We start from the raw sequence: 57,671 nt of genomic DNA on the forward strand, positions 1-57,671 counted from the left end.
CGATGTTCCCGGATGTGACGTGTAAGGGCTCGGGACATGCTTGACGTCGTGTCGCCGGGACATCGTTGACGTCTCACGCTTGTCGGTGGTCGCAGTCAGAGTGTGGGGGGTGTCCTTCTCTGCTGAGACTGAATCCGATGCTGAGATCGCTGCACGGGTGCGTGTGGAGGTCAGGTTCCGTGCGGTCACCGAAGTCGCCGACGGTGCTCCGGTCATCGAGGTCGCTAACCGTTACGGTGTCTCTCGCCAAACGGTCACGGCGTGGCGCAAGCGCTATGCCGCATCAGGTCTGGGCGGTTTATCGGATCGATCTCGCCGACCGCGTACTAGCCCGAACCAGATCTCTCCACAAGTGGAGGCGACGATCTGCGAAATGCGACGCACCCACCGGCGGTGGGGTGCCCGGCGCATCGTCTACGAACTCGGACGCCTCGACCCTTATGCGCCCGCGCCCGCGCGGGCCACGGTGCACCGCGTGCTGGTACGCAACGGATTGGTCAATCCTCAAGAGCAGCTACATAAACGGGTCTACAAGCGATGGGAGCGGGAAGCTCCGATGCATCTGTGGCAACTCGACCTGGTTGGAGGTGTGTTCCTGGCTGGCGGCCGGGAATGCAAACTGTTGACCGGCATCGACGACCATTCCCGCTTCGTCACCGTCGCCGCGGTTCTCGAGCAGCCCAGTGGCAGTGCCGTGTGTGAAGCGTTCGTCGGGGCGATGAATCGATGGGGCGTGCCGTTCGAGGTGCTCACCGACAACGGCAACCAGTTCACCGGCAGACACACGCGGCCGTTGCCGGTTGAGGTGCTCTTCGAGCGGACGTGTCGCGAGTACGGCATCACCGCGCGGTTGACCAAACGCCGGTCACCGACCACGACCGGCAAAATCGAACGATTCCATCGCACATTGCGCCGGGAGCTTCTCGACGAGACTGGCGCCTTCGACACCATCGAGACCGCGCAAACGGCTATCGACGAATGGGTCCACGCCTACAACACCTGCAGACCGCATCAGTCGCTGAACATGGCCACCCCTGCCAGCGTGTTCCGCAGTCGCAGCACCGATCCCGACACCATGCCCAGCAAGCCTGTTGGTGCCGAGATCCGACCGGAAGCCGAAGTCGTTCGGCCAGCTCCAACCGTGGCCGATCAGTCGAGTTCCGCCATTGAGTTCGACACTGTCGTGCCGCCGTCCGGTGTAGTGACTATTGCCGGTGTGCAACAGGTGTGGGTCGGAAAGAAACTATGCGCAGCGCAGTGTCGTGATGTGGGCTGACCTGTCGAGCGTGTACATCATCTGCGACGACATCGTGATCAAGACGGTCCGGTCGAAGCTGACCACCGCAGACCTGCAACGACTCCGCGCCCGCGGCACCCGCCCGGGCCGGCCCAGACCGGCGCAAGCCGCGTTCGACACCTCCACCGCCACCCATCGGCCGCGAGCTATCGAGATCGACCGGACCGCGAACCGCGACGGCATCGTCATTGTTCGTGGACATGAACTCGCCCTCGGCGTCGTGACGGCCGGCAGCCGGGTCACCCTGCGGATCGACGGCGAGTTGATCCACGCGACCAACGGCACCCACCTGATCAAGACGCTACCCAATCCTCTTGACCTAGAGAATATTCGCCGCTTGACCGGAGTTCGGGAAGCCAGCACCCCGCTGCCGCCTGCGCCACCGTCAGGGCCGCAGAGCGTGCAGCGCCGGGTTCCCAAGAGCGGTCAGATCATGGTGGCCAGCCAACGCCTCCGAGTCAGTCCGACCTACGCCGGCACCATCGTCACCATCATCGTCGACGATCACCACCTACGAGTGCTCGACGGCGCCAGAGAACTGTCACTGCACGCACGAACCACCACCAAGACCATTCGCAACTTCAACGCCCACCGGCCCCACCGCCGGTAAGCATCTCCCGAGAACACGACGTCACGCATCTCCTGAGACCGCACACGTCAGCTCATTCAAGCTCACGATGGCCGCGGTCGATCGAGTCTCCTCGTACTCTGCATACGCTCGCTCGATCTTCGAACGTGCTAAACAGAAATCCATGGCCGCAGACGCCATCGCTCCTGCGAGCTGCTCCACAGCAGGCGCTCCGTTGGCATCATGTGCGAGAAAGTGCGTCCGCACGATAGTCGATGTTTCCGGAACTGTGACGGCGTCCTCGAACGCCGGCAGGAAGCTGATCAGCGAGCTGCTCGTGCCCCGAGCTAGCTCGAGGAACTGTTCGACGACCGCCGATTCGTCAATCATCACTCACCCTTGATCGCGCAGCACGTCCTCCCGCGACCGGGGAGGCACGTAGGCAGGATATCGGCGCGATAGGACATTCTGGCGGCGCCACTCGCTGGGCGCGCTGATCTGCCGCCCTCCCGGAGGTCGGCAGCCGCATGAGCAGATTGGTGACGTTCGCAGCGAGGGGGTGGGCACCCAGAAAGCCGGTCGTGATGAAACGGATGAGAGGACTCGTCATAGCGGATCTAGAGCGGGCCGTTGGTTCTGGTGTGGTCCGGACCTGAGACCGTGAGCAGCGACCCGAGCAATCGTTCCTCGGCGCGGATAGCCGCAAGCCAAGCTTTCGGCTCAGTGGGGTGCGGTCAATCTCCTCATTGAGTCGAGCCGACGATGTACGTAGGAGGAGAGCGAGAACGCGTCGTAGAAATCGTTCAGAACCTCATCATTGAAGATTCGGCTGGAGTGCGCGCGCGGGTTTCGGAAGTGCCCGTGGATCCCAACGAGCAGGCTTTTAAAGCCGCGGTGCTCGCTGATGTCGGAGTCTGATTCATGGGCGTTGATGGACCAGGCGGGATGCTCGCGATTGGTTCCGAGGACGCCGTCGTAAAGAGCTGCGCCATCACCCGCCAACCCCGTGATGCCGCGGACTCTTGCTGGGATGCTCTTCGACGCTTCCGACATTGCATGAAACAGAGAACGCCCGATGAGTTCCTCGTCGCAGTAGCGGAATAACTCGCTGTGACACCCTCGGCGCCTCAGCTCAGTTTGAAGTCGTCCGGCCAGGGCGGCACCCTCGGAGATGCTGGATGCCTTCGCTCCGGATGCGAGCTTGCCCGCTTCGTTAACTGCGTAGCCGTAGTACACGAGGAACTGGTTGAGCTGGTCGCGCAGCTCGTCGAAACGAGCTGGCTGAGCGGCATACCGGCTAGGATTCATGGCCTTTGCGATGAATCCGCCCATGACGTTGCCGGCTTGCTGTCGAACCTGGACGTTGTAGAGAGTGACGTACAGGCTGTCGCGCTTGTTGCCGCCCGGCTTACGCTGCCTGACTCCCACCATCTGGAGCAAGGAGTCGATCTCGGAACCGGTGAGTCCCGGATGATCTGTCTGCGAAAGCACGTCGCACACGCCCTTGACGAAGGGTGAAGGGAGCAATCTTCGGGGCGTTTGTTTGGGCATAGTGGTCGACATCGAGTGGCTCTGCTCTTAGAGGCGACTGACCAAGGTCTGGCGCCTTGCGATTAGGTGTTATGACGTTCTTATCATTTCGGACGTGGGTCGGACTCGGAGACTTGGCCTACTCGTCCTCCATCACAGGCTCGGGTTGCTGACCGTGCCGTCGACGCCACAAGTCGCCCATGTCGTCGGCGAACTGGAGATCGACCCGTACGTCGGCTGCTCCGGGAGCGCTGTACATCACCTCAGCTGACTGATCACGCGCGATCACGTCAGGGTATTTGTCGACCATCTGCTTCTGCGCGTGCTGAAAAAGCGAGGAGAGGCCAGGCGCACTCATAAGGTGATCCGAGAACATCCCACCGTAGGAACCGAGGTTCACCGGAACACCGAACATCCCCGGCGGGTATATCGAGTTGGCGCGAGAGCCGATGGCATCAAGCGTTCCGCTCATCCCACCCGCCAAACCCTCACGGAAGAGTGAGGTTCCCCCCGAACCGTAGAGGCATCGATAATGAGGAGCACGATGCCAGAGAAGCGGAAGAAGTACGACCGGGAGTTTCGTGATGGGGCGGTCCGGATCGTCGAGGAGACAGGTAAGCCGATCGCCCAGGTCGCTCGAGACCTGGGGGTCAACGAGGGCACCTTGGGTAACTGGGTCAACCGGGCGCGCGCCGAGCGGGAGGGCCGCGGCGAGCTGACCGTTGATGACGCTGCTGAGCTCAAACGGTTGCGTGACGAGGTCGCCGAGCTGCGCATGGAGCGTGATGTCCTCAAGCGATCAGTGGTCCTGTGGGTGAAGGAGGCGACGAAGTGAGCGTGGCACGCTTTATCGCCGACCAGAGGACCAACTATCGGGTGCCACACGCGGTGTCCTGCCGGCTGCTCGGGGTCAGCGAGGCGTGGTTCTACAAATGGCATAAGCGGACCCAATCGCCGGGTGCGGCAACGGGTTTGCACACCACCCGCGACTATCGCCGGGACACCATCGACCGGGCCGTGGCGGTGGCGTTCGACAAGGCCCGCGGCCTGCACGGGTCACCGCGCCTGCATGCGGATCTGCGTGCTGACGGGTGGACGGTGACCGAGAAGACTGTCGCTGATTCGATGTGTCGTCAGGGCCTGGTCGCGCGGCGGATCCGCCGGCGCAACGGGCTGACCCGCCAGGACAAGACCGCCCCGAAGTTCCCCGATTTGTTGGGTCGCGATTTCACCGCACAGTGCCCCGACCAACGCTGGGTCGGCGACATCACCGAGATCCCGACCGCGGCGGGCAAGCTGTATCTGGCCACGGTCATCGACCTCTACAGTCGCCGCCTGCTCGGTGCGGCCACCAGTCGCCACCCGGATGCAGCGTTGGCGTGTGCGGCGATCGAGATGGCGGTCGCCACGCGGGGCGGTAAGCAGGCGATATGGCGTGACGACGATGCGCAGAAGCTGATTTTCCACACCGATCGTGGGTCGACGTACACCGCGAAACGGTTCACCAGGCTGTGCCAGAAGATGGGTATCCGGCAGTCGATGGGCCGGGTCGGATCGTGTTTCGACAACGCCGCAGCGGAGGCATTCTTCTCTTCTTTGGAGTGGGAAGTGTTGTCACGCAACGAGTTCCATACTATCATGGAGGCGCAGGCGGTCGTGTTGGAGTGGTGCTACGGCTTCTACAATCACCAGCGTCGCCACAGCGCGATCGGGATGATGAGTCCGGTCGACTACGAGAACACCGCAGTCACCGAGCCCGAAGCCGCATAGAGGAGTCCTCCACGATTCCGGGGGAACCACATATTCTCTAGGTCAAGAGGATTGGGTAGCGTCTTGATCAGGTGGGTGCCGTTGGTCGCGTGGATCAACTCGCCGTCGATCCGCAGGGTGACCCGGCTGCCGGCCGTCACGACGCCGAGGGCGAGTTCATGTCCACGAACAATGACGATGCCGTCGCGGTTCGCGGTCCGGTCGATCTCGATAGCTCGCGGCCGATGGGTGGCGGTGGAGGTGTCGAACGCGGCTTGCGCCGGTCTGGGCCGGCCCGGGCGGGTGCCGCGGGCGCGGAGTCGTTGCAGGTCTGCGGTGGTCAGCTTCGACCGGACCGTCTTGATCACGATGTCGTCGCAGATGATGTACACGCTCGACAGGTCAGCCCACATCACGACACTGCGCTGCGCATAGTTTCTTTCCGACCCACACCTGTTGCACACCGGCAATAGTCACTACACCGGACGGCGGCACGACAGTGTCGAACTCAATGGCGGAACTCGACTGATCGGCCACGGTTGGAGCTGGCCGAACGACTTCGGCTTCCGGTCGGATCTCGGCACCAACAGGCTTGCTGGGCATGGTGTCGGGATCGGTGCTGCGACTGCGGAACACGCTGGCAGGGGTGGCCATGTTCAGCGACTGATGCGGTCTGCAGGTGTTGTAGGCGTGGACCCATTCGTCGATAGCCGTTTGCGCGGTCTCGATGGTGTCGAAGGCGCCAGTCTCGTCGAGAAGCTCCCGGCGCAATGTGCGATGGAATCGTTCGATTTTGCCGGTCGTGGTCGGTGACCGGCGTTTGGTCAACCGCGCGGTGATGCCGTACTCGCGACACGTCCGCTCGAAGAGCACCTCAACCGGCAACGGCCGCGTGTGTCTGCCGGTGAACTGGTTGCCGTTGTCGGTGAGCACCTCGAACGGCACGCCCCATCGATTCATCGCCCCGACGAACGCTTCACACACGGCACTGCCACTGGGCTGCTCGAGAACCGCGGCGACGGTGACGAAGCGGGAATGGTCGTCGATGCCGGTCAACAGTTTGCATTCCCGGCCGCCAGCCAGGAACACACCTCCAACCAGGTCGAGTTGCCACAGATGCATCGGAGCTTCCCGCTCCCATCGCTTGTAGACCCGTTTATGTAGCTGCTCTTGAGGATTGACCAATCCGTTGCGTACCAGCACGCGGTGCACCGTGGCCCGCGCGGGCGCGGGCGCATAAGGGTCGAGGCGTCCGAGTTCGTAGACGATGCGCCGGGCACCCCACCGCCGGTGGGTGCGTCGCATTTCGCAGATCGTCGCCTCCACTTGTGGAGAGATCTGGTTCGGGCTAGTACGCGGTCGGCGAGATCGATCCGATAAACCGCCCAGACCTGATGCGGCATAGCGCTTGCGCCACGCCGTGACCGTTTGGCGAGAGACACCGTAACGGTTAGCGACCTCGATGACCGGAGCACCGTCGGCGACTTCGGTGACCGCACGGAACCTGACCTCCACACGCACCCGTGCAGCGATCTCAGCATCGGATTCAGTCTCAGCAGAGAAGGACACCCCCCACACTCTGACTGCGACCACCGACAAGCGTGAGACGTCAACGATGTCCCGGCGACACGACGTCAAGCATGTCCCGAGCCCTTACACGTCAGCATCGCCAGATTCGCGAGGATGACGAGCTGGATTACGTCTGGCTGTCAAGCGACGTCACCCCTGAGTGCGGCATGTCTCATGGAATGGGGCACTCCGGTGAAGGGGTGTTGGCCACTGCCGGAGAAGAAGCCGTAGCTGTTGGCTGAGCAAATCTGGTGCAGGACCAGATCGAGCGGACGGGGATTCAGTGGCCCCGCGGCCGCACGGGAGGCGCCATGGGCGCAGTTCTCATCGGAGGGATAGCAACATGGAGTGGCCGCGACGGCGAGCAAGCAGCGATCGGCTCCCTCTCTGCCTGACTTCGAACCATCGGCCGTCCGCGACATCGGCGGACGTTCGGCGCCGACAACTCGTCCTACTCTGACACGTTTCCTTACCAGCTAAAGCGGCTGTGGCAGAGTCGGTCATGCTCGGTGTCAAATGTATTCGTCACGGGTGCGCGTCTTGGCTGAGGGGTAAAGATGGCGCCCGAGTCGTCCTCCCGCGCCGGCCGGCATCATCCTCGGCCCCATGTCGTATTCGGCAAGCGGGAAATTGCGGCTAGTTAACATTAACATGGCGTGATCGTCGTCACTCGATGCGGCGAATGGCCTCGTTACGTGACGTAGCAGGCCGCCCAGATTGTCGGTCGGTCGGGCAGTTGGTGTGCGAAAACCGTCGTCGGTGATCATGATCTCGCGGTCGAGGGTGACGACCGAAACATTCTCGTGGCGGTATCGCATGTGTGCGTCTATCAAACGTCGTTGCTGCGGTGTTGCAATGTCCCGAAGGCCCGACTGGATTCGTTCGGTGAATGCCATAACGGTGGCTAGAACGAACCGGCTGGTGTCCTCGGCGAGGCGGCAGACGTTGAGGTGTGGCTGAGAATTGCCGCGTAGGCGATGCTGGCTGACTTGTAACGACCGTGCGCTTCGGACGGGGCGGGCCCGGGTTACCGTATCGAAACGTTATGAACCAGTCGCGAAATTCGTTGTGGTGTAATCAGCTGACGCCCCGATTGGGCTGGTCGAGCATTCATGCGGCTGGCGGGCGTGCACGTCGAAGTCGAAACTGCGACGGGGAGCAGCCGACCCACCGAGCAAACGCATGAGAAAAGCTTGCGACGTCGCAGTACCCCAGTTCGGTAGCAATCTGGCCGATTCCGACGCCGGGATCGAGAAGTCGGAGGATGGCGTGCTCCTGCATGAATTGCTGTCGTAGGCGGCGCAGGGTGGTGCCCTCGGCGTGTAGGTGCCGTTTGAGTGTGCTTACCGATACCGACAGCTCTGCTGCGATCCGACTAGCGTTGACTCGAGCAGGGTCTGCATCAAACTGGGCTCGGACGCGCTGCGTGTACGAGTTGTGACGCCGCTGATCGCAGAGCCGTCGCAGTTCGGCGGTACCGATCCGGTAGGCGACGGGATCGGAAAAGCGGCACACCTCATGAAGCGCCTCGGCTGGTATGCGAACAAATGACGCTGGCGCATCGAAGACGACTCGATGCCCTATCTCTCCCACGTTCAGCGGCTCGGTCGGCGCCGGGCAGGTCAGGTGTAACTCTGCTGAGGACACATCTCCTGTGAGTATTTTCACCAGACGCAGAACGGTCAGGCCCCCATAAGTGACGGCAAAGCAGTCGGTACCCGCGCTGTCGGTGCGCCCTGCGAGACCGATGGTAAGACCACTGGCGCCATGATGAAAGTCCGCACTTAGCGCCGTCGAGATCAACGGCAGAAAACGAAGCAACTCGACGATGTCAACGACCGACCCGGCACTGACCAGCGGCAGGCTCAGTGGACCGAAGGAGGTCAGCTGAGCGTGCTCAGCGAATGCGAGGCCCAGCCGAAACCCGTCGTGCGGCCCCATCGTCGGATACACGTCATGAAACCATTGCATCGGCACCTGCGCTTCTTGCGTGATCAACGTTCTGAGGTCGGTGCCCTCCTGGGCCATTATCCGACCGAATGCGCTCGTCGCCTCCGTGCCCAGCGCACCGCTGTCGAGAAGCTGTGCAAACGCCAACGGGGGCACACCGGATTCACCGAGGGTCACGTGAGCCAGATTAACAACAGATTGCGACGTTCACACATGGATCGGTCGGGATCCGCACATTCACACTCAAGGGGAACCTCATACGTGCAAGGAGGTGGCCATGGCCACGATCACATACATCACCCACGATGGAGACGACTACGAAGCCGATCTCGTGGAGGGGAAGTCGCTCATGCAGACCGCCGTCGACGAAGCCGTCCCCGGCATCGACGGTGATTGTGGTGGCGAAGCGGCCTGCGGTACGTGTCACGTCATTGTCGACCCGGCGTGGATCAAGACCGTCGGGCGCAGCGGCGAGGGCGAGGAAGAGATGCTGAGCATGCATCCGGAACGGGAAGGAACCTCGCGGCTGTCCTGCCAGATGATCGCGACTGAGGAGTGGGACGGCCTGACTGTTCGCCTCCCGGAATTCCAACTCTGACCCGCAACGACGAAGGAATGCAATCATGAGCATCGCAGCCACCGTCGCCGAGAAGGCGCAATCAATGATCCCGATCGACCTTCAGATCCGGGGGGCGCATGTCTATGACAAGACCCGCCGAATCGTCACAAGGACCGACGGCCAGAAGATCTTCACCGAGACCCCGATCCCGCCGGTGGACGAGGTCGATCTCGCCGAAATCGACCTGAGTAACCCGTTCCTGTATCGCCAGGGTATGTGGCGCTCGTACTTCGAGCGTGTCCGCAACGAGGCGCCGGTGCACTTCCGTTCGGAGAGCCCCTTCGGTCCGTTCTGGTCGGTCACGCGACACGCCGACATCATCGCGGTCGACAAGAATCACGAGGCGTTCTCCGCCGAACCGTTCATCATCATCGGCAGGCCCCCGCGTTTCATGGACATCGCGATGTTCATCGCGATGGATCCGCCCCGGCACGACAAGCAGCGCGCCGCAGTGCAGGGCGTGGTGGCTCCGAAGAACCTTCGTGAGATGGAGGGGCTCATCCGCGCGCGCGTCCGCGAAGTCCTCGACGGCCTCCCACTCAACGAGCCGTTTGACTGGGTCCAGACTGTGTCGATCGAACTCACTGCACGCATGCTCGCGACGCTACTTGACTTCCCTTACGACAAGCGGCACAAGCTGGTCGAATGGTCCGACCTCGCGACCTCGATGGAGCAGGCCAACGGCGGCCCCTCGGACAACGACAGGGTCTTCCGTGAGATGGTCGCGATGGCGCAAGGCCTGAGTTCGCTGTGGCGGGACAAGGCGGCACGTACCGTGGCCGGCGAAGAGCCTGGCTTCGACCTCATCACCATGCTGCAAAGCAACGAGGACACCAAGAACCTCCTCGACGATCGCCCCATGGAGTTCCTCGGTAACCTCGTGCTGCTGATCGTCGGCGGCAATGACACGACCCGCAACTCCATGAGCGGCGGAGTGCTGGCCCTCAACGAATACCCCGAGCAGTTCGAGAAGCTCAAGGCCAACCCCGACCTCATCCCCAACGCGGTGTCGGAGATCATCCGCTGGCAGACCCCTCTTGCTTACATGCGCAGGGTCGCCAAGAAGGACGTCATGCTCGGCGGCCAGTTCATCCGCAAGGGTGACAAGGTGGTGATGTGGTACGCCTCGGGCAACCGAGACGAGCGCGTCTTCGAGCGTCCAGACGAGCTCATCATCGACCGGGCCAACGCCCGCAACCACATCGCGTTCGGTTTCGGTGTACACCGCTGCATGGGCAACCGGCTCGCCGAGCTCCAGCTACGCATCCTGTGGGAGGAGCTCCTCCCTCGCTTCGACAACATCGAGGTGGTGGGTGAGCCGGAGTACGTGCAATCGAACTTTGTCCGTGGGATCAGCAAGATGATGGTTCGCCTGACCCCCAAGGGGGAAATGTGACGGCTGATCAGGTCGTCATCCTCGGCGCGAGCCACGCCGGCGTCCAACTCGCGGGCGCTCTCCGAAAGGAGAAATGGGCCGGGGATGTCTTGCTGATCGGCGACGAGGGCAGGCTCCCCTACCAGCGTCCACCGCTGTCCAAGGCATACCTGGCAGGTGCATCACAGCTTGATGACTGCGCGATCCGCGGACGTCAGTTCTACGACAAGCAGCGGATCGAGCTCGTGGACGGAACGGCGACGGCGATCAACCGTTCCGCGCACACCGTCACCCTCAACAGTGGAGACGTGGTGTCTTACGCCACGCTGGCACTGTGCACCGGCGCGCGCGCCCGCGCGCTGACCGTTCCGGGCGCCGAGTTGACGGGCGTCCACTACTTGCGCACCGCCACCGACGTCGAGGCCATCCGTGCCGCGGTGGTGCCAGGTTGCCGGGCCGTCATCGTCGGCGGCGGCTATATCGGCCTGGAGACGGCCGCCTCACTTCGAGCTCAGGGTGTGGACGTCACTGTTCTCGAGGCTGCGGAACGCGTGCTCGAGCGGGTGACCGCGCCGGTGGTCTCGAGGTTTTTCGACCGTACCCACCGGACCGAGGGTGTCGATGTTCGCACCAGCGCGTTGGTCGAGGGTTTTCGCGGGGAGGGGCGAGTCGAAGAGGTGGTGCTCGCCGACGGTGAGACCCTGGCCGCGGACCTCGTCATCGTCGGTGTCGGCATCATTCCCAACACGGATCTCGCGGTCGCCGCGGGCCTCGAGGTTGACGACGGAGTCATCGTCGACGACCATGCACGCACCAGCGACCCCGACATCGTCGCCGCCGGCGACTGCGTCAACCAACGGATCGCACGGTACGACAGGCGCGTCCGCCTCGAATGTGTGGCGGCCGCCACCGAGCAGGCCAAGGTCGCGGCAGCGACCATCTGCGGCAACGAAGCCGGTCTCACCGCGCTGCCTTGGTTCTGGTCCGATCAATACGATCTGAAGCTGCAGATCGCCGGGCTCAACACCGGGTACGACGAGGTACTGGTCAGCGGTGACCCTGACCACGACCGTGACTTCACCTGTTACTACTTCAACGACGGCGAGCTGATCGCCGCGGACTGCGTCAACAGACCCAAGGATTTCATGAACGCGAAGCGTACGATCGCACAGCGTTCGTCGCTCGACAGGTCCGAACTGATCGGAGCCACACCATGACCACATCACCCGCGGCAGCGGAAAGGCCGGCGGCGGCGCTCACAGCATCGACCTTCCTCGACATCCATCACGCGACCGTGCAGGCCTTCACCCAAGACGCGGTCGGCGACGCGGACACCGATCGCGAGAAGGCGCGGCGCCTCTTCGCCGCAGTCCGAGACCAGATCCGTTACGACCCCTACACCGTCTCTGACAAGCCCGATCATTACCGGGCCAGCCATGTCATCGAGTCCGGACGTGGGTACTGCGTACCCAAAGCGGTCGTACTGACAGCCGCGTTCCGCGCGGCAAACATACCGGCCCGGCTCGGCTTCGCTGATGTACGCAATCATCTGCAGACCGACGCGCTGCGCGAACTCATGGGAACCGACGTCTTCGTATATCACGGATACAGCCACGTCTACATCGAGGGGCGCTGGTTGAAAGCTACACCCGCGTTCAACATTGAATTGTGCACTCGATTCGGGGTCCCACCTATCGACTTCACCGGCGATCGCGACGCGTTGTTTCACGCGCACGCGGCGGACGGCTCCGCGCACATGGAGTACGTGCACGAACGCGGCGTCTACAACGACTTGCCCCTCGAGGAAATCCTGGCGGGCCTGCGGCATGCCTACGGCCCTCTGATCTTCTCGGGACGGCCAGCTCCGTCCGACGCATTCCGCGCATAGTGTGCGCTCCGGCGGGCTACCGCCGCAGGTTACTGCCCGCTCGAACACCCGTGCCACCACCTGTCGGCCAGATCCCGTCGCACAGTGTCCACCACCACTAGGGAGACCATGACAATGTCCGAGTCATTGCTCGACACCTATCCACACCGAATGGGCGGCCATTGCGGCTCCAGCGCGATGCGCGACTTGATGGAGTGGTCGGGACTAGGCTTCGACGGGCCACCGAACGAGGGTCTGGTGTTCGCTCTGGGCGGAGCACTCTCGCTCACGTATGTTCGCACCGACGCCCTCGTGCCGCCGTTGTATCTGGTAGGACGTGGTCCTGACTTCGAGATGGACCTCCCCCGCCGTCTCGGCGCTACGGTGGAGGTCCGGTCCACCGACGATCCCCAGCTAGGGTGGGATCTCGTCCGCGACGAACTCGACCGCGGCCGGCCCGCGCTCGTGTGGGCCGAAATTGCTGAATTGCCCTACCTGCGCGTTCAGTTGCGCATGAGTCGCCACGATATCGTCATAGTGGGCTACGACAGCGACGCAGAAATCGCTTACGTCGCAGACAACGATCGCGTCGAAATTCAACAGGTTCCCTTCGACGCGCTGGCGCGAGCCCGACGCTCGATGACCTTCCCCGAGCCGACCCGACATACGCTCTTCCGCATTGACTGGCCCGAGGCGCTACCGTCAATCGCCGTCGTGGCTGCGGAGGCGTTCGCGCAATCTGCGGCATGCATGCGCGCGCCCGCAGGATCCACGATCGCCGGCCCTGTCGAACACTCGGGGACACACGGAATAGACGCAGCCCTAGCACTATCCTCTGACGTGGTGCTCTGGCATGAGCTGCCCTCCGACGTGCTCGAAGTCCACCTATTCAGTCTTGGTGCATTCATCGAGAAGGCAGGTACGGGTGGTGGCCTGTTCCGACGACTACTCGCGTGTGGCTGCGACGAGATCGCCCGACTGACCGGCGATGCTGCAACCAGCGACCTTGCCAGAGATGCTCACCGAGCGGCTGCAGCATGGACATCAGTCGCTCAGGCGGCCGTACACAAGGGCTCGACCGCTGCTACCCGGCTCGACCACGTCATCGAGGCCGCGGCGGTTCTAACTGACACTGAGTCGAGCCTTGCCACCTCACTGGACTCCGCCGCCAGATCCCTAAGGTCCGCCGTTTAGAAGAACTGCCAGCACCGCATCGGTGAGTGGCTGGCCCTAGCCCGGCCCTTTCGCATCTGGATCGACTGAGGTGGGTCGCTACCGGAGTCCGACGGGGTGAACCACGAGATCGTGGGCATCAGTTCCTACGAGTTGATTCGGTCCTACTGGTCGCGCCAGACCTGGGGCCTGACTGGCTCGCCGGCTTCATCACCGGGGGCGACGTGATGACACTAGATCAGGTGGTAGACGACGAGTCGTTCGACCCGCCCATCCGACACTTGGACAAGTGCTCCTCGCGATAAGGAACACAGTTGTGATCAAATACTGAGGGCGGAGACTGGGGCGGCACCGTCTCTCGCGAGCGGGATCAGTCTAGTCCGAGGCGAGTGGCGAACGCGGGGTCGCCGAAGGGTCTGTCTCTGCGGAAGCGAACGCCCACTGTGGCCGCAGCGCCGTCAATGATCCCCCACGACGTCTGATAAAGGTGCGCGGAGAACAGGTCCTTGCTCATTCCATTGAGCCGACCGTGATCGATCCACCATTGGGTAGCTGATAGGCCCGCCCCCAAGATGGAGGCCACTACGACGGCGACGAGGGACTCGTCGGCACCGACCGATTGGAGGCTACGGGCGAACTCGTCGGAAATAATATCCATTGCCGATCTCAGCTGATCCGCGGCCCCTCCCTCGCCGGACTCAGAATACTGAAACATGTGGTTCGTCATGAGGAAGCGGACGACCGCCGGATGCTCGTCGACCAATGACACGTATGCGGAGATCGCTGACCGGAAGAGCTCGTCGACGGAGTCCTGCTGTCCGGAGAGCAGAGTTGACTGTGCGGACTCCCACATCATCGAACCCAAACGTGCTGCCACAGCGGAATAGAGCCCAGCTCGGTCACCGAAATGGCGATAAAGCTTCGGCTTCGACGCCCCTGCCTCTTCCGCGAAGTCGTCCATGCTCACAGCGTCGCCAAACTTCTCGATCGCGCGTATTGCCGCGTCGACGAGTTCAGCCTTCACGATAGCGCGGTGGTCGTCCCAACGCGTGCTTCGTGCATCGCGCACACGACGTTGCACTTTCACCGGGGCTGCGGAGATTCGACGGACTACAGACATGACCCACCACGCTACCAGGATGGTTGACCGTCGCCCCAATAAGCACGTGGCGCACGCATGCAGTCGGCAGAGACATGGGTCGAAACGAGCTTCAAGCGGATCTGTCTAACCTGGCCACAGCTGAATTGAAGTCTTCAACGGCCTCTAGGTTGGACATGTGACCGACCTTGTCGAGAAGAGTGAATTCAAATAGAACGCCCTGCCGACCCAGTCGCGCTGCGAGATCCACCGAATGGGCCGCCGGGGTCAGTCTGTCGGCATCGCCCACGATGACCGCCGCCGGCACTGTCAGCGAGTCAACACCCCTGCTGACGTCGATTGTCGCCAAAACCGCACCCCACATCCCCCGCACCTGTGGTGGGCATCGCAACACGATGTCGGCGCACTCATCGATTACCTCGACAGTCGCGCCCGGGCCCAGGGTTCCGTAACGAATCAGGCGGCGAGACAAACGCGTGTCCTGCATCTCGGGTCCCGCGACCGCAAGACTAGCCGCGAAGGCCCGTTCAAGTCTCGGTCGTAGCTGGCGGGGAACTTTGAGTAACGTTGACCGATCCACCAACTGTGATGGCCCGGTGCTTGCCAGTACTACTCCGCGGGCCAGCTCCGACACCGAGGCTGGGTACTCAGCTGCCCAGCTCATGATGGACATACCTCCCATGCTGTGTCCGACCACGACAGCCTTGTCGGTGGGAGTGGCTACCGCCCGAACTACGGACTCCAAGTCATCGGCCAGAAGTCTCGCCGAGAACGGTACCCGGCCCCGGTCGCTCCACCCGTGTCCGCGTTGGTCGTAGACCACTACCCTATGCGTCGCCGCGAACTGTTCGATCTGTGGCCGCCAGAAACGCCCCTGACAGGCCCAGCCGTGACTAAAGACTAGAAGTGGAGCATCCCGGCCCGAGCCGAATTCCTGGGCGAACAACCTGGTTCCGTCGGAGGAGAGGACCTCGAGGTGCCGCGATCCTCGCGACTCGCTCGCTATCTCAGAGGTCATCAAAGCTCACCGTGACTGCATCCGTCAGCGGAAGTGCCTGACACGCAAGCCGTTCACCGTCGGCAATGTCATCTTCAACGAGGATGTGGTTTTGTGCCATTTCTACATCACCCTCAACCAGCTTGCATACGCACGCGCTGCAGGCCCCTTCTCGGCAGGAGTACGGGGCATTGTGACCTTGGGCCAATAGCACGTCGAGCAACGGAGTGTTGCGCGGCCACTCAGTCGTGATGGACTGCCCATTCAGATAGACCGTGGCGGTCGCCACACCATCGTCGTCACTGAGCTGACGCATCGTGGCTGTCTCGAATGGATCTCCGGTCAGTGACTGAAAGACTTCTCGATGTACCGAGGCGTGCTCAACACCGCAGGCCTCCGCCGACTTCTGAACCAGATCCATGAACGGCGCCGGACCACAGGTGTAGATCTGTGCACCGCGGTGCTCACGTATGGCGGATTCGACATCCTCAGGTGCCGGAATCCCCATAGCCGACTCCAACCAGTGGAAGACCGTGAAACGCTCGGGGAACTCGGAGGCGATCTGCGCCAGTTGGCCCTCGTACATGATCGACTCGGCATCGCGATTCGCGTAGAACAGTGTGACTTCGCCCCCGCCGCACACAAGCGCCGACTTAATCAGCGACAAGACCGGAGTGATCCCACTTCCTCCTGCAAAGAATAGAAAATCGACGTCGAGATTCTTAGCCGTGAAGTGCCCCGACGGCGGGAGGACGGTCAACTCCATTCCCGTCATCGCGTTGTCGCACAGCCAGTTCGATGCGTAACCGTTCTCCGTCCGCTTGATCCCGATCTCGAGACGGAAGTCCTCGACGTGAGGCGAGCTGCTCAACGAGTAGCATCGTGCGACATGACCGGTCCGATCAGATGGGATCTTCACGGTGATGAATTGCCCTGGGACATGCTTGAACTCCTCGACCATGGCATCGGGGATCTCGAACGAAATGGTGACGGAGTCTTTCGTTTCCTGGGTCACTTCTGAGACGCGCAAGGTGCGTGAGCGGGCTGCGGCAGCCGGACGTGCATCGGGTTCGACGGTCACTTGAGGATCCCCTGTCTACGTGCGACCGCGTAACCCGCCCGTGTCAGTGGCGCCGCGATGTCCTGGTAGCGGGGACCGATCACCCGTGCCACGAAGTCGAAACCGCGGGCGTCCGCACCGATCAACACTCGTGCCTTCTTCTTGTCCATACCTTTGAGGATTGTCGCCGCTGCTTTATCCGGGGTGCTTCGTGCGATCCTGTCGAACAGCGAGGCGACAGTCGCGGTGTCTGCCCCCATGGCGGAAACGCCTCGGGCATTGTTGACGATGTTGGTTTTTACACCCCCCGGGTGCACACATGTCACTGTGACCGGGTATCGACTGATTTTCATCTCCTGTCGGAGCGCCTCGGTGAAGCCTCTGACGCCGAATTTCGCGGCATTGTATGCGCTCTGGCTGGGGATTCCGATCAAGCCGAAGACGCTCGACGTGTTAATGAGATGTCCGTCCCCGGACGCGATCAGGTGAGGCAGAAACGCCTTCGACCCGTTAACGACTCCGCCAAAGTTGATGCCCATGAGCCAGTCGAAGTCTTCCCAGGTCATGTCGACCACGTCGACGCCCAAGGCCACGCCGGCGTTATTGAACACCATGTCGACGTGGCCCGACTCTGACCGCACTCCGTCGGCATAGTCCTGAAACGCACTGCGGTCCGCAACGTCTAGTACGGCGGCGGTTACCGTCGCCGCATACGTGGTGCGGCAAAGTTCTGCAGTCTCCTTCAAGTGCATCTCATCAATGTCGGACAGTGCCAGTGCGGCACCTCGCTCCGCCAACTGGAGTGCCAGAGACCGACCGATCCCTGACGCGGCACCGGTGATCACTGCCACCTTGCCTGTGTAATCATGCCGGTCAGAATTGCTCACTGTCGTCTCACCATTTCTACGAATCGTGTCTCTCCGTGCGTTCGGGCTCAGGCGATGTCGTACTCGGCGGGGTCGAAATCTTTTGTGGCGCGCCAGTACTGCCATGTGAAGCCCGGCCACACGGTCCGGTTGACGCCCTGCGAGTCGAGATACCAACTCGTGCAGCCGCCGTTGGTCCACACTCCCTTGGCCAGCTTCCGCTGGATGTCGGTGTTGAACTGTTCTTGCACGGACGGGCGTACGTCAACCTTCTCAGCGCCTCGGCTTTCTACTGTGTCGATGGCCTTCATGATGTATTTGATCTGTTGCTCGATCATGAACACCACTGAGTTGTGGCCGAGGCCCGTGTTGGGTCCGAGGAGGAAAAACAGGTTGGGAAAACCCTTGGTCGTGATGCCCAGGTGCGTGTTAATCCCCGTCTGATGCCAGTGGGACGGGAGATCCTCGCCAGTGGCACCTTTCAGGGCGAGCTGATCGAAACCATCAGTCACGTGAAAACCGGTCGCATAAATAATTACGTCGATGAGGTGCTCGACGCCGTCTGAGGTGATGATGGAATCAGCGGTGACCCTCTCAATCCGATCGCTGATGACGGTGGTGTTGGGCGCCGCAAGTGCAGGGTAATAGTCGTTTGACCCCAGAATTCGCTTACAGCCGATGCGATATGACGGGGTCAGTTTCTTGCGTAGTGCCGGATCAGAGATGGAGCGTTCAATGTTCCACCGAGCGACCCGTTCGATTGGCCGCATAAGGTTGGAGTGACCGTTGAGGCCGAAGGCTAGGCTCTCCGCACCCCAGTACACCGACCACCTGGCGATACGACGTGCAATCGGGAGTCTGCTCAGAAGAGTCCGCAGGGCCGGCGGAACGGTGAAATTCTTGCGGGGTAGGACCCAGGCAGGGGTTCGCTGGAAGACCTTGAGGGACATGGCCTCCTTCTGTACGAACGGCACAAACTGGATAGCGCTGGCACCAGTGCCGATCACGGCGACACGCTTGCCCTCCAGATCCACCGAATGATCCCACTGTGCGGAGTGAAACGCTTCGCCTTTAAAGTCCTCAATCCCCGAAATTTCGGGAAAATTGGGGATATGCAGCGCACCGACTCCTGAAACTACGAACTGAGCAATGTACTCACGTCCGGACTCAGTACGCAGGTGCCACCGCGACTCTGACTCGCTCCAGTATCCGGAAACCAACTTCTGACCGAAATGAATCTTTTGTGTCACGCCGCGCTTGTCCGCGACGTCTTGTAGATACCGCTCAATTTCTGGTTGTGACGACCACACCTTCGACCAGCTACCTCGACTTTCGAATGAGTACGAGTACATCAGCGACGGGACGTCACATGCACAGCCCGGATAGGTATTGTCGCGCCAGGTTCCACCGACGGAGCTTGCCTTCTCCAGGATTAGAAAGTCGCTGTACCCGCGACGTCTTAGCTGTGCGGCCATCCCGAGACCAGAGAACCCGCTTCCGATGATCAGAATCTTGGTCGAAATCGGGTCGTCGGTTGAGTCGGTTTTGGCGGCGGCGCGCGAGGCGCGCCGGGTAGTTGAAGATGCCATGTTTATGCTTTCTCCCTCGTGGGTTCGTTGGCACAACACATCACCTGCGCACAGTGGCAGCGGGTGATCTGTTGAGGCGGAAGTGATCGCGAAGCCATCGAGAATGCTCCGCACAGGTCTAACTGATGTCGACCGTGACGGCTCGGCCGCGTGAACGGAGATCAGCGGAGATCGTCGGGAAGGCTCCGCGTCGCGCGCCACATGGCCATTGTGAACTTGCCTTCCAGCATTCCCGCCTCATGGAAGAACCGAATCATGGGCTCCGACATGAACTGCAGGTTGGTCCGATAGTTTGGGCTGGTTTGTTGTGCCCATACGCCACGCCAGCGGCTAATTCCCACTGCGGGGTACACTTTCGGATTAATGAGCAGCGGGTACGCCAGGTTCGCGATGACGGCAAGCACCCCTCGGTGCCAAGCGCGCGTCGCCTTACGTCGACGCTGCATGCCTTCGATCATCTCCAGTCGCGCAAAGGTAATGTGACGGGCTTCCTCGAGGACATGGATCTTCATGAGCTGGCGAAGCTGAGGCTGCATACTGGGGTCGTTCATCGCCTCGCGCTGGGCGCGGTCCAGGATTTCCTCGATCAGCAGCGTGGCTCCGGACACCGACGGTCCGAGCGGGACGAAATGCAGGATCTTTGCGAAGCTCAAGAAGCCCTTAGGGAGCTTGTAAGGGGGCACGCCTGTTTTGTTAATGAGGCGCGCGAACATAGTGGAATGGCGGGACTCATCGCCGATTTCTGTTAGCGCGTATAGGGACTTCTGATCGGTTAGGGCCCCCTTTGCCGACATGCGCAGGAGCGCCGAACTCAAGAGGTTCTCTGCGTAGATGCCGAAACTGAGGATGCTTACGATCTCGTGGCGTCCCAGCTCGCGACGCTGCTCCTCGGTCATCTTGTTCCATAGTTTGGTGCCGTATAGCGACACCCGGTGCTCTGGCAGAAAGTACTTGCCTTCCTCCCAGGGCGACTCCCAGTCGATGTCGATCTCCGCGTCGTAGAACTTCTCCGCGGAAGACCGCAACAGACGACCTGCAGATCGTTCCATGTCGACGGGCTTGCGCCCGTTCACCCGGGCCATGCCCTCCTGTGAAAAGTCGGGCTTGATATGGGCATCCTGCACGGTCATGTCTTCTCCTCGGTCGTTCAAGGCTGGGAGTCGGGGCCTGGCGCCCAGTACCCATTACTCGCAGTATCTGGTACTGCTAGTATCCACGAACCGCGTTATTTGTCAACGCTCAATGCGAAGAAGGTAGGGCTGCATGTCTGACGACCATGACCTCGACTACTCCGGCGAAGGAACCCTGGTGTGCCGTGGGACGGAGATCCATGTCGAAGCGAAAATAAGAGGTTATTTCCAGCCGCTGAACGGCTTATACACCTGGTATGGCCGGATTCAGAAGAATGATGAGCTCGACGGGCTCCTGAAAGGCGCCCGCGCGATCGCTGTATTTACGACCGCTGAGGGGCGGGCGGAGTGTGTCGTCGGGGATCCCGACTTCTGGGGCCGATACCGCATCTCAGGTAAGAGCACCCCCCATACCACCTGCCCACCACTCTCGAGGAGGTCGAAGACATGGCCGAGCACCACCACAAGTGACAATCATCCACCGCACGGACGTTCGCCAGACGGATCCGAACGATTGGGTCGCCCACTTCAGGTCGAGAGGATATTGCACATGGTGAGTTCGTCTCCCATTCGAACCCGCTCGTCGAGAGGGGGCGAGAAACTCGGCGAATACAGTCCGACCCTTGAGCGGGTTGCATGGTTTACCCTCCGCCGCAAAGGGATTGTGACGCTGGTTTGGCTCGGTGCCGCTATCGGCTTAGGCCTTCTCTTTCCTCAACTGGAGTCAGTGGTACGGGAACAATCTGTGGATCCGATCCCGGCCGGAGTCCCGTCTTTTCAGACCTTGGACCGTATGGGCGCCTCTTTCGACGAGCGCGGCGCCAAGACCACCGTATTCGTTGTGATGGAGAACAGTGCAGGCCTGTCCGACAACACCCGCGATCGATACCACGTGCTTGTCGACACCCTGCGGGCGGACGACAAGCACGTCATCGCCGTCCGAGACCTGCTGAGCGATCCCCTCACTGCGAGTCAGGCTCTCAGCAAAGACAAGCAAGCCTGGTATCTGCCCGTGGGAGTGACCGGCACACTCGGGGGACCCGATACCGCGGAGGCGGTCGCAGCGGTACGCGACACCGCGGAGAGAATCTTTCGCGACACTGAGACGAGAGTCCGTGTGACAGGCCCACCCGCGACCTTTAGCGACCAACTCGCCGTGGGCGAGTCGGATCTGGTCCTGATCACTGTCGCCACCGTGCTGCTGATCGCCGTGATCCTCCTCGTCGTCTACCGTTCGGTGTTCACCGCGCTGATGCCGCTGCTTGTCGTGGGCATGAGTTTGGCCGTGGGTCGCGGAGTTCTATCTGGACTAGGCGAGCTGGGCATGCCGGTATCCCAGTTCACCTCGATGTTCATGACCGTCATCATCTTCGGTGCCGGAGTTGACTATTCGGTGTTCCTCATCAGCCGCTATCATGAGGGTATTCGAGCAGGCAACTCTCCTGATGCCGCTATTGCCCACGCGAATGCAACTATCGGCCGCGTGGTTCTCGCATCGGCGGGCACTGTGGCCCTAGCCTTCCTGGCTATGGCCTTCGCCAAGCTCAGTGTGTTCAACACTTTGGGGCCGGCCTGCGCAATCGCCATAGCATTCGCATTCTTGGCGACGGTGACATTGTTGCCCCCCGTGCTCTCCTTCGCTGCCAAGAGAGGGGCCGGCCTTCCCCGCCGTGACCTGACGCGGGATTACTGGAGAAGAGTCGGAGTCATGGTTATCCGGCGGCCGGTCCCTCTGCTCGCGATCAGTGTAGTCGCGTTGATTGGCCTCGCCCTGGTCGCCGCAACAATCCAGATCACCTACGACGATCGAGAGGGGCAGCCAACTGACACAGGGAGCAACGAAGGCTACGCGCTGCTCAACCGCCACTTTCCGAAAGACATCATTATCTCGGAATTCTTGGTGGTGGAGTCCGAGAACGACATGCGCACGGCTCAAGGCCTTGCCGACCTCGACCAGTTGGCATCCCGCGTCGCGCAGATTCCCGGCGTGACCAGGGTCATTGGCGTGACGCGGCCAACCGGTGAGAAGCTGCAGCAGGCGCAATTGTCTTGGCAGAACGATCAGATCGGTACCAAGATCACCGAGGAGACCGGAGATGTACAGGCCCGCAAGGGTGATCTGGCCGTCCTGAAGACCGGATCAGAGCAGCTCGCCGGAGGCCTGGCACTGCTAGAAGACCAGATCTCATCCAATCTCGCTCCGCTGTCGGGGTTGCTAGACGAGGTGTCGTCATTTGGCCCACAACTCGATGAGTACCGGCCGTTGGTGAACCAACTCGCGAGCGCCGCCCCAACGCTTCGACAGTTCTCCCAGCGAGCGCCTGAGCTGTCTCAACTCGCACGTCGGGCCCAGTCTGCGGCAGACGCGGTCGCGCCAGCGTTGTCCGCATTGGAAGCTCCGTGGTGTCAGCAGATCGCGCAGTGCTCGGCACTGCGCGCGCAAACGGCCGACATCCGGGCACTCGCGGATGATCAGTCGCTCGCGAGGGTGGCTAACTTTGCCGCGCAACTCGGCCGCGTGAGTGCGCCAGGCTCTACCGACATGGCACAGCTGCAGCGTTCTCTTCAAACGCTGAATTCTGCACTACAGACCATCGGTGGACAGGACCTCGGGAACAGGGTCTCGCAACTCGAGTCCGGCGTCGGCGCACTCGCCGACGGCGCACGTCAGTTGTCGAACGGAGTCGGGGCTTTGGTGGACAGCAACGTTCAGCTACTCGGTGGACTAGCACAGGTCGCCGCACAGCTTCGGGCTCCCGCCCGCGAGATCGGCGATTCTGATTCGGCAACCGGCTTCTATCTCCCCGCGGATGCGTTCAAGGACCAGCAGTTCAGTCAGGCCGCTCGACAGTTCATCTCGCCCGACGGGAAAACCGTGCGCTATGCGGTACAGACCTCCTACGACCCATACTCTGCCGATGCAATGACGCTGGCGAACGAGCTGTCTAGCGTCGCCGAGAACGCGATGCCGAACACCACTCTGGAGGGCGGACGTGCTTCGGTCGCGGGCTTTCCTGCGATCAATGCCGACGTCCAGCGGTTGTTGTCGTACGATTTCAAACTGCTTGGCATAGCCACACTTCTCATCGTGGGTCTGATCCTGATGCTGTTGTTGCGGGCCGTCGTTGCACCGGTCTATCTCCTTGCAACCGTCGTCTTGAACTATATGGCGGCTCTTGGTATCGGTGTGCTCGTACTTCAACACATCCTCGGTGCCGGGATCGCCTGGCCAGCTCCACTGGTGTCGTTCATCGTCTTGGTGGCGGTGGGCGCTGACTACAACATGCTGCTGGTCTCACGCCTGAGAGAGGAGACGAGAGCGAGCGTGCGGGTCGGAGTAATGCGTACCGTCGCCTACACCGGTTCGGTGATCACCTCGGCCGGGTTGATCTTCGCAGCCAGCATGTTCGGGCTGATGGTCGGCTCCATCGATGTGATGGTGCAAATCGGGTTCATCATCGGTGTCGGTTTGCTGCTCGACACGTTCCTGGTGCGGACCTTAGTAGTCCCGGCACTAGCGGTGCTGCTGGGCACTGCAAGCTGGTGGCCGGGTGACATCGACCGCTTCCGGCGCGCCCCGGGACCATCGCAAAAGACACGCGGACGGACCCATGGGGATCTGACAAGCGTCGGTCCCTGAACTTCCCGACCATCCCGTCAACAGGTAAGGATCGGCATAGGGCATGACGCGGCACGGTCGCTCGTGATAGACGAATTGCGTCCGTACAACGCTAGACGGTATGGGTGACTCCACGGCGATGTGTTGGGGGTTGCGGGCCGGAGCCTCACGCACAGGGACTGAACGACCCGAGGTTTTGTGCCGCCTCCATTGTGGGCTGGTCCTCGGGCCGAGGCCAGAGTAGTGGAGCGTTTCGAACTCGGTCGGGGGATCTGGCCGATACTCGAGTGCAGCCTGCTGTTGTTGTACCAGTCGACCCAACCAGCGGCCGCGAACTCGACGTCGGAGACGGTCTTGTACGGGCTGGAGTGGAAGATCGTGGTCCCGCTGTACGCCGGCGGCATGACGTTGCGCGATATCCAACACCATTTGGCCGCCACGATCGGCACCGATCTCTCGCACGAGACGATCTCCAAGATCTGCGACGAGGTCCTCGACGCGGTCGACGAATGGCAGAACCGGCCGCTGGAGCCGTTGTGTCCCGTCATCTACCTCGACGCGCTGGTGGTGAACGTCAAAGACAGTTCTCATGCTCGAAACAAGCACGCCCACATCGCTATTGGCGTCGACATGGCCGGCGTCAAGCATGTGCTGGGAATCTGGATACAGGCCGAATGGCAGGTCCCCGATAACCGGTCCAGTCGGTCCTAGAGCGAGTTCTTACTTGCGGTCGGTCAGTCGATCTCGCAGCCCACGGGGTGGTGCTGGTGGGTGCATCGGGCAGCGTACTCGGCCGGGGTCTTGTAGCCCAGCGCTGAGTGGCGGTGTCGGTGGTTGTGGTCGTCTTTGAAGTCTTCGATGACCACGCGGGCCTCCAACAGGGTGGGCCAGCAGTTGCGGTTCAAACACTCGTCGCGCAACCGGTTGTTGAACGACTCGATGAACCCGTTGTTCCACGGCGTGCCAGGCGGAATGTAGGAGATCCCCACCGACCCTGCACAGAACGTCTGGAGGGCCTCAGAGATGAACTCAGGGCCGTTGTCCATGCGCAGCACCTTCGGTGGGCCACCCCAGATCGCGAAGGTCTTCTTCAACTCCTCGATCAACCGGTCGGCGGCGATCGAGCGATCCACAATGTTGAGCAGCGACATCCGGGTGTGTTCATCGACCATGGACGCGATCTTGATCTTGTGTCCGTCGACAGTGGAGTCGAACTGAAAGTCCAATGCCCACACCACTTTCGGTGCGTCCGCGGTGACAATCGGCATCGACGCCTGGCCGGCCCGTTTACGCCGCGGCGCCCGGCGCACCTGCAATCCTTCTTCCTTCCACAGCCGGTGGACCTTCTTCTTGTTCACGGTGTCGCCTTCGTCGAAACGTAGCCAGGCCCACGCCCGACGGAACCCGTGGCGTGGGTTCTGACGGGCGTAGGTTCGTAGCTGCTGGCGCAGGCCAGCATCCGGGTCAGCCGGGGTGTGCGCTTGCGGCAGTTGACGATACGCTGAACGAGCAAGCCCAACAACCTTGCACGCCTTGCGTTCTGACATGTTCATCACGTCTTTGAGCATGTCGATGGCGGCGCGTTTGGCGGTTGGGCTCAGAATTTTCCCTTGGCGATCTCCCGTAGCGCGTCCTTCTCCAACTCGGCATCGGCGAGCAGCCGCTTGAGCCGGCCGTTCTGCTCGCGCAGCTCCTTGAGCTCCTTGGCCGCGTCACCGTCCATGCCGCCGTACTGGCGGCGCCAGTTGTACAACGTCGCTGCCGACACCTCGAGGTCGGCGGCGATCTCCTCGCCGGTCTTGCCCTGCGCCGCCAACTCGTCAGCCCGGCGCAACTTGCGCACAATGTCCTCTGCCGAGTGGCGCTTGCGTCCTGCCATGATCCTCATCGTCCCTTCTCTGCCCTCAACAGGGCAATCAGGACTCTAAAACAGACCGGACCGGTTCACGGGGGACACGCCACCGCCGTACTGGGCCAGCCAGCGATGCCACGTGGACTCCGCGACTTCGAGGTGCCGGCACACCTCGTCGAGTTCCTGACCAGCGGCGAGGAGCATATTGCCCTCGGCGAGCTTGCGGATGATCTGCTCCGGCGTGTGCCGGCGGCGCTTGTTCGATGTCATGACGTCGTTGATTCTTCCTGCTCGAACAATCGAGCAACAGAGTCCCACAACGACTGGACCACCCAGGAGGGCTCACCTCACAAGCTAAGCGCTCGGTTCACGGGGAGGGCGGTAAGGCGCTGCGAATGGGTTAGATACGTCTCGCCCTCAGGGTTGATGCAGCCTTGCTGTATCGGGTAACACCAGATGCAGGCGCGGTTACGGTATTCTAGTCGGCTTGAAGGAATCGAGTAATCAGGTCTGTGGCGGCGTCCGGGTCTCCGTGGTTCTGAAAGTGACTTAAGTCAACTTTCACGAACACGGCGTTCGCGGTGAAATACGCTTTCTTGCCTACTGTGCCGACCGCTTTGATGGAGAGTGCCCGAGCGGTGTTATCGACGACCGTGGCGACGAGGTGCACGGGTGTGTGCAGTGGCACTGGGTGTCGGTACTCGACGGTGAGTGTTCGAGTGACTGCAGGTGTGCGGGCGATCCACAGGGTGAATCCCATGATGTCGTCGCAGGCTGCTGAGATGGCACCGCCATGGGCTAGGCCGGGTGCTCCTGATTGGCGTTCGTCGAAGGTTAGATCAGCGTAGACGTGGTCGTCATGCCTGTATACCTCGAGCTGGAGTCCGCTGGGGTTGTCGCTGCCACATCCCATACATGATGGCGAGTGCGCTGGTAGCCGCTGATCGAAGCCCATTGGGTGGTCCTCTCTGCGGTCCTCGTTCGGTGTTCGAGCACTCGCAGTTTCGTTCTGTTACCGACGGTATCGTTTGTGCTGTTGGTCTGGAGCGGGAAGTGGGCAAGGGTGGAGATCGCCGATATCGATGATGTGGACCCGAGGCGGGTTCGCTCGCGGGCGCGGTTGTTGGATGCTGCCGCGACCCTGCTCAGCAGCGGTGGGGTCGAAGCGGTCACCGTGGAGGCTGTAACCCGGCTATCTCGCGTAGCCCGCACCACGCTGTATCGACATTTTGAGAGCACCACGGACCTGGTGGCAGCAGCCTTCGAGCGGTTGTTGCCTCAGGTGGACAACCCTGAAACCTCGCAATCGATTCGCGATGACCTGGTCACATTGATGCAACGCCAGGCTGCTCTCATCGAACAGGCTCCGTTGCAGTTGACCACACTGGCTTGGTTGGCAATGGTTCCCAAGCAACCTGGCGAAGAACCAAACGCATTGGGGCCGTTGCGGATGCGCGTAGTCAACCAGTACCGAGAACCCTTTGATCGAGTGTTGACAAGTAGCGCGGCCGCCGCTGAACTCGACGATCCGGACTTGACCATGGCGATCACTCAGCTGGCAGGCCCTCTGGTCTTCGCCAAGCTCACCGGGATTCGCGCGATGGATGTCGCTGATCTCGAGCGCCTCGTCGATGACTTTCTTGCGGCGCACAGGCGGCGCCCGCCTACATAGCCTCACCGCCTTCCACTTTTACGCTACAACTTGTAGCGTAGCGCTACCGATGGTTCCACTGTGGGCCAGATGAGTTGGTGAGGTACTGCGTATGGTGGTCCATCGTCCCGATGACAAGCGCTTGGCAAGGCGGCCGTTGGTCGAGCGCAGCGAGTACAGCTCCACGTTGGGACGAATCGCGCGGTTCACTTTGACGCACAAGTCCCTGGTCATCGGGGTGTGGATAGCTGTCGGGGTGGTGTTGGCGGTGCTGTTTCCTCAGTTGGAGACGGTGGTGCGGCAGCAATCGGTAGATCCGATCCCTGCAGGGGTTCCGTCCTTTCAAGCTCTTGATCAAATGGGTGGCGCATTCGGGGAAAAGGGCGCTAAGACCACTGTCTTCGTGACCATGGAGAACCCGAATGGGCTTACAGAGGTCACGCGAGAGCGATACGACGCGTTGGTCCTACAGCTCCGTGAAAATTTTGACGATGTGCAATCGGTTCGTGACTTGCTGTCGGATCCGATCACTGCCCGCCAGGCGTTGAGTGAGGATGGCAAGGCCTGGTATCTGCCCGTCGGGGTCTCGGGGACCCTGGGCGGTCCGGCGGCGACTCATGCGGTGGAAACCGTCCGCGAAACCGCACGCCGGGTGTTTGAAGATACTGGTACCGCGGTTCATGTCACCGGACCCGCAGCCACCTTCAGTGATCAGATCGTGAGTGCCGAGAGCGACCTGGTCGTGATCACTTTGGCCACAGTCGCGCTGATCGCCCTGATCTTGCTGGTGGTGTACCGATCGCTGTTCACAGCACTGGTGCCGTTGCTGGTGATTGGTGTCAGCCTTGGGGTGGGCCGCGGCGTCTTGTCCGCACTAGGTGAGCTCGGAATGCCGGTGTCTCAGTTCACCGTCGCATTCATGACGGTCATTCTGCTCGGGGCCGGGGTGGACTACTCAGTCTTTTTCATCAGCCGCTATCACGAGCGGTTGCGCCAAGGCGCGCCTACCGCGGATGCTCTTGTGGACGCTACAGCGACGATCGGACGGGTCATCTTGGCCTCGGCGGCGACGGTGGCACTGGCATTCCTGGCTATGGCGTTCGGCGAACTGAGCGTCTTTTCCACCTTGGGTCCGGCCTGCGCGATCGCGATCCTCATCGGGTTCCTCGCCACTGTCACCTTGCTGCCGCCGGTGCTGCAGTGGGCAGCCCGCTTCGGTTGGGGCAACCCCCGACGAGACCTCACGCGCAAGTACTGGAATCGCGTGGCGGTGCTTGTCGTCCGCCGCCCAGTCCCCCTTCTCGCTATAACGATGGTGGGGCTGATCGTGCTGAGCACGATCGCGATGGGTATCCACATCACCTATGACGACCGCCAGGGCCAACCCGCGACGACCGACAGCAACCAGGGATATGCGCTGCTTGACCGCCATTTCCCCACAGATGTGACGGTTGCTGAGTTTCTTGTGGTGGATGCGCCGATCGACCTACGCACCGCCAGCGGACTTGCCGACCTCGAGCAGATGGCTTCGCGGGTATCCCAAATTCCCGGGGTGACTCGCGTCATCGGCGTCACCCGCCCCACCGGCGACAAACTCGAACAGGCCGAGCTGTCGTGGCAGAACGGTCAGATCGGGGACCAGGTGGCAGGCGCCGTCGCAGACGGCCAGCAACGAAAAGGCGACCTCGAGCAGTTGCGCTCCGGTGCCAACCAGCTCGCCGACGGGCTGGCCCAACTCGACACCCAGCTACGCCTCAACCTGACGCCACTCGCCGGTATCCTCACCCAAGCAAGCACCGCCGGTCAACAAATCCAGCAGTACCAACCACTCCTGCGCCAGCTCGCCGCGTCCGCGCCCGCACTCGACCGCGCCTCACAGAACGCCCCACAACTTGCCGCCCTGACCCGCCAAACATCCGCGGCGCTGACAACAGTGACCTCAATCCTACCCCTCCTCGACTCAGCGCCCTGGTGCGCCCAAGTCCCCCAGTGCGCAACCCTGCGCGCACAGATTCGCGACCTCAACGCCACACTAGGGAGTGGACTGCTCGACCAGATCACCACCCTGTCAACACAACTCGCACAACTAGACACACCCCTCACGACGGTCACCGACCAACTCACCGCAACCGTCAACTCCCTCAACTCCACCCTGAGCACCATCAACAACCAAGACCTGCCCGCTAAGATCACTCAACTCCAAACTGGCGTGAGTCAGCTCGCCGCAGGATCACGACAACTCGCCGACGGCGTGTCCGCGCTGATCGACAGCAACCTTCAGCAACTAGCCGGGATGGCCACCCTAGCCACGCAACTCCAAACCTCCGCCCGCGAAACCGCCGGAACAGACTCCGCGACCGGCTTCTACCTGCCACCTCAAGCCAACGCAGACCGCCGCTTTGTCGATGTCGCTCGCCAATTCGTCTCGCCCGACGGCCATACCGTGCGCTACGCAATACAAACCAGCTTCGACCCCTACAGCACCGAAGCCATACAACTGACCAACACCATCACCGATGTTGCAAACGCCGCCAGACCGAACACCACCCTGGAGGACTCCCACATCGCAATCGCCGGATTCCCCGCCATCAACGCCGACCTGCAACGCCTACTCGCCGACGACTTTCAACTCCTGGCACTGGCAACCCTCATCATCGTCGGCCTGATCCTAATCCTTCTCCTCCGAGCACTCATCGCACCGCTGTATCTCCTAGGAACCGTCGTCCTCAACTACACCGCGGCACTGGGCATCGGCGTCCTAATCTTCCAACACATCCTCAAAACCGAGATCGCCTGGCCTGTACCGCTATTGGCTTTCATAGTCCTCGTCGCCGTCGGCGCAGACTACAACATGCTGCTCATCTCTCGCCTACGCGAGGAATCCCAGAACAACATACGAATCGGCGTTCTACGAACCGTCACCAACACCGGATCGGTCATCACCTCGGCCGGCCTCATCTTCGCTGCCAGCATGTTCGGCCTCATGGCTGGCTCGATCTCCATCATGACCCAAGTTGGACTGATCATCGGTATCGGACTACTGCTCGACACCTTTATAGTGCGCACCATCGTCGTGCCGGCCATCGCGACACTACTAGGCAAAACCAGCTGGTGGCCGAACAACGAAACCGTTTAACGTACTCCTGGTTTAGTTCCCCAGTATCCGCGCGGGACTGTCGCTAGGGACTGCTGCACGGATAGGTGACATCTGATCTGGCTTGCCTTCGGGCGGTCGGGAAGGATGTAGCTGTGCCCAAGCCGTACCCCCAGGAGCTCCGAGACGATGCGATCCGGGTGGCTCGTGATCGTGGAGAAGGCGTCACGATCGAGCAGGTCGCCAACGACTTCGGTGTGCACCCGATGACGCTGCACAAGTGGATGCGACGCGCGAATATTGATGGGGGCCGCAGCCCTGGCGTGACCTCGACCGAGTCCGCTGAACTGCGCGAGGCCCGTAAGCGGATCCGCCTGCTTGAGCAGGAGAACGAGGTGCTGCGTCGAGCGGCGGCGTATCTATCGCAGGCGAACCTGCCGGGAAAAGGCTGTACCCGCTCGTGAAAGAGCTCGCCGCCGACGGGATTGCCGTCGCGTGTCGTGTCGGGTACTTCAGCTCTCGCGCCAGCCCTACTACCGGTGGCTGGCCAGCCCGGTCACCAATGCCAAGCTGGCCGCGGCGTATCGGGCGAATGCCCTGTTCGATGCCCACCGCGAGGACCCGGAATTCGGCTACCGATTCCTCGCCGGGGAAGCCGCCACCGTGGGTGAGTCGATGGCCGAGCGGACCGCGTGGCGGATCTGCCGCGACAACGCCTGGTGGTCGGTGTTCGGCAAGAAGCGAGGTCGTAACGGCCGACGACCGGGACCACCAGTCCACGATGATCTGGTCCAGCGCGACTTCACCGCCGAGGAGCCACATCGGTTGTGGCTCACTGGTATCACCGAACACCACACCCGTGAGGGCAAGCTCTATCTGTGTGCAATCAAGGACGTGCACTCCGGGCGGATCGTCGGCTACAGCATCGATTCCCGGATGAAAGTCCCGACTGGCCGTGGCAGCGTTGCACAGCGCGCTGGCCCGTCGTGGTGAGGTGGCCGGCTGCATCGTTCACTCGGATCGAGGGTCACAGCTCCGGTCGCGGAAATTCCTACACGCCTTGAATACTCACGGTCCAACGGGGTCGATGGGCAAGGTCGGGGCGTGAGGGGACAACGCAGCTATGGAGATCTTCTTCGCGCTCCTGCAACGCAACGTGCTCGACCGTCAACGCTGGGACACCCGTGAACAGCTACGGATCGCAATCGTCACCTGGATCGAACGGACCTACCACCGCCGGCGCCGGCCACCACATCGGCCGAGAATCAGACCCGGCGGCTGATGCGACTGGCCGGGGTCCGCGGAGTGCAGCGGGCAGCGAAGGCTTTCACCACCCGTCCCGACCCGACCACGGCCAGACCTACCGACCGAGTTCAGCGACAGTTTCGTGCCGATCGACCCAACCAGCTACGGGTCGTCCCAGCTATGGGTCGTCGACATCACCTGCGTGCGAACCTGGCAGGGCTTCGCCTACACCGAATTTGTCACCGATGCCTGCACCCGCGTGATCGTCGGTTGGCATGTTGCGGCTACCATACGGACCGAGCTGATCAGGCAGCGTCGGCCTTGGCGCACCGTCGAGCAGGTGGGGCTTGCCACCTGCGAATGGGTCTGGTGGTACAACCAACAGCGTCTACACGAAGCGCTCGACTATCAACCACCCACAGAGTTCGAGGCCGCCCTCAACGGCGCCTCAGCTATCTGAATCACCCCAGGTTTGATACCGCTTCCTTCTGAGTCAGGAAGGATGAGCACATGCCTAAGAAAATCGACCCGGAGGTCCGTTCGAGGGCCTTGCGGTTGCTGGAGACCCACGGCGGCGAGTACACGTCGTTGACTGCCGCGGCCGAAGCGATCGCCAAGCAGGTCGGTGTCGGCGGGGAGACGGTACGTCGATGGGCCGTACAAGCCCAGATCGATGCCGGCGCCCGCTCCGGGACCACTACGAAGGAGTCCGCCGAGATCAAGCGCCTCAAGGCCGAGAACAAGCAGTTACGAGAAGACGTTGCCATTCTGAAAGCAGCGACAACTTTCTTCGCGGGGGAACTCGACCCCCGCAACCGATGATCGTGGCGTTCATAGATCAAATGCGCGCCAACGGGTTTGCGGTCGAGTCGATCTGCCGGGTCCTGCGTGGGCAGGGCTGCCAGATTGCCGCACGAACCTACCGGGCATGGCGATCACGCACGCCTGCCGCACGGACGGTCTCTGATGCCCACGTCGTCGATGCGGTGCGCACTGTCGTCTGGCGCACCGGTGACGACGGCCGGCGGAAGATGACTCCCGAGGGCCTCTACGGGCGGGTGAAGATGCGCGCCCATCTGCATCGCACAACTCTGCCTGGGGTGTCCTATGGCGCCGTTGATCGAGCGATGAAAGTGTTAGGCCACCAAGGAATTCGACGGTCGAAGGGAGTCCGAACGACCGTCAGATCCGCTGATGGTGTCCGCGCGGAGGATCTGTTGAACCGACAGTTCAGTGCTGCCGAACCGAACCGGGTTTGGGTGACCGATTTCACCTACTGCCGGACCTGGGCTGGGTGGGTGTATGTGGTGTTCATCATCGACGTGTTCTCCCGTCGAATCGTGGCATGGCATGCCTCGACATCGAAGTCGGTGGAGTTGGTGACAGTCCCGCTTCGGATGGCACTGTGGCAGCGCAATCGGGAAGGGCATCCGGTGAAAGCTGCTGAGCTTATTCATCATTCGGATGCCGGAAGTCAGTACACATCGGTTACACTGACTGAGCGTCTGCGACTCGAAGACATCGCAGCGTCGATCGGATCGGTCGGGGACGCCTACGACAACGCGCTGGCCGAGTCGGTGAACGGCTTGTACAAGACCGAGTGCATCCGGACCACGATCTTCCACTCCGGCCCGTACCGGACGATCTCCGACGTCGAGTTCGCGACCGCTGGTTGGGTCGACTGGTACAACAACAGCAGGTTGCACTCGAGTATTGGCCAGATTCCCCCGACCGAGTTCGAAACGCTCCACTACGCTGGCCTCGGCCCCGAGGACCAGCCCACATTGGAGGCGGCACAAAACCTAGGGTGATTCAATCTGCGAGTCGGCCGCCCCGGCCCTCGCAACCACATAGGAACTAAACCTGGGGTACTTCATGGTCTTGCGTCGACCAAATGAACCCCCAATACATATCGCTGGCCTATGCCGACCGGCTGATCGAGTTTAAAGTCGACCCCTCGGTCAGCACTGTGCGCGACTCCTCCGACAACACTCTCGCCGAAGCGTCAGGTACCGCGAGTGTCATTTGCCACGGTGAAGGGACCGCTGTGAGCTGATTTTTGCCATCGGGATGGGACCACCTGGATTGCCAGTTATGGGACCACCGGCGCGTTGCGCTGGTGGTCTCTTGTTTTGTCCGTTGGGCCTTGACCCCGGACCTTGGACACAGGGTGGGATTTATGCTGCGTGTAGAAGTGTAGCAGCGTAACGGTTTTCGTAGGTGAGTGGTGATTGGTGCCCGCACCACGAGTGTCTTCGGCGGTTGTTGTAACGCACGAGCCACCCAAAGACTTCACGCCGGCAGGTGAACTCATCGGGCCAGGACTGCTCATCTTGAAGGACCTCGCGTTTGAGCGTGGCGTTGAACGACTCGGCCATCGCATTGTCGGCGCTGGTGCCCACCGCTCCCATGGACTGGGTCACGCCGAGTTCAGCGCACAGGTTGGCGTAGGCCTTGCTGGTGTAGACCGAGCCGTGATCGGAGTGAAAGACCGCTCCCGACAACGACCCTCGCGTCTGTTGTGCCGCTTGCAAGGCATCGGCAACGAGATCGGTGCGCATATGATCGGCCACCGCCCACCCCGTCAACCGTCGGGAGTAGCAGTCGATCACCGTAGCCAGGTACAGGTTGGAGCCATCGGCGATCGGCAGATACGTGATATCGCCGACATACACCCGGTTCGTGGCGGGCGCGGTGAGATCGCGTTCCACCAGGTCAGGGACTATGCGATCGGCAGGTTCAGGGATCGTGGTGACCACACGACGGCGCCGCCGATAACCGACAATGCCGTGGGCGCGCATCACCCGCGCCACCCGTTTGTGATTGACCCGGTTCTCCAGCGCCACCCCATCGTTGAGTTCCGCGGTAATCCGCGGTGCACCACAGGTGCTGTCACCATCGTGAACCTCACGAATACGTTGCGCCAAAACATGATCAGCTTCCGCACGAGCCGCCCGGCGCGGGGCCGCCTTGCGCCAGGCGTAAAACGACGAACACGCGATCTCGAGGAGATCGCATAGCCACTTGACCGGGTAGGTGTCGAGGTGGTCGGCGACGAACTGGAAGCGGCTCACCAGTTCGTCTCCCCGGCGAAATACTTGGCCGCCTGACGCAAAATCTCCCGTTCGGTGCTCAGCTTGAGCTTCTCGCTACGCAGTGCCGCGTTCTCCCTCTCCAACCGTGCGATCTTGGCCTCAGCGCTTTCTGGCCCCACCACAGTGGGCCCATCGCCGTTGCGGGCCTTGAGCGGGCTGACCGCCCCGCTGCCATCGGCAGCGGTCTTGCGGCCGGTGCCGTAGCGCTCAAGCCAGTGACGCAACGTGCCGCGCTCGACCCCAAGATCGGCGGCGATACCGCGCACCGTGGCCCCGGGGGTCGACTCGTACAAGTCCACCGCGTCCTGACGAAACTGCTCTGAATAGTGTCTCCGAGCCATACCTTGATCATCTCGCTTCTCCCCGCGAACTGCGGGATTCAACGTGTCCAAGGTCCGGGGTCAGGTCCCGTTGACTCGGCCGTGACGAGCAGTCATGGAAGGGGCGGCGGCATGGGCTATCGGGAGGTTGCTGTGGAAGAGATCAGAGAAGTCCTGCGGTTGTGGCTGGGTCTGGCGGTGGGGTTACCGTCGCCGGGGCTGCGCACGATCGCCGCGCATGCGGGGGTGTCCGTGGCCATGAGAAAGTCCCCACTGGTGGGGGGTTGAGGTTCCCCCGAACCGTAGAGGCATCGATAATGAGGAGCACGATGCCAGAGAAGCGGAAGAAGTACGACCGGGAGTTTCGTGATGGGGCGGTCCGGATCGTCGAGGAGACAGGTAAGCCGATCGCCCAGGTCGCTCGAGACCTGGGGGTCAACGAGGGCACCTTGGGTAACTGGGTCAACCGGGCGCGCGCCGAGCGGGAGGGCCGCGGCGAGCTGACCGTTGATGACGCTGCTGAGCTCAAACGGTTGCGTGACGAGGTCGCCGAGCTGCGCATGGAGCGTGATGTCCTCAAGCGATCAGTGGTCCTGTGGGTGAAGGAGGCGACGAAGTGAGCGTGGCACGCTTTATCGCCGACCAGAGGACCAACTATCGGGTGCCACACGCGGTGTCCTGCCGGCTGCTCGGGGTCAGCGAGGCGTGGTTCTACAAATGGCATAAGCGGACCCAATCGCCGGGTGCGGCAACGGGTTTGCACACCACCCGCGACTATCGCCGGGACACCATCGACCGGGCCGTGGCGGTGGCGTTCGACAAGGCCCGCGGCCTGCACGGGTCACCGCGCCTGCATGCGGATCTGCGTGCTGACGGGTGGACGGTGACCGAGAAGACTGTCGCTGATTCGATGTGTCGTCAGGGCCTGGTCGCGCGGCGGATCCGCCGGCGCAACGGGCTGACCCGTCAGGACAAGACCGCCCCGAAGTTCCCCGATTTGTTGGGTCGCGATTTCACCGCACAGTGCCCCGATCAGCGGTGGGTCGGCGACATCACCGAGATCCCGACCGCGGCGGGCAAGCTGTATCTGGCCACGGTCATCGACCTCTACAGTCGCCGCCTGCTGGGGGCGGCCACCAGTCGTCACCCGGATGCAGCGTTGGCGTGTGCGGCGATCGAGATGGCGGTCGCCACGCGGGGCGGTATGCAGGCGATATGGCGTGATGACGATGCGCAGAAGCTGATTTTCCACACCGATCGTGGGTCGACGTACACCGCGAAACGGTTCACCAGGCTGTGCCAGAAGATGGGTATCCGGCAGTCGATGGGCCGGGTCGGATCGTGTTTCGACAACGCCGCAGCGGAGGCATTCTTCTCTTCTTTGGAGTGGGAAGTGTTGTCACGCAACGAGTTCCATACTATCATGGAGGCGCAGGCGGTCGTGTTGGAGTGGTGCTACGGCTTCTACAATCACCAGCGTCGCCACAGCGCGATCGGGATGATGAGTCCGGTCGACTACGAGAACACCGCAGTCACCGAGCCCGAAGCCGCATAGAGGAGTCCTCCACGATTCCGGGGGAACCACAGGTGTCAGATGGTCTGTGTAAGTCCAGTGCTCATCAGTGAGAGGAAGATCTATGAGCATGGCGTTAGACGACAAGCAGCAGGGCCACGACGACGAGCAGTTGCCTGAACTGGCCGAGCCGCGCTCGACCGCGGAAGTCGCCGAGGCATTACAGGCCTCGGGCATGGTCGATGAGCTGCTCGCCCAGATCGATACCGGCCAGGTCCAGATCACCGGCGAAGGCGGGTTGATCCCAGGTCTGATCAAACTGGCCCTCGAACGCGGTCTGAAGGCCGAGCTGACCGATCACCTCGGCTATGCCAAGGGCGATCCGGCCGGGCGGGAGTTGCCCAACGCCCGTAACGGGTCGAGCCCGAAAACGGTGGCCTCGCAGGCCGGGCCGGTCGAGCCGAACATTCCTCGTGACCGTGACGGCACGTTCACCCCGCGGCTGGTCCCGAAGGGCTCGCGCCGCCTCGGCGGCCTCGACGACATCATCATCTCGCTCTACGCCGGCGGCATGACGTTGCGCGACATCCAACACCATTTGGCCTCCACGATCGGCACCGATCTCTCGCACGAGACGATCTCGAAGATCTGCGACGAGGTCCTCGACGCGGTCGATGAATGGCAGAACCGGCCGCTGGAGCCGTTGTATCCCGTCATCTACCTTGACGCCCTGGTGGTGAAGGTCAAAGACGGCGCCCATGTCCGAAACAAGCACGCCCACATTGCTATTGGCGTCGATATGGCCGGCGTCAAGCATGTGCTGGGAATCTGGATACAGGCCGAAGAAGGCGCCAAGTTCTGGGCCGGGGTGTGTGCGAATCTGGCCAACCGCGGCGTCAAGGACGTGCTGATCGTGTGCTGTGACGGGCTCACCGGATTCCCCGAAGCGATCGAGGCGACCTGGCCGCTGGCCACCGTGCAAACCTGTGTGGTGCATCTGATCCGCAACTCGATGCGGTTCGTGAACTACAAAGACCGCAAAGACGTCGCTCGGGCGATTAAACCGATCTACACCGCCCCCGACGCCGAGACTGTGGTTCCCCCGGAATCGTGGAGGACTCCTCTATGCGGCTTCGGGCTCGGTGACTGCGGTGTTCTCGTAGTCGACCGGACTCATCATCCCGATCGCGCTGTGGCGACGCTGGTGATTGTAGAAGCCGTAGCACCACTCCAACACGACCGCCTGCGCCTCCATGATAGTATGGAACTCGTTGCGTGACAACACTTCCCACTCCAAAGAAGAGAAGAATGCCTCCGCTGCGGCGTTGTCGAAACACGATCCGACCCGGCCCATCGACTGCCGGATACCCATCTTCTGGCACAGCCTGGTGAACCGTTTCGCGGTGTACGTCGACCCACGATCGGTGTGGAAAATCAGCTTCTGCGCATCGTCATCACGCCATATCGCCTGCATACCGCCCCGCGTGGCGACCGCCATCTCGATCGCCGCACACGCCAACGCTGCATCCGGGTGACGACTGGTGGCCGCCCCCAGCAGGCGGCGACTGTAGAGGTCGATGACCGTGGCCAGATACAGCTTGCCCGCCGCGGTCGGGATCTCGGTGATGTCGCCGACCCACCGCTGATCGGGGCACTGTGCGGTGAAATCGCGACCCAACAAATCGGGGAACTTCGGGGCGGTCTTGTCCTGACGGGTCAGCCCGTTGCGCCGGCGGATCCGCCGCGCGACCAGGCCCTGACGACACATCGAATCAGCGACAGTCTTCTCGGTCACCGTCCACCCGTCAGCACGCAGATCCGCATGCAGGCGCGGTGACCCGTGCAGGCCGCGGGCCTTGTCGAACGCCACCGCCACGGCCCGGTCGATGGTGTCCCGGCGATAGTCGCGGGTGGTGTGCAAACCCGTTGCCGCACCCGGCGATTGGGTCCGCTTATGCCATTTGTAGAACCACGCCTCGCTGACCCCGAGCAGCCGGCAGGACACCGCGTGTGGCACCCGATAGTTGGTCCTCTGGTCGGCGATAAAGCGTGCCACGCTCACTTCGTCGCCTCCTTCACCCACAGGACCACTGATCGCTTGAGGACATCACGCTCCATGCGCAGCTCGGCGACCTCGTCACGCAACCGTTTGAGCTCAGCAGCGTCATCAACGGTCAGCTCGCCGCGGCCCTCCCGCTCGGCGCGCGCCCGGTTGACCCAGTTACCCAAGGTGCCCTCGTTGACCCCCAGGTCTCGAGCGACCTGGGCGATCGGCTTACCTGTCTCCTCGACGATCCGGACCGCCCCATCACGAAACTCCCGGTCGTACTTCTTCCGCTTCTCTGGCATCGTGCTCCTCATTATCGATGCCTCTACGGTTCGGGGGAACCTCAAGGCGGGTGACCCATCCGGTGGTGGTGTCGAAGAGCACAGGGTAGGCGTTGTGCGCGGCTTTGATCCCGAGCGCGATCGCGAGGTGGGTCTTACCCACTCCAGGTGGTCCGAGAAGGATCACGTTGTCGCTCTTAGCGATCCGGGTGCTGGTGGCCAGATGGGCGATAACATCGCGACGCAATCCTGGAAGGCGGTCGAAGTTGAAGTCCTCGAGTGTCTTGACCGCGGGGAAGCGAGCGCCACTGATCCGCAGCACGGTGCCGTTGGCTTCGCGTTCACTGACCTGGCGGTCAAGGATCGCTGCGAGGTACTCCTCGTGGGTCCAGTTGTCGGTGCGGGCCCGCTCGGCCAACTCGGCCCAGCAGCGGCGGATCGCTGGCATCTTCAACGCCCGCGCCGCGAACTCGATCTGCTTACCTGTGTGATTGTCGGACATGGTATTTCACCTTTCAGTGATAGTGGACGGGGTGGGTGGTTGAGCACCTGACGGGGTAGCAAAGTGCACCCCGAACAGGTCGTCGTAGTCTGGTAGCGCCCGGATCGGTACCTCGTGGCCGTCGGGGTGGGCGCGGATGCGGGCGGCGTTTCGGGCCCGGTTGGCGAGGTCTTGGCGGCGGTAGTCGCGGCGCAGTTCTTTGGCTGCCCGCACGTGCTGAGGGTCGGCGATGGTGACGTGGTTGGCCCAGCTGCGAGCGTGGTCGGCGACGGTGACCTCGCCGCACTGGATGCGCACCTGCTGCAGGTCGGCGGTGATGTCGACGAAGCGACCGATCACCGACGGGTGCACCGAATAGTCATTGCCGGCCACACGTACGTAGTAGTCGCGACCGAGTCGCACCCGGCTACTCAACCCGATATGAGGTGCGGTCGGGGGAAGCCCGGCCATCTGCTCGAGGTCCTCGGCGAGCGCATCACACGGGCGTCGATCACCGATCGCGCGCACCACTCGGGTGTTGGCATGATCGGCCAGCCACCGATCGAACTGGGCGGTGAAATCGTCCGGTGAGGCGAACTGGCGGCCCGGCAGGAACGAGGTCTCGAAGAATCGGTTGTTGCGTTCGACCATGCCCTTGTACTCGGGGTCTCGCGGTGGCGCCAGCTCCAGCCGAGTGCCCAAGGTGCCCACGAATCCTGCGGCCAGCGCGGTGGGTGTGCCCTTGGGGCCGATCGCGGCTTCGCGGTCCCACACCAGCTTGCGGGTCACCGCGCCCAGTTGCGACAGCAGCAGCCACATCCCCGTCAGGATGTCTCCGCCCTGGCGCGACGGGATCATCACCGCCGACCGGTATCGGGAGAACGCCAATGTCATCACCAATACCGGTAACATGGCGAATTGATTGTGGCCCACTGGGATTCGGTAGTCCGGGAACCACAGATCCCACTGCGAACAGCCGCCGGGCTCATAGATCACCCGATCGGCCGGATCTACCCCACGAAACTCCGGGCGAATCACCCGGACCCGGTCTTTGAGGACAGTCAACGATCTCGTCCACCCGATCCGCTCCGCGATCACCGTCGCCGGCATCGTCGGATACTCCCGCAACAACGCCCGGATCTGCGGTTCGAACGCATCGACCACCGAGCCCTTCGCCGGTCGCGAGTACTTCGGCGCGGTGTCTGAGGCCAACGCCGCCCGCACCGTGTTACGGGCCACCCCCAACCGGCGCGATCTCCTTGATCGGCACACCCTCACTGCGATGCAAACGGCGGATCTCCGCCCACTGCTCCACTGAAATCACCCTCCTAACAAGACGGGGGTCAAAATTCACCCGTCGTCAGGGGGTCAGTTTTCAGGCGCCGTCAACATACCCTTCGGGATCGATCCAACGACCGCGTCACCAGGTAGAGCGTTTTGAGTGCGGACTGCTCGTTCGGGAAGTGCCCTCGAGCGCGCACCGCACGCCGCTAGCGGGGCGTTGAGACTTTCGATAGCGTTGGTGGAGCACAACACTCGTCGAATTTCGACGTCGTTGTCAAGGAACGGGATGAACTCCTCCCACGCACTCTCCCACAGGGTCACGATCGCCGGGTACGGCGTGCCCCACTTCTCAGCGAATTCCTCCCATCGCAGCCGGGCCTCAGCGGCGGTCAGCGCGGTGTAGATCGGTCTGAGATCGGCGCTGATCTTGTCCCTATACTTGCGGGAGGCGTACTTGAAGGTGTTCCGGATCAAATGGATGATGCACGTCTGTACCGTGGCCAACGGAAACGCGGCGGACACACTGTCGGGCGACCCTTTCAAGCCGTCACAGACAAGGGAGAAGATGCCCCTGGCACCCCGGTTCTTGAGGTCGGTGAGCACCGCCCGCCGGAACGTGGCCGACTCGCTGCCGCCGTCGCCAGCCCACATGCCGAGGATGTCTTTGTGCCCATCGAGATCAACCCCGATCGCGGCGTAGATCGGCCGGCTACTCACTCACGCACCTCATCCGCGGTGGTGACATCGTGTTCTTGACCAGTCTCAACTGGCCCTGCCACCAGGGCATCCACGCCCTCGACTGTGTCGGTCATCGTCGTGATTCCTCCTGCCCCACGCCGGGGGCGATCAAACCACTTACACCGAATCAGCGACAGTCCCCCCTGCGGCGTCAGTCTGTACGCGTGAAGTTGGCGAAGAAGTCATCGATTGTTGATAGGTCGGCATACCGTCGAAAATGAGCGACGTCGACCTTGACGAAGACACCGCTAGAGGTGAAATACGTTCGATCATCGAACGATCCAACGGCCGCGATGTGCAGTAGGCGATCCGACTCGTGGTCAATCCAAGCAGAGAGGCGAATGGGAGTGTGCAGAGGGACCGGCTGACGGTATTCGACGGTCAGGGTGCGGGTCACCGCGGGGGTCCGCGCGATCCACAGGGTGAAACCCATGATGTCGTCGCAAGCGGCCGAGATCGCTCCGCCGTGCGCCAACCCGGGCGCGCCAAGGTGCCTCTCGTCGAAGGTGTGATCGGCGTACACCCGCTCGCCACTCCGGTAGACCTCAAGTTGAAGTCCGTGGGGGTTTTCGCTTCCGCAGCCCATGCACTGGGACGAGTGCGCCGGCAGTCTTGCTTCTGAGGTCATCTTCTGATCGTTGTCCTTACTAAGCCGCCACCTACTCAAACAGGGTGCGGGGGTCGATGAGGTGTGGGAGCAGGTCCCGACACGGTCTTTCTGTAAACACTATAGGTAATACTGCCAGTACCTGGTACCGTCCATAACGCGCACCAGCATTAAGCGGCGCATACCCCGTGTACGAGGGAAGGAGAGGTCCATCACCACTCGGACCGGCGCCAACCGTTTCCTGGACGGCGCCGCCACTTTCGGTAGCACCCTCGGCTTGGCTGGCCAGGCCCTGCGGTGGGTAGCGGTAGACATTGCTACGGGACGGTTTCCGTTTCGCGAAGCCGTATCGCAGACTTGGTTCGTTATTGTCGTGACGACTCTGCCCGCGATTCTGGTAGCTGTGCCATTCGGTGTCATCGTGTCGGTACAAGTGGGAAGCCTCACTCAGCAAGTTGGGGCCACGTCAATTGCTGGCGCCGCTGGGGGCCTCGGGATCATTCAACAGGGAGCGCCCATCGTTACCGCCCTTCTACTCGGGGCGCGGCCGGATCAGCGATTGCCTCTGATTTGGGCGCTCGAACGATTCGCGAAGAAATTGCCGCCATGGAGACACTCGGACTCAACCCCACCAGGCGCGTCGTAGCACCTCGGTTCGTATCTGTGTTGATCACTGCGCCGATGCTCTGCATGCTGATCGTCTTCACCGGGCTGCTGGCGGGCTACGCCATCAGCGTCGATGTCCAAGGCATCACACCCGGCAGCTATGTTGCATCGTTCGCGTCGTTCGCATCGGTAACCGACATCGTTGTCGCTCTATGCAAATCGCTTGTGTTCGGACTTGTCGTGGTGACGATTGCTTGTCACCGCGGGCTGTCGACGAAGGGCGGCCCTAAAGGCGTCGCAACCTCGGTCAATGCCACCGTAGTGCTGGGTGTCGTCGCGTGCTTCGTGATCAATGTCTTTATCACGCAACTAACAACCATGTTCGTCCCCCAAACCATTGGATGAGAAACGCCTCGTGACCACCGTTCCCTCCCGGAGGTTCTCCGCCGCCACCCGGCCGGTCGGTGCCGTGATCGCGCCCGTTGCACAAGTACCTGAACGCTTGGGGCACGTCGCGACCTTTGTGATCGCCGCGGTCCTCGGCATCCGCCATGTCATCACCACATACCGGCGCCAAACCCTGCTCTACATACAAGAATTCGCCTGGGGTAGAGGTGCAGTCTTGGTCGGTGGTGGAACGGCCATCGTCCTCGCCATCCTCGGCATCGCCGTCGGCGCCTCAATCGGTATCCAGGGTTACGCCTCGCTGGACCTCGTAGGGATGGGTTCACTGACTGGATTCATCTCTTCCTACGCTAACACCCGAGAGCTTGCGCCAATGATCGCTGCGATCGGGTTCGCAGCACAAGCCGGCTGCCGGTTGACAGCTGAGATAGGCTCGATGCGCATTTCCGAGGAGATCGACGCTCTCGAGGCTATGGCGGTACGTCCCATTCCCTTCGTCGTCAGCACTCGCGTAGTGGCGTCGATCACGACCGTGATTCCTTTGTACATCATCGCGCTTATTCTCGGATTCGCGGCCGCTAAGCTCGTCGTCACACAGGTACACGGCCAATCCGGCGGCACTTATGATTTCTATTTCGACCAGTTCCTCAAACCTCAGGACCTTATCTTCTCGCTCATCAAAGTTCTTGTATTTGTCGTTTCCGTAGTGATTATCCATAGCTATCAGGGCTACTTCGCCACAGGCGGAGCTGAGGGGGTAGGCCGGGCGTCCGGCCGAGCGATCCGCACGAGCCTCATCGTCATCGTCGTGGAGGACATGATTCTGACACTTCTGATGTGGGGATTCGATTCCGGCGTACGGATTTCTGGGTAGGGGGGTTCAGTGGCTGTCTTTCATGATCCGTCCGGGCGCGAACCATCGCACGGGAACCTGGTCCTTCGGGGGGTCGCCCTCTTAATCCTCGGCGCGATAGCTGCCTACTTACTGATAAGTGACGCTAACGGTGACTTCAGCGATCACACGTCGTTGACCATCAACACCGACGCGATAGGCGACGGATTGAAGGGGGGATCGGAAGTGAAGTACCTTGGGTTCACCGTGGGCGAGGTCTCGAGCATCTCGGTTCGAGACCGTGGCGCGACGGTCAAAATCAACTTCACCGGTTCCGGCAACGACCTAGATCTCCGGCAGGGCATGACGGTGAATTACACTTCGGCAAACGCACTGGGACCGACGGCACTGGAAATCGTAGATCCTGGACACGGACCGCCCATCGGTTCCGGCGGGAGTGTCTACGTAAGCAGGTTGCAGTCTGAACAGACCTCGGTGTCAACACTTGTTCGCAAGATCTCCACGCTGGTCGAGGCACTGGACCAGCCCTCGTTCGAAGCGGTGGTGAGGTTCATCGTCGAGGATTCGCAGGCAATGTCTGATAGCGGAAAACTCGTATTCCAGATCGCGAAGCTCACGCGGGATGTCCAGAAACGGCCGGTCGGGGAGGACCTAGAAATTGCAGCCAATCTGTCCACCGGAGTCGCCGACTTCATGACGCCGTTCGTCCCTGGCGTCTTGAAGAACGTCGATATCGCTGACTTTTTCGCCACTCAACAGAACATCGATCGCACGAAAAGCAATCTCGGCGACACGGGAAAGGTTCTGTTCGGTGCACTCGGCGGACTGCTCGACAAGAATTACCCGGCCCTGAGTTCGCTGTTAGACGTCGGCCTTGATCTAGCGCGGCCCGTCGCCAGATCCGCCTCGGGGCTCGTTCGCACGGTGTACACGATCCCGCAGATCCTCGATGGCATCGACAAAGCCTTGCCGAAATTCGGCGACCGAGTCCAGCTCCAGCTAGCACTGGTGGTCCAGACCTCACCTGCTCTACAAAGCGCATTGAGAATGGGGGGGCCCACGGGATGACTCTGAGGTCTCTGACACCCACAATCATTAAGATCACCGCGTTCACCGCTGTCATCGGCGTCCTTACGTATGTCATCATCGCGATTCTGCAGCCGACCAACGAAGGATCCTCCAGTTCGCAGCGTTCCGCGGTTTTTGCCGACGCTTCCGGACTCAAGCCCCGCGACGGGGTACGACTCGCTGGAGTGAAGGTGGGATATGTAACGGCTGTCGACCTGAAGGGATCAACAGCGATCGTCCGTTTCCAACTGGACGACGGCGTCTCGATTACCCCCGCGACGACTGCCGCCGTCCGTTACCAAAACCTGCTGGGGCAGCGGTATGTGGAGCTCATCAATGCCGGACAAGGCGCCGACCAGGAGTCGATCACACAGGTGGCACTCAACAAGACCGTCCCGTCGTTCGACGTATCGACACTATTCAACAGTTTCAAACCAGTATTCGATACATTGAATACGGCCGAGATCAATGAGCTTCAGTCGAACCTGCTACGGGTCGCCCAGGGGGACGGTCGAGGTATCGCACCAGTCATGAAGCAAGTCGCGAACATCACCGAGTACGGGAACCAGCGTTCAGAGATCATCACCAACATTGTGACGAGCCTGGGACAGGTGTCTGATCAGTTGATGGGGCGCTCCGCCGAACTGGTCGAGTTGATAGACAAATTGGGGTCAATCGTCGATGCGTTCAGCCGCGTGAGCGATCGCCTGAGGGCCTCGCTGCGGGAGGTCAACCGTTCGATGGCGAAGACTGTGCTCTCCGGTGAGCAGATCGAGTCGACCTACGACACCAGCTTCGCGGCCATTTATCAGAGATTGGTGCGGGAGCCAGGGGATACAGAAAGCTTACTGAACGGTGCCGTTCTCCTGAAGCCACTCCTGGACGCCCTGGAAACTACATCCAAAGCGACACCTTCGTCCTCGGCGGCAGGGTGCGCCCGAGGAGTGCTCGACCTACCGAGAACAGCGCAGATCGCCCTGATGGGTCAACGACTGGTGGTGTGCCAGTGACCCGCTTCTTCGATAAGCGTCCGCATCACCGCCCGCAGCGTCGGCGCGACCTCATCCTGGCGGGAGTCGTTACGATGGTCACGGTGGCCGGCCTCGTCGTGGCGGGTGCTGTGTACATCTCACCGCCCGGACAAACTATCTACAGTGCCAAGTTAGTCAATACCGGCGGATTGGAAGCCGGCGACCAGGTACGTATCGCCGGGATCAGGAAAGGCAAGGTCGCGTCAGTCGACCTGACCGGAACGTTCATCACCGTGCGATTCCGGCTGGATGACTCGATTGCCGTTCGGTCGGACGCGACGGCGAACGTCCGTCTCATCACCCCTATTGGTGGACGTGTATTGGACCTCGACCCAGGTTCAGGCCCGTCGGCCCTCGACGGTGCAATCCCACTGGAGCAGACAAGCAGCACCTACGACATTTCCAGCACGCTTGAGACAACCACACCGGTGTTCCGTGACGTGCGTGGTGTTGATCTACGGCGCACAGCGGCGCTGCTACAGAATGCTTTCTCCGACGGAAACACCAATATCCCTGATGCCCTGCAAAACGCGAGCAGCCTGATGGACCTACTGCAACGTCAGTACGCACAACTCGACAAGACGATGACGTTGTCCGATGAGTACGTCGCCGCCCTCGCAAACCGCAAGCAGGTACTCGTGGACTTCCTCCGCCAGCTCAGCTTCCTTGCCCGCACCCTTGGACCAGACATCGCCAACGTCCAGAACGGATTCGATTATCTGTGCCGTCTTTTCAAGCTACTGACCCGACCGCTTGTCGCGTACCGCGACGGAATAGAACCATCGGTACAACAGTTCAAGACCCTTCTGAACAAGGTGTCGGCCCAGATGCCCGCCTACGCAAACGCGCTGACCCAGGTCGATCAGATCACCAGACGACTGAGCATTCTTCTCGACGCTCCAGAGGTCGGTCCAGCGAGTCCTGAACCGACTGTCCGCATCTGCATCCCGAGTGGTGATCAAAAATGCTGACAGAGCGGATGCGTCAGCATCTGATCCCGATCGCCACCATCGTCACACTCGCAGTAGTGATCGCGGCCGTAGGAATCAACTATGCGACAGCCGACGACGACACGCGGCCACTATGTGCGGAGTTTTCCGACGCATCAGGTCTGTACGAAGGCAACTCCGTCGCGATGCTCGGCAAGAAGGTGGGCAGGGTCGTAGGCATTCACGAGGAGGGCCAGAGGGGCGTGCGTGTCGACATGCGGATCGACAAGACCGTGCCGCTTCCCGCGGATGTGGGGGCCACCCTGGTGTCCACCTCGATTGTCACCGAAAGACAAATCGAGTTCACCCATCCCTATCGCGGCGGAGAGCATTACGAGTCGGCCAAGTGCATACCACTGAACAAAACCAGGACTCCACTGGGGATTAGTCAAACGCTCGACGCGATCAGCACTCTTTCCGATGAACTCGTCAAGGACGGCGGACGTGACACCGATGCGATTCTCCAGGCGCTCACGCTCGTCTCCAAGAACATGGAGGGAACCCAGGGCGATATCTCTGGCATTCTCAAGGACTCGGCCACGCTGATCAACGATCCGACCCGGCGTGATGGTCAGATACGCAGAATTGTAGCCAACCTCGCGACCTTAACCGGTGTTGCCACCGAGAACAGTGCTGAGGTGACCCAGCTGTTCGACAACTTCGTCGGCGCAATCGAGGTGATTGTTGCTTTCGGTCAAACATTCGGCGCCGCAACAGAGTACGCAGGTACCTTCGTCCCCATCCTGTCGCGATTGGCGTCCGACTTCGGTCCACCGATCTTCGCAATTGGTGATGCTGCGGTTCCACTCCTCGCGCAAGTAGGCAAGCAAGAGAACATCCTGGCGACCGTCGCCGCTCGAACGGCTGACCTCATCGTCAAGCATCCGGATGCGAAGTCGATCCTGCGGGCATTCGCCGTGTCTGTCCCACTGCAGACCCTAAGAACGGCGTGTGCCTCTCCCCCCGTCAACGGCGTCTGCAGGACGGGTAACGAAGTGGCGACGATCGCTAACTTGATCGGAGGGCAATCTCAATGATGACCTACGGCTACCTTCGCCGTGTCACGGCCGCGATCGTGACGCTGTTCGCAGCGACCATCGCCCTCGCCGCCTGCAGCATCAACGCCGACAACCCGCCGACCATCGGCGGATCATCCGCCCGAGACGGCTACGACATCGAGATCGAGTTCACGAGTGCTCTGAACTTGCCTGCCCGTGCCAAAGTCCTCTCTCGAGGGATTGACGTCGGTGCCGTCACCAGCGTCACGTACGACGGAGGCCACGCGCTGGTTGCCGCCCGAATTGATAAAGACGCCCAACTGCAGGAAGATTCGCGCGCGGAACTCCGCCAAGACACTCTCCTGGGCGAGATTTATGTGGCCATCCTTCCCCCCGCACAGCAGTCCACCCAAGCCTTGCTGCACGCGGGATCGGTAATACCTCTCTCACGCACCGAACCGGCTGCCAACGTCGAGGACGTGATGCGGGGGATGGCTAATGTACTGGGCGGGGGTGAACTCGATAAAATCCATACCGCGATATCGACACTGAACTCGACCTTTCCGAGTGACCCCGCCCAATTCGATACGCTTTACCGCACGACGTTGCGCACCGTGTCTGAGGTGTCCGCCAACACCGACAAACTCGACGTAGTCCTGCAGTCGGCCGATCGCACACTGAAAGTGATCCTGGCCGACCCGTCAGGTACTGACCGAATGTTGACCAAGGGGGGAGTGAACTTCTATGGTCTGGGCTATTCGCTAATTGACGTCGCGCTACTTATCGCCAACCTGCGCGACTTCGCAGTATCTGCCGGCCGTATCGTCGACCCTGAGTATTCCCGCATCAAGGAAACGGTAGGAGCGATCGCGCCGGTAATCGCGTCCATCGCGTACTCGGACATCTACTCCAAGGATGTTTCCGACAAGGCGACGCGTGTAATACGCGAGAAGCTCATCCCATTCGTCAGCTCGCCAGATATCAACGTTTCCGACGTGTCTATCGACGGCCAAGATCTAGCCCGACGTGATGCCGGGTCGTTCATTAACGTATTGCGAGCGATCGGAATGATGCCATGATCCGCAGCACCGTCGTATCCCTGGTTGCCCTTGTCGTCGTCTTCCTCGTCGGAGCAACATACCTGACCATCGACGTGGCACGAATAAACCCGTTCCGCTCCGACTACACGATCTCGGCCATACTCAAGAGCTCGGGCGGCCTGCTCGACACATCGCCGGTGATGCTAGAGGGGGTGCCGGCGGGCAAGGTGACATCTATTCGCGTCACAGATAATCAGCTCGCCGTCGACATGTCCATCGACTCCGGCTACAAGATCCCTCGCGGCAGTGTCATGACGATCCAGAACCTCTCGGTCGCGGGAGAGCAATACATCAACTTCATCCCACCGGATACCACCACCAGTGAGTACTTGCGTAGTGGGGACCTAGTGCCCGCCAGCGCCATCCACGTGTCCCAATCCGTTCCCCAGGTGCTCCCGAAAATGTCGGCAGTGGCCGACGCGCTCGATCCAGCATCGATTCAGACCATCAACGAAACGATCTCGGCTGCAGTCGACGGCCGGCAAAAGGACCTCGACACGATCGGAGACATGATGCACCGCCTCGTGGACTTCGTCGGTGACGACGGTGCGGTCCGTACCACCGCGGACAATGCCGAGTTCCTCCTGGGCCTCATGTCGAACGTGGGCGGTGTGCTCAGTACCGCGTCGGTCCGGACCCCGGATGCCGTCGACGGTTTGGCGAGAATCCAACGTGCGTTCATCGTTTTCACCTCTACGTCCTACGACAAATGGCCACCAATCCTGAAGCTAGTGGAAAAGCTCAGCGGTTACATCCAGATACTTCAGCCCGACATTGTCGCCATCACCCGCGCGGTCAAACCGGCGACGGCGAAAGTCGCAGACACATACGTCGACTTCGGATCGATCGGTGATCTCCTGGCGCGAACATTCCCCGCGTCCCATCGGGGACAGGCGCAAATCCCGATCGCCGTCACACCATCACCCCGCTGACGCCCGATGTCGCCCCCCCTACCCCAGCATTTACAGAAGGCAGCAAATGACCGCACACGACAACGGATCAGAATCCGAGGACAGCGGCACCGAAAATGAGCTGACTACGGCTTCCGATAAGGCAGACCGCGGCGACGCCACTAGTGCCACAGAACCTGCGACGTCACAGGACGTTTCCGCCTCGGACGAGGCAAGCCCCCCGACGTCCGAGGCCGAGCAGCGCTGGGGATCAGCACGCCTCCAGGTGGTGGCCGTCGGTGCTCTCGTGGTAGTACTCGCGGTGCTGGCCGGGCTCTTTGCTTACCTCTACATTGACATGCGGCAAGCAAAGACGTCCCTGGAGGACGCCGCCACACAACGAGCGCAGGCAGCGCAGGCAGCATCGGACTACACCACAAAGTCGCTCACGTACAGCTACCAAAACACCGACGCATTCTTTACCGAAGTGAAAGAGAATGCCAGCGATGCGTTGGTCAAGCGATACGACGATGTCGAACCCACCCTGACCCAAATCATGAAACAGGCCAAGGTCCAAGCGGCGGGACGCGTACTGGCGACCAGCGTCACCGGCAGCGCCAGCGAGAACCGGGGGGAATACACGGTGCTGGTCTTCGCCACCCAGAAGACCCAGAATGTTCAGAACCCTCAGCCGAGCGAACTCCCCACACTGTTGAAAGTCGTCGTGCTGAAGACCGATAACGGCTGGCAGATCCAGGATTACGGACCTGCCGAATGATCCAGCGTCCGCCGCGAAAGGAGAGTTAGATGAAAAGCACCATGCAGGAGGTGCCGATGACAGTGTCATCGATACTGCGCCACGTCGCAACCAATCACACTGTTAGGCAGGTGATTACCTATTCCGTGAACGGCTCTGCCCGGTATGCGACCTACGGCGATCTTGAAGAGCGATGCGCACGTCTGGCGAATGCTCTGCGTCGGGTCGGCGTGGTCGGCGACGACCGCGTGGCAACGATGCTGTGGAACAACCAGGAGCACCTCGAAGCGTACGCTGCGGTACCCGCGATGGGCGCGGTGCTGCATACGCTGAACATCCGGTTGTCACCGGCTCAGCTGCAGTTCATCGCGAACCACGCCGAAGACAAGGTCATTATCGTGGACGGGTCGCTGGTTCCGTTGTTGGCGGCGGTCCTACCGGGCTTGGCGACGGTTCGGGTTGTGTTCGTTACCGGCGACGGCGACACCTCCCCGCTCGACGGGCACGGCGTGACCGTGATGCGATATCATGACGCGCTCGCAGCGGAATCCCCAGTGTTCTCTTGGGTCGATCCCGACGAGCGGTCGGCTGCGGGTATGTGTTATACGAGCGGCACTACAGGCGATCCCAAGGGGGTCGTCTACAGTCATCGCTCGGTGTTTCTGCACTCCATGGCAGCGTGTACCGGTAACGCTCTGGCGATCGCAGAAGCCGATCGTGTACTTCCCGTCGTGCCGATGTTTCATGCCAGCGCCTGGGGTCTGCCCTACGCGTCGCTGATGGCCGGCGCGGACTTGCTGATGCCTGATCGATACCTTCAAGCAGCGCCGCTCGCTGACATGATCCAACAACATCGCCCCACGAAGGCAGGAGCAGTACCGACAATCTGGAACGATCTTCTTCAGTACGGTATCGCGAATCCGGGTGTCGACTTGTCATCGATCGACCTTGTCGCCTGTGGTGGAGCTCCCGTCCCGCAGTCGTTGATCGAGGGGTTTGCGGACCGCTTCGGCGTACAGATTATTCAGGCGTGGGGTATGACTGAGACGTCCCCGCTTGCAGCGGTAGGTCGGCCTCCCGCCGGGATCAGCCCCGCAAAGGAAATATCTTACCGCAAGCGACAGGGACGGGCAATTTGCGGGGTGGAGATGCGCCTCATCGACGAGGGCGGCCTGCCTGTTCCCCGTGACGACAAGTCCGTCGGTGAACTCGAAGTGCGGGGTCCGTGGGTCACAGGCAGCTACTACCGACTCGAGGACACCGAGAGGTTTCGGGATGGCTGGTTGCGGACCGGCGACGTGGGACACATCAGTCCGGACGGGTATCTGACGCTGACCGACCGGTCCAAGGACGTCATCAAGTCCGGGGGCGAATGGATCTCGTCAGTGGAGCTCGAGAACTGGATCATGTCGCACCCGGATGTCGCCGAGGCCGCGGTTGTCGCGATGCCCGACCCCCGATGGCAGGAGACAGCTCTCGCTGTTGTGGTTCCGGCACCGGGTCGCGAAGTGTCGGCTGACACGCTCCACGAGTGGTGCCTAAGAAATTGCCCGGAGGAGATCCCGCACTGGTGGATCCCGAACAACTGGACGTTCATGGAGCAGATACCACGGACGAGCGTGGGCAAGTTCGACAAGAAGGTGTTGCGCGCGAAGCATGAGCAGGGCGAGCTGCCGGTTGTATCGAACTAGCGCCGCACGGGGTCGGCTTCGCGTCCGCACTGGCCGAGATAGGACACCGCCGAGGTAAGGCACAGATGTGCCCACCGAACGTCCTCAGCGTTCGGTGGGCACGTATTTATTGGAGCGATCCGTCTGCCCGATGGCCCCGGTGGGAAAGACAGAACCGTCACTGGGAATTGCGCGGCCATTCATCTCTCACTCATCGTTCGTTGGGCGCCGTTTTATCGAGCGTCGTAGAGTTTGCGAGGTGGACATCGCAGCCAGCGCTCCACATTCGCAGTCATCAGCACACAACATCGAAGGGGCCACCATCATGGCCGAGGCTATCGTGGGCGCAATCATTACCGACATCGTCGGCGAACTGGTCACCGGATCGATCGAGTCCGGATCAGACGAAGCTACCGCTTGAGCGCTTCACAGAAGAACACACCGCCCCGTGGCTTCTGCCGCGGGGCGGTCTCTTGGTGCGCGGGGGCTCGAGAGCTTGTCAAGATGTCTGTGTAAGAACGTGGCTCCTGATTTTCTTGTGGTCTGTGGGGTCTAGCTGAGGTGGGGTTCGATCCGGTCGGGGTAGGCCAGTGCGAGTTGTCCGGGGGCCTGTTTCCAGTTGGTGACGACCTGTCCCTCGACCAGTCGTCCGAGGGCCTTACGGGGCTGTGACCGCCTGGTCCCGCGTTCTTTGAGGCGTTGAGCGGCTCGTTTGTCTTCGATGTCGCAGATGGCCAGCCACAAGAGTTTGCGGACCGCGATGTCGTTGGGGAAATGTCCGCGGTTCTTGATGACCTTGCGGAGCTGGTAGTTCAATGACTCGATCGAGTTGGTGGTGTAGATGACTTTGCGCAGCTCGGGCGGGAATGCCAGGAAGGGGATGAACCGATCCCAGGCTCGGTCGAAAGCCATTGCCGCACTCGGATATTTGGCGCCTAGTTCCGAGTCGCGGAAGGCTTCCCACTCGCGGCGGGCGGTCTCGGCGTCGGGGGCGGTGTAGATCGGTTTGATCGCCCGGGCCACGTCTTTGCGGTCTTTGTGGTTCACGAACCGCATCGAGTTGCGGATCAGATGCACCAGACAGGTTTGCACGGTGGCCAGCGGCCAGGTCACCTCGATTGCCTCGGGGAATCCGGTGAGCCCGTCACAGCACACGATCAGCACGTCCTTGACGCCGCGGTTGGCCAGATTCGCACACACCCCGGCCCAGAACTTGGCGCCTTCTTCGTGGCGTGTCCCCCGTGAACCGGTCCGGTCTGTTTTAGAGTCCTGATTGCCCTGTTGAGGGCAGAGAAGGGACGATGAGGATCATGGCAGGACGCAAGCGCCACTCGGCAGAGGACATTGTGCGCAAGTTGCGCCGGGCTGACGAGTTGGCGGCGCAGGGCAAGACCGGCGAGGAGATCGCCGCCGACCTCGAGGTGTCGGCAGCGACGTTGTACAACTGGCGCCGCCAGTACGGCGGCATGGACGGTGACGCGGCCAAGGAGCTCAAGGAGCTGCGTGAGCAGAACGGCCGGCTCAAGCGGCTGCTCGCCGATGCCGAGTTGGAGAAGGACGCGCTACGGGAGATCGCCAAGGGAAAATTCTGAGCCCAACCGCCAAACGCGCCGCCATCGACATGCTCAAAGACGTGATGAACATGTCAGAACGCAAGGCGTGCAAGGTTGTTGGGCTTGCTCGTTCAGCGTATCGTCAACTGCCGCAAGCGCACACCCCGGCTGACCCGGATGCTGGCCTGCGCCAGCAGCTACGAACCTACGCCCGTCAGAACCCACGCCACGGGTTCCGTCGGGCGTGGGCCTGGCTACGTTTCGACGAAGGCGACACCGTGAACAAGAAGAAGGTCCACCGGCTGTGGAAGGAAGAAGGATTGCAGGTGCGCCGGGCGCCGCGGCGTAAACGGGCCGGCCAGTCGTCGGTGCCGATTGTCACCGCGGACGCACCGAAAGTGGTGTGGGCATTGGACTTTCAGTTCGACTCCACTGTCGACGGACACAAGATCAAGATCGCGTCCATGGTCGATGAACACACCCGGATGTCGCTGCTCAACATTGTGGATCGCTCGATCGCCGCCGACCGGTTGATCGAGGAGTTGAAGAAGACCTTCGCGATCTGGGGTGGCCCACCGAAGGTGCTGCGCATGGACAACGGCCCTGAGTTCATCTCTGAGGCCCTCCAGACGTTCTGTGCAGGGTCGGTGGGGATCTCCTACATTCCGCCTGGCACGCCGTGGAACAACGGGTTCATCGAGTCGTTCAACAACCGGTTGCGCGACGAGTGTTTGAACCGCAACTGCTGGCCCACCCTGTTGGAGGCCCGCGTGGTCATCGAAGACTTCAAAGACGACCACAACCACCGACACCGCCACTCAGCGCTGGGCTACAAGACCCCGGCCGAGTACGCTGCCCGATGCACCCACCAGCACCACCCCGTGGGCTGCGAGATCGACTGACCGACCGCAAGAAAGAACTGGCTCTAGGACCGACTGGACCGGTTATCGGGGACCTGCCAGCGGCATGAAAGCTGATGACGCCAAGCGGCTCAAAGAACTCGAGGCGGAGAACGCCCGACTCAAGAAGCTCGTGGCCAACCAGGCCCTCGACATTGACATGCTCAAGGACCTGTCGTCGGGAAACTTTTGACCCCGAACCGTAAACGCCGCGCCGTGACGGTGCTGCAAGAACGGTTCGGGGTGTCTCAGCGTCGGGCGTGTGCGGTGGTCGGTATCCACCGCTCGACGATGCGCCTGAGGACACAACCAGCGGACGACGAGGACACCAGGCTGAGGGCCTGGCTACGCAGGTTCTCCACCGACCGGCCCCGGTGGGGGTGGCGGCGAGCAGCGAAGATGGCACGCAAATCCGGATGGGCGGTCAACGACAAACGTATTCGTCGACTATGGTGTGAGGAAGGACTTCGAGTGCCCCAGCGCCGCAAAAAGAAGCGGTTGACCGGCGTCGGTGTCACCGTAGGGGCGATGTGTCCTATCCGGCCGAACGTGATCTGGGCGATGGACTTCCAATTCGACACCCTCGCTGATGGTCGTACGATCAAGCTACTCAACATCATTGATGAGTACACCCGAGAGTGCCTGGCCATCGAGATCGGCAGGTCAATCGACGCCGACCAAGTGGTCGCAGTCCTTGACACGCTGGCTTTGACCCGCGGGGCGCCGGTCTACGTGCGGTTCGACAACGGCCCCGAATTCGTCGCCCACGCCGTACGCGACTGGTGCCGATTCACCGGCACCGGAGCCTTGTTCATCGACCCCGGTTCGCCATGGCAGAACGGCTGGATCGAATCGTTCAACGGTCGACTACGCGATGAACTGCTCAACTCGTGGCGCTTCGATTCTCTGCTCGAAGCCCAAGTGATCACCGAGGATTGGAGGACCGACTACAACACCGCCAGGCCCCACAGCGCCCACGGCGAACTCAGCCCCGCTGAATTCGCTCTACAGTGGACCACGACCCACCAATCCCAAGCCGCATAGCGACTGGACCACCAAACGGGTCCCCCTCACCATCAAGTCGCGCATCGCGCTGGAGCCGCAATGGCCGCCCATTCGGTGTGGATAGGTGTCGAGCAATGACTCGGACATTGTCATGGTCTCCCTAGTGGTGGTGGACACTGTGCGACGGGATCTGGCCGACAGGTGGTGGCACGGGTGTTCGAGCGGGCAGTAACCTGCGGCGGTAGCCCGCCGGAGCGCACACTATGCGCGGAATGCGTCGGACGGAGCTGGCCGTCCCGAGAAGATCAGAGGGCCGTAGGCATGCCGCAGGCCCGCCAGGATTTCCTCGAGGGGCAAGTCGTTGTAGACGCCGCGTTCGTGCACGTACTCCATGTGCGCGGAGCCGTCCGCCGCGTGCGCGTGAAACAACGCGTCGCGATCGCCGGTGAAGTCGATAGGTGGGACCCCGAATCGAGTGCACAATTCAATGTTGAACGCGGGTGTAGCTTTCAACCAGCGCCCCTCGATGTAGACGTGGCTGTATCCGTGATATACGAAGACGTCGGTTCCCATGAGTTCGCGCAGCGCGTCGGTCTGCAGATGATTGCGTACATCAGCGAAGCCGAGCCGGGCCGGTATGTTTGCCGCGCGGAACGCGGCTGTCAGTACGACCGCTTTGGGTACGCAGTACCCACGTCCGGACTCGATGACATGGCTGGCCCGGTAATGATCGGGCTTGTCAGAGACGGTGTAGGGGTCGTAACGGATCTGGTCTCGGACTGCGGCGAAGAGGCGCCGCGCCTTCTCGCGATCGGTGTCCGCGTCGCCGACCGCGTCTTGGGTGAAGGCCTGCACGGTCGCGTGATGGATGTCGAGGAAGGTCGATGCTGTGAGCGCCGCCGCCGGCCTTTCCGCTGCCGCGGGTGATGTGGTCATGGTGTGGCTCCGATCAGTTCGGACCTGTCGAGCGACGAACGCTGTGCGATCGTACGCTTCGCGTTCATGAAATCCTTGGGTCTGTTGACGCAGTCCGCGGCGATCAGCTCGCCGTCGTTGAAGTAGTAACAGGTGAAGTCACGGTCGTGGTCAGGGTCACCGCTGACCAGTACCTCGTCGTACCCGGTGTTGAGCCCGGCGATCTGCAGCTTCAGATCGTATTGATCGGACCAGAACCAAGGCAGCGCGGTGAGACCGGCTTCGTTGCCGCAGATGGTCGCTGCCGCGACCTTGGCCTGCTCGGTGGCGGCCGCCACACATTCGAGGCGGACGCGCCTGTCGTACCGTGCGATCCGTTGGTTGACGCAGTCGCCGGCGGCGACGATGTCGGGGTCGCTGGTGCGTGCATGGTCGTCGACGATGACTCCGTCGTCAACCTCGAGGCCCGCGGCGACCGCGAGATCCGTGTTGGGAATGATGCCGACACCGACGATGACGAGGTCCGCGGCCAGGGTCTCACCGTCGGCGAGCACCACCTCTTCGACTCGCCCCTCCCCGCGAAAACCCTCGACCAACGCGCTGGTGCGAACATCGACACCCTCGGTCCGGTGGGTACGGTCGAAAAACCTCGAGACCACCGGCGCGG

General features: G+C 61.7%; 47 protein-coding genes, 11 pseudogenes and 1 other annotated feature (1 of these 59 only partly in view). Of the genes and pseudogenes, 31 read left to right on the plus strand and 27 right to left on the minus strand.

From position 1 onward, the window contains the following. The first annotated feature begins 145 nt into the window (after window positions 1–145). Window positions 146–1,907: pseudogene (locus BLU62_RS35000) on the plus strand (IS481 family transposase). 21 nt (window positions 1,908–1,928) lie between these two features. Here BLU62_RS35000 and BLU62_RS26550 read toward each other — a convergent pair. The 3 genes from BLU62_RS26550 to BLU62_RS33245 all read right to left on the minus strand — a co-directional run bounded on the left by BLU62_RS26550 (window position 1,929) and on the right by BLU62_RS33245 (window position 3,753). Beyond that, window positions 1,929–2,255: a hypothetical protein gene (locus BLU62_RS26550; RefSeq protein ID WP_005195047.1), complete on the minus strand. Its 327-nt coding sequence runs from the start codon at window positions 2,253–2,255 to the stop codon at window positions 1,929–1,931. Window positions 2,256–2,585: 330 nt separating this feature from the next. Next, window positions 2,586–3,356, minus strand: coding sequence for a TIGR02391 family protein (locus BLU62_RS26555; RefSeq protein ID WP_244278410.1), 771 nt, complete (start codon window positions 3,354–3,356; stop codon window positions 2,586–2,588). Window positions 3,357–3,534: 178 nt separating this feature from the next. Then, the gene (locus BLU62_RS33245) at window positions 3,535–3,753 is read right to left on the minus strand and encodes a hypothetical protein (RefSeq protein ID WP_208863706.1); all 219 of its coding nucleotides are present in this window, start codon (window positions 3,751–3,753) and stop codon (window positions 3,535–3,537) included. Window positions 3,754–3,939: 186 nt separating this feature from the next. Between BLU62_RS33245 and BLU62_RS26565 the strand changes: the two genes are divergently transcribed. Both BLU62_RS26565 and BLU62_RS26570 read left to right on the plus strand, forming a co-directional pair. Then, window positions 3,940–4,230, plus strand: coding sequence for a transposase (locus tag BLU62_RS26565; protein WP_005195137.1), 291 nt, complete (start codon window positions 3,940–3,942; stop codon window positions 4,228–4,230). After that, window positions 4,227–5,165, plus strand: a complete 939-nt coding sequence (locus BLU62_RS26570) for an IS3 family transposase (RefSeq protein ID WP_074853410.1) — start codon at window positions 4,227–4,229, stop codon at window positions 5,163–5,165. The genes BLU62_RS26565 and BLU62_RS26570 overlap by 4 nt, the downstream gene beginning before the upstream one ends. Here the strand turns inward: BLU62_RS26570 and BLU62_RS26575 are convergent. The 4 genes from BLU62_RS26575 to BLU62_RS26590 form a co-directional block, all read right to left on the minus strand. Then, window positions 5,126–5,557 (minus strand): hypothetical protein, encoded by a 432-nt coding sequence (locus BLU62_RS26575; protein WP_064869997.1) that lies wholly within the window; start codon window positions 5,555–5,557, stop codon window positions 5,126–5,128. The genes BLU62_RS26570 and BLU62_RS26575 overlap by 40 nt on opposite strands. Beyond that, on the minus strand, window positions 5,547–6,713 hold the full coding sequence (locus BLU62_RS26580) for an IS481 family transposase (protein WP_157226879.1): 1,167 nt from the start codon (window positions 6,711–6,713) through the stop codon (window positions 5,547–5,549). The genes BLU62_RS26575 and BLU62_RS26580 overlap by 11 nt, the downstream gene beginning before the upstream one ends. Window positions 6,714–7,225: 512 nt before the next feature. After that, window positions 7,226–7,609 carry a hypothetical protein gene (locus tag BLU62_RS26585; RefSeq protein WP_223372675.1) on the minus strand — a complete coding sequence of 128 codons (384 nt, stop codon included), beginning with the start codon at window positions 7,607–7,609 and terminating at the stop codon, window positions 7,226–7,228. 214 nt (window positions 7,610–7,823) lie between these two features. Then, a complete protein-coding gene (locus BLU62_RS26590; RefSeq protein ID WP_005195135.1) occupies window positions 7,824–8,840 on the minus strand; it encodes a helix-turn-helix domain-containing protein in 1,017 nt (338 codons plus the stop codon). A gap of 100 nt (window positions 8,841–8,940) precedes the next feature. On the opposite strand from BLU62_RS26590, the gene BLU62_RS26595 reads away from it, so the two are divergent. From BLU62_RS26595 to BLU62_RS26615, 5 genes are all read left to right on the plus strand, one after another. After that, complete coding sequence (locus BLU62_RS26595) at window positions 8,941–9,261, plus strand: 2Fe-2S iron-sulfur cluster-binding protein (RefSeq protein ID WP_005195134.1); 321 nt, start codon at window positions 8,941–8,943, stop codon at window positions 9,259–9,261. Between the two features lie 25 nt (window positions 9,262–9,286). Next, the gene (locus BLU62_RS26600) at window positions 9,287–10,678 is read left to right on the plus strand and encodes a cytochrome P450 (RefSeq protein ID WP_005195133.1); all 1,392 of its coding nucleotides are present in this window, start codon (window positions 9,287–9,289) and stop codon (window positions 10,676–10,678) included. Further along, window positions 10,675–11,874 carry an NAD(P)/FAD-dependent oxidoreductase gene (locus BLU62_RS26605; protein WP_005195132.1) on the plus strand — a complete coding sequence of 400 codons (1,200 nt, stop codon included), beginning with the start codon at window positions 10,675–10,677 and terminating at the stop codon, window positions 11,872–11,874. Before BLU62_RS26600 ends, BLU62_RS26605 begins: the two co-directional genes overlap by 4 nt. Beyond that, window positions 11,871–12,545, plus strand: coding sequence for a transglutaminase-like domain-containing protein (locus BLU62_RS26610; protein ID WP_005195131.1), 675 nt, complete (start codon window positions 11,871–11,873; stop codon window positions 12,543–12,545). The genes BLU62_RS26605 and BLU62_RS26610 overlap by 4 nt, the downstream gene beginning before the upstream one ends. A 114-nt stretch (window positions 12,546–12,659) precedes the next feature. Beyond that, window positions 12,660–13,718 carry a BtrH N-terminal domain-containing protein gene (locus BLU62_RS26615; protein WP_370530226.1) on the plus strand — a complete coding sequence of 353 codons (1,059 nt, stop codon included), beginning with the start codon at window positions 12,660–12,662 and terminating at the stop codon, window positions 13,716–13,718. Between the two features lie 349 nt (window positions 13,719–14,067). On the opposite strand, the gene BLU62_RS26620 is transcribed toward BLU62_RS26615, so the two are convergent. From BLU62_RS26620 to BLU62_RS26645, 6 genes are all read right to left on the minus strand, one after another. After that, window positions 14,068–14,817 carry a TetR/AcrR family transcriptional regulator gene (locus BLU62_RS26620; protein WP_026919816.1) on the minus strand — a complete coding sequence of 250 codons (750 nt, stop codon included), beginning with the start codon at window positions 14,815–14,817 and terminating at the stop codon, window positions 14,068–14,070. 91 nt (window positions 14,818–14,908) lie between these two features. Then, a complete protein-coding gene (locus tag BLU62_RS26625) occupies window positions 14,909–15,814 on the minus strand; it encodes an alpha/beta fold hydrolase (RefSeq protein WP_006369630.1) in 906 nt (301 codons plus the stop codon). Continuing rightward, the gene (locus tag BLU62_RS26630; RefSeq protein WP_005195189.1) at window positions 15,804–16,874 is read right to left on the minus strand and encodes a ferredoxin--NADP reductase; all 1,071 of its coding nucleotides are present in this window, start codon (window positions 16,872–16,874) and stop codon (window positions 15,804–15,806) included. Before BLU62_RS26630 ends, BLU62_RS26625 begins: the two co-directional genes overlap by 11 nt. Further along, entirely contained in the window at window positions 16,871–17,740 is an 870-nt protein-coding gene (locus tag BLU62_RS26635; protein ID WP_006369629.1) for an SDR family NAD(P)-dependent oxidoreductase, read from the minus strand. Before BLU62_RS26635 ends, BLU62_RS26630 begins: the two co-directional genes overlap by 4 nt. A gap of 47 nt (window positions 17,741–17,787) precedes the next feature. Continuing rightward, window positions 17,788–19,308 carry a flavin-containing monooxygenase gene (locus BLU62_RS26640; RefSeq protein ID WP_005195187.1) on the minus strand — a complete coding sequence of 507 codons (1,521 nt, stop codon included), beginning with the start codon at window positions 19,306–19,308 and terminating at the stop codon, window positions 17,788–17,790. A gap of 161 nt (window positions 19,309–19,469) precedes the next feature. Next, complete coding sequence (locus BLU62_RS26645; RefSeq protein WP_005195186.1) at window positions 19,470–20,438, minus strand: AurF N-oxygenase family protein; 969 nt, start codon at window positions 20,436–20,438, stop codon at window positions 19,470–19,472. Window positions 20,439–20,571: 133 nt separating this feature from the next. On the opposite strand from BLU62_RS26645, the gene BLU62_RS26655 reads away from it, so the two are divergent. Beyond that, window positions 20,572–24,078, plus strand: coding sequence for an MMPL family transporter (locus BLU62_RS26655; RefSeq protein ID WP_244278411.1), 3,507 nt, complete (start codon window positions 20,572–20,574; stop codon window positions 24,076–24,078). Window positions 24,079–24,270: 192 nt separating this feature from the next. On the opposite strand, the pseudogene BLU62_RS35005 reads toward BLU62_RS26655, so the two are convergent. Then, window positions 24,271–24,440, minus strand: a pseudogene (locus tag BLU62_RS35005) (integrase core domain-containing protein); the annotation flags it as partial. Between BLU62_RS35005 and BLU62_RS26660 the strand changes: the two are divergent. Further along, window positions 24,433–24,726, plus strand: a pseudogene (locus tag BLU62_RS26660) (transposase); the annotation flags it as partial. The pseudogenes BLU62_RS35005 and BLU62_RS26660 sit on opposite strands and share 8 nt — an antisense overlap. Before the next feature lie 65 nt (window positions 24,727–24,791). Here the strand turns inward: BLU62_RS26660 and BLU62_RS26665 are convergent. The 3 genes from BLU62_RS26665 to BLU62_RS26680 form a co-directional block, all read right to left on the minus strand. Beyond that, window positions 24,792–25,936, minus strand: a protein-coding gene (locus BLU62_RS26665; RefSeq protein WP_099047926.1) for an IS3 family transposase whose coding sequence is annotated in 2 segments (ribosomal slippage) — window positions 24,792–25,669 and window positions 25,669–25,936 — 1,146 coding nt in all. Because the reading frame shifts where the segments join, the coding sequence is not laid out codon by codon here. A 45-nt stretch (window positions 25,937–25,981) separates the two neighbouring features. After that, a complete protein-coding gene (locus tag BLU62_RS26675; protein WP_084811946.1) occupies window positions 25,982–26,179 on the minus strand; it encodes a transposase in 198 nt (65 codons plus the stop codon). A gap of 208 nt (window positions 26,180–26,387) precedes the next feature. Beyond that, window positions 26,388–26,864, minus strand: coding sequence for a PaaI family thioesterase (locus BLU62_RS26680; RefSeq protein WP_005194688.1), 477 nt, complete (start codon window positions 26,862–26,864; stop codon window positions 26,388–26,390). A gap of 108 nt (window positions 26,865–26,972) precedes the next feature. Here BLU62_RS26680 and BLU62_RS26685 point away from each other — a divergent pair, with 108 nt between their 5' ends. The 5 genes and pseudogenes from BLU62_RS26685 to BLU62_RS26720 all read left to right on the plus strand — a co-directional run bounded on the left by BLU62_RS26685 (window position 26,973) and on the right by BLU62_RS26720 (window position 33,710). Next, window positions 26,973–27,581 carry a TetR/AcrR family transcriptional regulator gene (locus BLU62_RS26685; RefSeq protein WP_005194691.1) on the plus strand — a complete coding sequence of 203 codons (609 nt, stop codon included), beginning with the start codon at window positions 26,973–26,975 and terminating at the stop codon, window positions 27,579–27,581. Window positions 27,582–27,672: 91 nt separating this feature from the next. Further along, on the plus strand, window positions 27,673–30,696 hold the full coding sequence (locus tag BLU62_RS26690; RefSeq protein ID WP_005194693.1) for an MMPL/RND family transporter: 3,024 nt from the start codon (window positions 27,673–27,675) through the stop codon (window positions 30,694–30,696). A 113-nt stretch (window positions 30,697–30,809) separates the two neighbouring features. Then, a pseudogene (locus tag BLU62_RS34095) lies at window positions 30,810–31,936 on the plus strand (IS3 family transposase). A 105-nt stretch (window positions 31,937–32,041) separates the two neighbouring features. Next, the gene (locus BLU62_RS26710) at window positions 32,042–32,359 is read left to right on the plus strand and encodes an integrase core domain-containing protein (protein ID WP_084811947.1); all 318 of its coding nucleotides are present in this window, start codon (window positions 32,042–32,044) and stop codon (window positions 32,357–32,359) included. A 50-nt stretch (window positions 32,360–32,409) separates the two neighbouring features. After that, a protein-coding gene (locus tag BLU62_RS26720) for an IS3 family transposase (RefSeq protein ID WP_099047828.1) occupies window positions 32,410–33,710 on the plus strand; the annotation gives its coding sequence in 2 pieces (ribosomal slippage) (window positions 32,410–32,683 and window positions 32,683–33,710; 1,302 coding nt in all). After that, window positions 32,682–32,813: a sequence feature (AL1L pseudoknot), on the plus strand. Its footprint overlaps the gene before it by 132 nt. A 366-nt stretch (window positions 33,711–34,076) precedes the next feature. Here BLU62_RS26720 and BLU62_RS26725 read toward each other — a convergent pair. Continuing rightward, a protein-coding gene (locus tag BLU62_RS26725) for an IS3 family transposase (RefSeq protein WP_085950780.1) occupies window positions 34,077–35,335 on the minus strand; the annotation gives its coding sequence in 2 pieces (ribosomal slippage) (window positions 34,077–34,990 and window positions 34,990–35,335; 1,260 coding nt in all). Window positions 35,336–35,643: 308 nt separating this feature from the next. Here BLU62_RS26725 and BLU62_RS26735 point away from each other — a divergent pair. The 3 genes and pseudogenes from BLU62_RS26735 to BLU62_RS26745 form a co-directional block, all read left to right on the plus strand. Then, entirely contained in the window at window positions 35,644–35,934 is a 291-nt protein-coding gene (locus BLU62_RS26735) for a transposase (protein ID WP_005195137.1), read from the plus strand. Continuing rightward, on the plus strand, window positions 35,931–36,869 hold the full coding sequence (locus BLU62_RS26740; RefSeq protein WP_020169777.1) for an IS3 family transposase: 939 nt from the start codon (window positions 35,931–35,933) through the stop codon (window positions 36,867–36,869). Before BLU62_RS26735 ends, BLU62_RS26740 begins: the two co-directional genes overlap by 4 nt. A gap of 82 nt (window positions 36,870–36,951) precedes the next feature. Then, window positions 36,952–37,917, plus strand: a pseudogene (locus tag BLU62_RS26745) (IS256 family transposase); the annotation flags it as partial. A 33-nt stretch (window positions 37,918–37,950) separates the two neighbouring features. On the opposite strand, the gene BLU62_RS26750 reads toward BLU62_RS26745, so the two are convergent. From BLU62_RS26750 to BLU62_RS26775, 6 genes and pseudogenes are all read right to left on the minus strand, one after another. Further along, the gene (locus tag BLU62_RS26750) at window positions 37,951–38,889 is read right to left on the minus strand and encodes an IS3 family transposase (RefSeq protein ID WP_020169777.1); all 939 of its coding nucleotides are present in this window, start codon (window positions 38,887–38,889) and stop codon (window positions 37,951–37,953) included. Continuing rightward, window positions 38,886–39,176: a transposase gene (locus tag BLU62_RS26755; protein ID WP_005195137.1), complete on the minus strand. Its 291-nt coding sequence runs from the start codon at window positions 39,174–39,176 to the stop codon at window positions 38,886–38,888. The genes BLU62_RS26750 and BLU62_RS26755 overlap by 4 nt, the downstream gene beginning before the upstream one ends. Window positions 39,177–39,219: 43 nt before the next feature. Then, window positions 39,220–39,657, minus strand: a pseudogene (locus tag BLU62_RS26760) (ATP-binding protein); the annotation flags it as partial. A 6-nt stretch (window positions 39,658–39,663) separates the two neighbouring features. Then, a pseudogene (gene istA / locus BLU62_RS26765) lies at window positions 39,664–40,960 on the minus strand (IS21 family transposase). 82 nt (window positions 40,961–41,042) lie between these two features. Continuing rightward, a pseudogene (locus BLU62_RS26770) lies at window positions 41,043–41,637 on the minus strand (IS256 family transposase); the annotation flags it as partial. Between the two features lie 172 nt (window positions 41,638–41,809). Next, window positions 41,810–42,286 (minus strand): PaaI family thioesterase, encoded by a 477-nt coding sequence (locus tag BLU62_RS26775; RefSeq protein WP_005194983.1) that lies wholly within the window; start codon window positions 42,284–42,286, stop codon window positions 41,810–41,812. Between the two features lie 256 nt (window positions 42,287–42,542). On the opposite strand from BLU62_RS26775, the pseudogene BLU62_RS26780 reads away from it, so the two are divergent. The 11 genes and pseudogenes from BLU62_RS26780 to BLU62_RS33105 all read left to right on the plus strand — a co-directional run bounded on the left by BLU62_RS26780 (window position 42,543) and on the right by BLU62_RS33105 (window position 53,053). Further along, a pseudogene (locus BLU62_RS26780) lies at window positions 42,543–43,276 on the plus strand (MlaE family ABC transporter permease). Window positions 43,277–43,286: 10 nt separating this feature from the next. Continuing rightward, window positions 43,287–44,150, plus strand: coding sequence for an ABC transporter permease (locus tag BLU62_RS26785; RefSeq protein WP_006369623.1), 864 nt, complete (start codon window positions 43,287–43,289; stop codon window positions 44,148–44,150). Between the two features lie 9 nt (window positions 44,151–44,159). Then, complete coding sequence (locus tag BLU62_RS26790) at window positions 44,160–45,197, plus strand: MlaD family protein (protein ID WP_005195121.1); 1,038 nt, start codon at window positions 44,160–44,162, stop codon at window positions 45,195–45,197. Next, a complete protein-coding gene (locus tag BLU62_RS26795) occupies window positions 45,194–46,207 on the plus strand; it encodes an MlaD family protein (protein ID WP_005195122.1) in 1,014 nt (337 codons plus the stop codon). Before BLU62_RS26790 ends, BLU62_RS26795 begins: the two co-directional genes overlap by 4 nt. Then, window positions 46,204–47,199 (plus strand): MlaD family protein, encoded by a 996-nt coding sequence (locus BLU62_RS26800; protein WP_074853416.1) that lies wholly within the window; start codon window positions 46,204–46,206, stop codon window positions 47,197–47,199. The genes BLU62_RS26795 and BLU62_RS26800 overlap by 4 nt, the downstream gene beginning before the upstream one ends. Then, window positions 47,193–48,254 (plus strand): MlaD family protein, encoded by a 1,062-nt coding sequence (locus tag BLU62_RS26805; RefSeq protein ID WP_005195124.1) that lies wholly within the window; start codon window positions 47,193–47,195, stop codon window positions 48,252–48,254. The genes BLU62_RS26800 and BLU62_RS26805 overlap by 7 nt, the downstream gene beginning before the upstream one ends. Further along, window positions 48,251–49,294, plus strand: coding sequence for an MlaD family protein (locus BLU62_RS26810; RefSeq protein ID WP_005195125.1), 1,044 nt, complete (start codon window positions 48,251–48,253; stop codon window positions 49,292–49,294). Before BLU62_RS26805 ends, BLU62_RS26810 begins: the two co-directional genes overlap by 4 nt. Beyond that, window positions 49,291–50,247 carry an MlaD family protein gene (locus tag BLU62_RS26815; RefSeq protein WP_005195126.1) on the plus strand — a complete coding sequence of 319 codons (957 nt, stop codon included), beginning with the start codon at window positions 49,291–49,293 and terminating at the stop codon, window positions 50,245–50,247. The genes BLU62_RS26810 and BLU62_RS26815 overlap by 4 nt, the downstream gene beginning before the upstream one ends. 46 nt (window positions 50,248–50,293) lie before the next feature. Beyond that, window positions 50,294–50,983: a hypothetical protein gene (locus tag BLU62_RS26820; protein WP_005195127.1), complete on the plus strand. Its 690-nt coding sequence runs from the start codon at window positions 50,294–50,296 to the stop codon at window positions 50,981–50,983. Between the two features lie 29 nt (window positions 50,984–51,012). Beyond that, the gene (locus BLU62_RS26825; RefSeq protein ID WP_005195128.1) at window positions 51,013–52,653 is read left to right on the plus strand and encodes a long-chain fatty acid--CoA ligase; all 1,641 of its coding nucleotides are present in this window, start codon (window positions 51,013–51,015) and stop codon (window positions 52,651–52,653) included. A 238-nt stretch (window positions 52,654–52,891) separates the two neighbouring features. After that, window positions 52,892–53,053, plus strand: coding sequence for a hypothetical protein (locus BLU62_RS33105; protein ID WP_005195129.1), 162 nt, complete (start codon window positions 52,892–52,894; stop codon window positions 53,051–53,053). A 131-nt stretch (window positions 53,054–53,184) separates the two neighbouring features. Here the strand turns inward: BLU62_RS33105 and BLU62_RS26830 are convergent. Beyond that, a pseudogene (locus tag BLU62_RS26830) lies at window positions 53,185–53,856 on the minus strand (IS256 family transposase); the annotation flags it as partial. A gap of 86 nt (window positions 53,857–53,942) precedes the next feature. On the opposite strand from BLU62_RS26830, the gene BLU62_RS26840 reads away from it, so the two are divergent. Beyond that, window positions 53,943–55,087, plus strand: a protein-coding gene (locus tag BLU62_RS26840) for an IS3 family transposase (RefSeq protein WP_099047927.1) whose coding sequence is annotated in 2 segments (ribosomal slippage) — window positions 53,943–54,210 and window positions 54,210–55,087 — 1,146 coding nt in all. Because the reading frame shifts where the segments join, the coding sequence is not laid out codon by codon here. A 58-nt stretch (window positions 55,088–55,145) separates the two neighbouring features. Next, a pseudogene (locus BLU62_RS26850) lies at window positions 55,146–56,128 on the plus strand (IS3 family transposase); the annotation flags it as partial. A gap of 222 nt (window positions 56,129–56,350) precedes the next feature. Here BLU62_RS26850 and BLU62_RS26855 read toward each other — a convergent pair. Further along, window positions 56,351–57,025 carry a transglutaminase-like domain-containing protein gene (locus tag BLU62_RS26855; protein ID WP_005195131.1) on the minus strand — a complete coding sequence of 225 codons (675 nt, stop codon included), beginning with the start codon at window positions 57,023–57,025 and terminating at the stop codon, window positions 56,351–56,353. Beyond that, on the minus strand, window positions 57,022–57,671 hold the 3' portion of the coding sequence (locus BLU62_RS26860; RefSeq protein WP_005195132.1) for an NAD(P)/FAD-dependent oxidoreductase. Its footprint extends 550 nt past the window's final position; only the last 650 of its 1,200 coding nucleotides appear in the window; the start codon falls outside the window, past its right edge; its stop codon occupies window positions 57,022–57,024. Before BLU62_RS26860 ends, BLU62_RS26855 begins: the two co-directional genes overlap by 4 nt.

Origin of the sequence: Gordonia westfalica (assembly GCF_900105725.1) — a bacterium.
In the GTDB taxonomy this organism is placed as follows: domain Bacteria; phylum Actinomycetota; class Actinomycetes; order Mycobacteriales; family Mycobacteriaceae; genus Gordonia; species Gordonia westfalica.

Bases quoted from the DNA above. Each gene is read 5' to 3' on its own strand.
- BLU62_RS26645 (WP_005195186.1), bottom strand. From the start codon at position 20,438: ATGACCGTGCAGGATGCCCATATCAAGCCCGACTTTTCACAGGAGGGC.
- BLU62_RS26820 (WP_005195127.1), top strand. From the start codon at position 50,294: ATGACCGCACACGACAACGGATCAGAATCCGAGGACAGCGGCACCGAA.
- BLU62_RS26690 (WP_005194693.1), top strand. From the start codon at position 27,673: ATGGTGGTCCATCGTCCCGATGACAAGCGCTTGGCAAGGCGGCCGTTG.
- BLU62_RS26815 (WP_005195126.1), top strand. From the start codon at position 49,291: ATGATCCGCAGCACCGTCGTATCCCTGGTTGCCCTTGTCGTCGTCTTC.
- BLU62_RS26575 (WP_064869997.1), bottom strand. From the start codon at position 5,557: ATGTGGGCTGACCTGTCGAGCGTGTACATCATCTGCGACGACATCGTG.
- BLU62_RS26615 (WP_370530226.1), top strand. From the start codon at position 12,660: ATGTCCGAGTCATTGCTCGACACCTATCCACACCGAATGGGCGGCCAT.
- BLU62_RS26735 (WP_005195137.1), top strand. From the start codon at position 35,644: ATGCCAGAGAAGCGGAAGAAGTACGACCGGGAGTTTCGTGATGGGGCG.
- BLU62_RS26795 (WP_005195122.1), top strand. From the start codon at position 45,194: ATGACTCTGAGGTCTCTGACACCCACAATCATTAAGATCACCGCGTTC.
- BLU62_RS26550 (WP_005195047.1), bottom strand. From the start codon at position 2,255: ATGATTGACGAATCGGCGGTCGTCGAACAGTTCCTCGAGCTAGCTCGG.
- BLU62_RS26620 (WP_026919816.1), bottom strand. From the start codon at position 14,817: ATGTCTGTAGTCCGTCGAATCTCCGCAGCCCCGGTGAAAGTGCAACGT.
- BLU62_RS26655 (WP_244278411.1), top strand. From the start codon at position 20,572: ATGTCTGACGACCATGACCTCGACTACTCCGGCGAAGGAACCCTGGTG.
- BLU62_RS26675 (WP_084811946.1), bottom strand. From the start codon at position 26,179: ATGACATCGAACAAGCGCCGCCGGCACACGCCGGAGCAGATCATCCGC.
- BLU62_RS26855 (WP_005195131.1), bottom strand. From the start codon at position 57,025: ATGACCACATCACCCGCGGCAGCGGAAAGGCCGGCGGCGGCGCTCACA.
- BLU62_RS26680 (WP_005194688.1), bottom strand. From the start codon at position 26,864: ATGGGCTTCGATCAGCGGCTACCAGCGCACTCGCCATCATGTATGGGA.
- BLU62_RS33245 (WP_208863706.1), bottom strand. From the start codon at position 3,753: ATGAGTGCGCCTGGCCTCTCCTCGCTTTTTCAGCACGCGCAGAAGCAG.
- BLU62_RS26585 (WP_223372675.1), bottom strand. From the start codon at position 7,609: ATGGCATTCACCGAACGAATCCAGTCGGGCCTTCGGGACATTGCAACA.
- BLU62_RS26640 (WP_005195187.1), bottom strand. From the start codon at position 19,308: ATGGCATCTTCAACTACCCGGCGCGCCTCGCGCGCCGCCGCCAAAACC.
- BLU62_RS26775 (WP_005194983.1), bottom strand. From the start codon at position 42,286: ATGACCTCAGAAGCAAGACTGCCGGCGCACTCGTCCCAGTGCATGGGC.
- BLU62_RS26625 (WP_006369630.1), bottom strand. From the start codon at position 15,814: ATGACCTCTGAGATAGCGAGCGAGTCGCGAGGATCGCGGCACCTCGAG.
- BLU62_RS26810 (WP_005195125.1), top strand. From the start codon at position 48,251: ATGATGACCTACGGCTACCTTCGCCGTGTCACGGCCGCGATCGTGACG.
- BLU62_RS26600 (WP_005195133.1), top strand. From the start codon at position 9,287: ATGAGCATCGCAGCCACCGTCGCCGAGAAGGCGCAATCAATGATCCCG.
- BLU62_RS26610 (WP_005195131.1), top strand. From the start codon at position 11,871: ATGACCACATCACCCGCGGCAGCGGAAAGGCCGGCGGCGGCGCTCACA.
- BLU62_RS26565 (WP_005195137.1), top strand. From the start codon at position 3,940: ATGCCAGAGAAGCGGAAGAAGTACGACCGGGAGTTTCGTGATGGGGCG.
- BLU62_RS26755 (WP_005195137.1), bottom strand. From the start codon at position 39,176: ATGCCAGAGAAGCGGAAGAAGTACGACCGGGAGTTTCGTGATGGGGCG.
- BLU62_RS26825 (WP_005195128.1), top strand. From the start codon at position 51,013: ATGAAAAGCACCATGCAGGAGGTGCCGATGACAGTGTCATCGATACTG.
- BLU62_RS26805 (WP_005195124.1), top strand. From the start codon at position 47,193: ATGCTGACAGAGCGGATGCGTCAGCATCTGATCCCGATCGCCACCATC.
- BLU62_RS26595 (WP_005195134.1), top strand. From the start codon at position 8,941: ATGGCCACGATCACATACATCACCCACGATGGAGACGACTACGAAGCC.